This window comes from Acidimicrobiales bacterium (assembly GCA_035533095.1).
Classification (GTDB): Bacteria; Actinomycetota; Acidimicrobiia; order Acidimicrobiales; family Palsa-688; genus DATLUM01.
On record DATLUM010000106.1, the window covers coordinates 1 to 57,671 of the forward strand.

A 57,671-nucleotide genomic window follows, 5' to 3' on the forward strand; every position below is an offset into this window, starting at 1 on the left:
CTTCATCTTGGCCAGCTGTGGGATCGTCGGGACAACACCGTGCCGGTAGGGATGGGCTACGGCCGGAGAGTAAGGGTTGAATGCAGTCGAAGCCGCCCCGGCAGAGGCGGTCTGCACGCCGACCAGGCCGAGGGTAGCTAGGCACCCGCCGGCGACCACCGCCGAGAGCCGCCATCTGGACAGATGCGTGGGAGTCATCGTGTCTCCTTTCCCGCGGCCCGCCGGTGACGGCCCGTCGACAATGTTTCCCAAAGAGTACAAACGTGCAATAAGGGCCGAACCTACGGCAAGTCGTAGGCCTAATTTGCCTAACTAGGCTGTAGACCCTTGAAAGCCGCGCAGCGCTAGAGTCGCCTCCAACCTCGCAAAAGGGCCTGAGCAGCAGGGAGTTGGGGGAGGCAGTATGCGGCTTGATTCACGACCGATCCCGAGGCGTCGTTTCCTGGGCTACCTCATAGCAGCGCCGACCCTGGCGGCCGTCGCTCCCCTCGGCCTCGAGTTCCTGTCCGATCCGGCCGGGGCGGTGATCCCCTCGGCACCCGAACCGTCGGAAGAGTACGACCTCAGCGACCTGCTGAACGACGCCGCCATGCCAACGTCGAATCTCATCGCCGTGGTGGTCAACACCGACGGGACCGTGTCGTTTGCGCTTCCGCGTGCGGAGGTGGGACAGGGCATCACGACCGCGGTGGCGATGACAATCGCAGACGAGATGGACCTCGCCCTGCACAAGGTCTCGATCTCGCTCGCCGATGCGCGACCGGAGCTGGTGTGGAACCAGCTGACCGGCGGGTCGAACAGCATGCACTCGCTGTTCACCCCCGTGCGCATAGCAGCCGCGACCGCGAAGGGAGCACTCCTGGAAGCCGCGGCGTTGCAGCTCGGTGAGGTCGTCGATGCTCTAACCGCGAATGACGGCGTCATCACCGCTCCGGACGGCCGGACCCTCACCTACGGCTCGCTGGCGCAGAGCGCTGCCGTCGAGCAGACGACGGCCATCCCGGTGCAGCTGAAGCCGGCCTCCGATTTCACGGTCGTCGGCACCCCGCAAGGTCGCATCGACGCGCTCGACATCGTCACCGGCCGCAAGCAGTTCGCCATGGACCTCGAGATCCCGGGTGCGTTGCCTACGATGGTCCGCCGGCCCCCGACCATCAACGGCACGGTCGGATCAGTCACGAACGTCGAGGAGGTCAAGGCCACCTACCCCGGGGTGACGGACATCGTCGTCGTCCCGACCGGCGTCGCGGTGCGGGCACAGACATTCGGCGAATGCATCGATGCGGTCGACGCCCTGAACGTCACCTGGGTACCGGCCGCCGCGGCCGGCAAGTCGGACGATTCGGTGCTCGCCGAACTGCGCGCCGCCGAACTTCCCTTCAGCGTTACGAGCCTTCCGCTTCTGACGAAGACCATCGACGAGACGTTCACCTTCTACTTCGTGAGCAACAGTCCGCTGGAAACGAACTGTGCCGTCGCGGATGTGACGTCGAGCAAGGCCGAGATCTGGTCAAGCTTCAAATCCCCGATCGTCGCCCAGCAGATCATCGCCCAAGAGCTAGGCCTGTCCCAGGAAGCCGTCACGTGCCACGTGGTTCAGGGCGGTGGTTCATTCGGCCGGCACCTGTTCTGGGACGCCGGGCTCGAGGCAGCGCTGATCTCCAAGGCCATGGGCAAGCCGGTGAAACTGATGTGGCACCGCGCTGACGACTTCCGCCAAGGGCGGATGCACCCGATGGCCACCTCCCACGTACGCGCGTCGTACCTCGGAGGCGACGTCCTCGCATTCGAGCAGCGGCACACCAGCGTCTCGACCGACTTCTCGCACGGGCTTGGCGAGATCCTCTCCGCCGAGGTCACCAAGATCCCCGAGGGGAATACCCTTGCGTACTCGCAGGGCGTCTTCGAGCTCACCCAGGACGTCCCGTACAACTTCGGTGTGACCAACCAGTTGCTCAACGAGGTCGACATGGCCTTCAACACCGGCAGCTGGCGCAACATCTACAGCCCGGACGTCGCGACGGCCACCGAGCTCGTCGTAGACCGTCTGGCAGCGAGAATGGGGCAGGATCCCTACCAGTTCAGGCGGGCGTTCCTGAAGGACTCGCGCCTACTCGCTGTTCTGGACAAGGTCGCTCAGGCCGGCAGCTGGGGGCGGTCGATGCCGAGCCTCACCGCTCAGGGCCTGGGACTGCACAAGGAGTACAAAGGCGCCGTCGCCGCGCTGGTCGAGATCGACTGCGGACCGGATGCAACCGGCCGCACGATCGTCGACGGGTACGGCGGCCCTCGCGTCACCAAGGTAGTGATAGCGGTCGATGTCGGACTGCCGATCAACCCGCTCGGATTGGAAGCGCAGATGATGGGCGGGGCAATGGACGGAATCGCCAAGGCGCTCACCTTCAGCCTGCACATCCAAAACGGGATCCCCCTGGAGGCGAGCTGGGACAACGCGTACTACACGCGCCAGTGGAACGTCCCGTTCGATCTCGAGGTGATCGTGATGCCTCCGACTACGGGCGTCCCCGGCGGTGCCGGCGAGCTAGCCGTAGCGCCAGTGATGGCGGCCGTGGCCTGCGCTTACGCCAGGGCCACCGGGACGATGCCGACCCGCTTCCCGATCAACCACAACCAGCCGCTCGGCTTCACCCCCTACCCGACCGAACCGTCCGTCCCGGTCGAGCCGACAAACGGTCTGACACAGGAGTTCTGACGACATGTCCGACATCGGTTCATACAGCTTCACGGTCAACGGACAGGACGTGACCGTGCAGTGCCCGGGAAGCCTGCGCGTGCTGTGGGTTCTGCGGGACCTGCTCGGGATTCACGGTCCGAAGTACGGGTGCGGTCTCGATGTCTGCAAGGCCTGTACCTGTCACATCGACGGTGAAGCGTTCAATCCCTGCTCGGTGGAGGTCCAAGACGTCGTCGGGCACGAAATCACGACCATCGAGGGCCTGGCGGCGACGGCAGGTGCCCAGCTTCATCCCATCCAGGAGGCCTGGGTCAAGCACGACGTTGCGCAGTGCGGCTACTGCCAGCCGGGACAGATCATGGCGGCAGTCGCTCTCGTCAACCGCGTTCTGGCCGAGCAAGGAGGAGCCGGCCCGGTGAACCTCACCGACGACGACCTCGACACCCTGCGAAACGTGTGCCGGTGCGGGACGTACTACCGGATCAGGGAAGCCATCCGCGACTACGCCGCAAACCTGTGAATCGCCACGGGGCGAGCCGCTGCATCCATCCCTCGGCTTCATCGACCTCCATCGGGTCGCCGACGGCCCTCATCCCGTGCGCAGCCATCAGCCGAGATAGCTCATCGGGATCGGGTCCTCCCGCGGTTGTTGGCTCGTCGCCGGCCCGGGTGGGGCGTCCGACTGCACGGACGAACTGCATGAAGCTGTCGTCGGCGTGGACCTGCAATGCCCATGCCGGCCCGCGCATCACTCGGAAGGTGTGAGGGACCCCGCTCGGGAACGGCACCCACGTCCCACTGCCGGCGACCGTCACCTCGTCGCCGCACCGGACGACCATCGTCCCCTCCAGCACGTAGAAGCTGTCGTCCAACCCTTCGTGGACGTGCAATGGCGGCGAGGCTCCCTCGGGAAGCCACACCTCTGCGACCACCATTGGTTCCCGCGGCGCGCTCAGCTGCCTTATGCGGACGCCGAGGAACGTCCAGTCATCGACCAACCGCGTGGTCATGCCGAGGTCGGGGCGAAGTCGATGACGACGCAGGGTTCGTCACCCACCACCCAGGCGTCGTGGCCAGGGGCCACGACGTGGGCGTCACCGGGGCCGAAGTCCAGCTCGCGCCCGTCGTCCATGCGGACGTGGAAGTGCCCGGAGAGGATGACGCCGGTGTGGGCCACCTGGCAGGAGCTGGTTCCTACTGCGGGGGCGATGTCCGTGGACCACTTCCACCCCGGCTGGAGCACGCCACGGGCGATCGTCGCTCCAGGCAGGTTGACGACCTCGAGAAAGCCATGGTCCGTGGTCCGTCGTTCGTCCGGCGACTGCAGGTTCTTTGCCTCGAGGGTGGCCTTGGTGTCGGCGCTCATGTTGTGTTCCTCCTTGGGATATCCGATGTGACCAATCCTGCGGACGGCATCCGGCGCCCACATCGGGAGGAACACGTAATCCCGAACGCGACTACGTAGTGTCGAGAGAATGCGTTGAACCCAGCCTTCCAGGGGCCAGACGGGCCGCCAGCTCCGTACGGCTACGGGTGCCCGTCTTGCGGAGGAGAGACTCGACGTGCTTCTCGATCGTCCTTGGTGAGAGGTGGAGTGCCGATGCGATCTCTTTGTTCGCCAGCCCGCTTACAAGGAGCCGCAGGACATCCGCCTCCCGGGTGCTGATGCCGAGATCCCGCCAGGGATTGGGGCTGTTTTGCCTGAGCAGCTCGTGGCATCGTTCGGCGAGAGCAGGCAGACCCCGCAATGCGAAACCGTCGGCCGCATCGGTCAGCCAGCGTTGAGCACCGGCCCACCCGCCCTCGAGTGCCACCGGGGCAGCGAGGAAACGCGCCAGGTCCGCCCATCCGTCGCAGTTGGAAAACTCAGCGGCCGCGGCGGCCACCAGTTCGCGGGCACGATGATGGTCACCCCGGCGACCCGCCAGGACCGCCTCCGCATAGTGGATCATCCCCCGGTTGAGGTCGAAGGCGCCCACACCCAGCCGGCGCGCCTCGTCGATCGCCCGTTGGGCCCGTTCGTCGCCCCGGGACGCGAGCACGAGCGGCCACAGCGCCCGCACTGCCGCCGGCTCCGCGTGAGGGAGCCGTCCCAGGATGGCCATTCCGCGGGCGTACGGCTCGATCGAAGCGTCCTCCTCTCCGGCCAACAGCAGTGACATGCCTCGCATGGCCCACGAGAAGCCTTCCAGCATCTTGTCGCCGGGCGCGGCCGTGACGGCCAATGCCGCATATCGCGCCGCCGCCGCCGGATCGGCACGCATACCGGCGCTGCCGGTCAGGTGAGAGAACGCCTTGGCGCGGACCAAGTCGAGTCGTAGGCGCTCGGCGATTTCGATTGCCGAGTGCGCGTGCATATCGCAGGCATCCAGGTCCCAACGACACGTGAACGCTGCAGCCAGCTGCAGATCGAGAATCGCCGCTGTGCTCACGGCGCCCATCTGCTCTGCCGCCTGTCGGGCTTGCAGCAGACGTTCGACGCCGGCGTGGTTGAACAGGTCGATGGTCCCGAGCTCGTGCAGGGCACGCAACCGCCACAAAGGCAGGTCCGCGGCCTCGGCTGTGATCAGCGCGTCCTCGAATGCGCTTCGTGCAGCGGCCAGGTCCACGGGGCGGCGGCTGCGACCGACGATCTCGAAGGCGTGGCAGCGGATGTCAGGTGTTGCGCCTTCGGTGTGAAGGATGGATTCAGCCAGATCCCTGGCGGTCTCGTGGTCGTCCGACGCCATCAAGACGTCCGCCTCGAGAACCGCCGCGCGCGCGGCCGCTCGGGGCGAAAGATCGCTCCCAGCAAGGGACCGGACCTGTTCGAGGTGATGTCGGGCCATCTGCCACCGTGCCGCTGCGACCGCGGCTTGCGCGAGACGGAGATGAACCTCGACTCGAAGCGCCGCCGTCGACGGGTCTGGACCGAGCCGGATCATGAGGCGTCCGCCGACCGCCGCGGCCTCCTCCGATCGTCCGGCCAAGGCCAGTGCCTCGACGAGTTCCAGTTCCGCGTCAGCCTGCTCCGCGGCTCCCTCGAGCAGCTTTGCTGCCCGCTGCAATGTTTCCGCAGCCGTCGCCAGCGCTCCCCATCGGAGCGACTCGCTGCCGGATTCGTGAAGCAACCCTCCCGCACGGCAGCGGTCTCCGGCCCGCAGAGAGAGGTCGATCACGAGGTCCCGTTGATCTGCGCTCAGCTCTCGGTTCGAAACTGCGGCCAGCGCAGCCTCGGCGAGCTGGCGCTGCCGCGGCGGGATGATGGTTCCGAGCACGGCCTCTCTCGTGAGCGCGTGCCGGAAGCGAAGCGCCGTTCCTTGGCTCGACAGCAGCAGGGCATCAACGCCTGCGACCAGTGCCGTGGACACGACCTCGTCCCTATGGCCGGTTATCGGGGCGAGCAGTTCCCAGTCGAAGTGGCGACCGAGTACAGCAGCCGTCTCTATGACGTAGCGGTGTGAAGTCTCCATTTCGTCGAGGCGTGCCCTAACGGTTGCTGTGAACCCCTCGGGCAGCCCGGGGGAGGCGAGGAGCTCCTCGACCAGTAGCGGGACTCCGTCCGAAGCTTCCTGGACGCGGTCGATCACGTCATCTGGCGCTTGAGGCTCGCAGGCGCGCACCATGGCGGCGAGCTGTTCACCGGTGAGCCGGTCCAGCGTCATGAAGACGGCGCCGGAGCGTCCTCGCTGCCGGCGGGCCATGTCGAGCGCTGCTGACGGCGAGCTGTCCCGCATCGTCATCACCAGAAGGACGCGCGAACCGCGGAGGTTGTCCGCCAGGTATTCGAGCACCGACACCGTGTCCGGGTCGGCCCAGTGCAGGTCCTCCAGCACGAGGACGAGCCCATCGGGAGCGATCCGAAGGAGCAGTTGGAGTACTGCCTCACCCCGAAGGCTTGCCGCCTCGTCGCCGGGAGCGACCCGCCCCCGGACGTGCATGGGGAGCACCGGCTCGAGAAGTGGAATCCACCGGGAGACCGCCGGATCGTCGGGGAGTTGGCCATCGCGCAGGAGTTGCAGCAGCGCTTCTGTGAGTGGCCGGTAGGGGGTGGAGGTGGACGACGGGACAGAGCGTCCCGTCGTCACAGTGGCCCCTCGATCACCTGCCCACTGTGCGACCTCCCGGCCGAGACGGGATTTCCCGATTCCCGGCTCCCCGGCGATCACGACCGATCTGGCGTTGCCTCGCAGCGCTGAGTCCAAGGCGTCGCGAAGCGTCGCCAGCTCTGAGTCGCGCCCGACGATCACCGGGCAGAGCCGCTGCCCCATCTCCCTAGTGTGCCGGACGCCGTTGTCTCTCGCACCACATCGGGTTGTGGGGGACGCGCGCGACCCCGTTCAGCTCGTCTGCTCGGCGCGAGGGTTCAACCGTGGGCGGCTGATCACGAGCGTCAGATATGAGCCGGGTCGGCTCAATGCTCAGCTCGGGCAGGTGATGTTCGGATCCGTCGACAGCGTCTTGACCGAGGTGGCGGTCAGCTGAAGCTGAGTGAGGGCGCATGTCTGGGTCGGGCCGGCGACGAGCAGCGCGTTGGCCGGATTGGTCTCCTCGACGAGGTCGTAGATCCCCGGCGCCACATGGCTGATGTCGATGTACTGGTCCGGGGTATCCCACGTGTAGACGTCACCCCATCCCGGCGATATCCCCTCGACCACGTAGGCGCCGCCCGACCCGCTCGATCCCCCGGTCCCGGCGGGAATACCGATGTCAGAGGGCACGTTACAGCCTGGCTGGCCGACGAACTGCCTCGAGCCGTTCGGTCCGGTGGTCCCATACCCGAAGTAGTCGTCGTCGGAGAGGCAGAAGGACTCCTTCAGCCCCGAGCCCACCGCGGTGCCGACCCCGCCATCGGCCGCGACGTTGTAGAGCGTGAAGGAGATCAGGTTCTTGTAGTGGAAGTGGCCGTGCTCGGGGTGGAACTCGCAGCCGCCGCCAGACCTGGTTACCGGCGCTCCGGAGGTAGTGAAGACGACCTGCTGTGTCTGGCATTCACCGGGCGCGAACCCGCTCTGCGGCACCCCCGACCCGCTCGACGTCAACCAGGGGATCTGGACTTCGAGCGCCCCGGCACCGGTGTTGCGCACGTCGCTGGTGAAGCGCAGGCACCGGGTCGTGGGGTTCTCGACGCCCGATGGGGACGGGTTGTCGAGCCCGAACGTTTCGTCGGCGTAGCACGAGTTGGACGTCGGCGCGTTGACCGGGAACGGGAACCCGAGGGGGGTCGAAGCCACCGGTGGGAGCCCGCTGACAGCCAGGTCGTAGGCCGGCACGGCCTGCAACACCGGAAGCTCGAAACAACCGGTCGTGGAGCCGACCGTGGTGTTGCACGACGGCGCCGGCGGGGCCCAGGTCGATCCCGACTCCAGGCGCACTTCGCCGGTGTACGCGGCGTCGGTGTCCTCGGCATAGGTGACGGTGACGACGATCGTGTACGTGCCCGGCACCGGCGAGCTCACTTCGACCGACTGGCCGTTGGCACCGATGCCGTTGCCGGCTGCTACCAGGGAACCACTCGGGTCGTAGACGTAGAGGTCGAACCCGTCGTCGGCATTGAACGTTCCGCCCGGCCCGGTGACGGTGTTCTGCAGCGCCACGAGAAACGTCCCAGAGCTCGCGTTGACGAAGGTGAATTCCTTGCACGGAGCGACGCAGACGGGAGGCACTGGGCTGTCGACCAGAGGCAGCGGGGTGGGGTTGCCCACCGCCCCGGAGAAGTGGAGCGGTGGGTTGGAGCCGCTGAGCGTGCCGATCGCGGCTGCCGGAGTTGGGCTGGGGGGCACGGTCGGGGGACCGACGGGCGGACTCTGAGCTCCAGCCGGCCAGGCGAACAAAGCCACCAGCGCCGCGGCTCCTGCAACGACGATTCCCCCAGCCCTGCGACGCATGAAAGCTTCTCCCTCAGCCGAGTAGCGCCCGAAAGGCGCATTTCCGCCACCAGCGTACCTAGCTGGAAGAGACACGCCCTCTAGGGCTCGGTGCGCATTGAACGGAGCGTCTCGACGGCGGACGGGGAAGTGAGGTCGACGACCGTCCGGATCGGCTTGCAGTCGCCGGTGACCGCGGCAAGCGGCTCGATTCCGGATGCGTCGCCGGCGGTGAGCAGCACGAACCGGGATGCGCCTGCGGATTGCAGCACCGCGGCCTTGGCTATCACCCTCCACAGGTGCTCGGATCGTTTCACTCCCGGCCGGTGGGTGGTGAACCCGCCGGCGACCTCGAACTGCCATGTCCGGCGACGCCCGTCGAGCGCAGTGAACGTGACTTTCACACCGCCGGGTTGCCGCTGGTTCTCACGGACGTCAGCGAAACCCGCCGTCACCAGCAGGTCTCGGGCCAGCTCCTTGGCCGCATATCCCGCAGCCACCGGGTCGCCGGGGGCGTCGGAAGATTCGGCCGGAACCTTTACCTCGATCCTGGTCTCCGCGTCCAGGTGTCGGCGGGCCTCGTCCACCCTGGCTTCGGCGAGCCGCACGTAGGACTCGTCCAGGTCGTAGCCGGCGTAGTGCCTTCCCGTCGTGACCGCCGCGACTGCGGTCGTGCCGGAACCCGCGAACGGGTCGAGCACAAGGTCGCCGCGGTAGGTGTACAGCTGGATAAGCCGCGACGGGAGCTCCACCGGGAAGGGCGCAGGGTGCTTCACCCTTCTCGCGCTTTCCGCTGGTAACTCCCACACGTCGAGCGTGTACTCCATGAAGTCGTCGCGCGTCATGGACCCCTCGGATGGCAGGCCGTGGCGCGCACGGGCCTTTGCCGGCACCGCCCTGTCGAACCGGCCCTTGCTCGCGACGACAACTCGCTCGGTGAGATCACGGAGCACCGGGTTCGCCGGCCGCTGGAAACTCCCCCAGGCGCACGAGCCCGACGAGCCGCGCTGCTTGACCCACACGATCTCGCCGCGAAGAAGCAGCCGCAGGTCGTCCTGCAAGATGGCGATGACGTCGGCCGATAGCGATCGGTAAGGCCGCCTACCGAGATTTGCGACGTTCACCGCGATCCGTCCGCCCGGCTCCAGCTTCCGCGCGCACTCGGCGAACACATCCCGCAACATCTGCAGGTACTCGAGGTAGGTCGCCGGGATCCCGCCCTCCCCCAGACCTTGCTCGTACTCCTTGCCCGCGAAGTAGGGCGGTGACGTCACGACCAGCGCCACCGAGCATTCCGGCACTTCGTCCATGCGGCGGGCGTCGCCGACTATCAGCTTGTCAACCGCCCGGTTGGCCGCGACCTCGGCTTCGGCCGAGACAACAGGTGGCGTGAAACGCCCGTAAAACCCGCTGGCGTCGTGGCCCTCACGCTTCGACACCCCGAACGCCGAGGTGGAGGTCGACCGCCTTGCCATCGAGTTGCTGATCCTAGGTGCCACGCCGACGGCTCTCCCTAAATCGCTGGCGCAGCCGCCGCGGTCCCGGTAGACCGTCAATGCGCGTAAGCGGCCTCTTCGGTACGCACGTCGTCGACCAGATTCCCGAGAGTCAGCTGGATGTCGTCGACGTGATAGCCCCACAGCGGCCCGAGCGACTCCGTGACGACCGGGCGCGTGTCGCCGGCGGTCGCGACGTGGTTCACCTGCAGCCAGGTCGCGCCGGCGGCGCTCTCGCACGACGCGCTGTACAGCCCCGGATAGGTGACCCACGGGGTTCCGACCTTCGGCACGGGCGGCGACGGGTAGTAGGGGTCCAGGGTGCCGGTCCCACCCGCCAGAGCTGCGGGGTCGACGCAAGCAACCTGCTGGCCCGACCGCGCTGTCTGCAGCGACATCAAGCTGACACCTTGTCCTGGGCGCCCGAAGAACGAACCCGCCGGCGGCTCGGACGGGAAGGTGGAGTAGGCGATGACGCAACCGGTTGAAGACTCCGACGTGCACAGAGGCAGGTGCTGAAACGACCCTCCCTCCTGCTTCCCCGCCGCCACCTGCACATTGCCGCCGACGATGATCGCCACGACTGTCCTCGCTCGGAGCGTTGGACTGGGGTCGACCTCGTTGGCCAGAAGGCGGATGAGCATCGCGGCGCCCTGCGAGTGGCCGACGAAGATGATGGGGCGGCCGTCGTTGTAGTTGTGGAGGTAGTCGTTCCAGGTGCCAAGGAGACTCTGGTAGGCGGTGTTCAACGCCGGTAACCCACCCGCGAACAGAGCCGAGAGGGTCACCTGTCGGTACATCGGGGCCCACACGTCGCAGACCTGCGAGAAGCGTTCGGCTTGTATCTTGGCCACCCCCGTCTCGGAGTCCTGGATCGTCAGGTCGGCGTTGGGCCCCTTCTCCGGGCTGACGGTCGGGTAGACGTAGAAGCAGTCGAAACCCGGCCGGACGGCTGGGCTGGCGGGGACCGCTGCACGGGTCCCGCCGGCCGACACCGCTGTCGCGGACAGGTTGCCGGTGCAGGGGTCCGGAGCGACCCCCGGACGGCACAGCCACACCGTGCCCGCGGCGTCGGTCCGTTCCGCGGCGCCGGAGGCAGCCCGCGTCGTGCCGGTAGCAGCGGGGCGGTGCACCGGGGACGAGCAAGCGGCCACGGCAACGATCACGGCCACCAGAGCGAGGCCGGATCGGCAAGGCCGCTTGGGGCGTCGCATCAACGGCGAGTCTGCCACCGCCCCGACGCTGCGAGGCGAGGTTTGGTCTTCCCCACCTAACATCGGCTTCCCACAAGAGAGTTGGTGCTTCACGCGCCCCGGAGGTACTCCTGAAATGGCATCGTCGGGCGGATGGTTCGAGTCGGTCGCTGAAGCGCAGCGGCGCGCCAAGAAGCGCTTGCCGAAGTCTGTCTACGGCGCGCTGATCGCCGGGTCGGAGAAGGGGCTCACCGTCGAGGACAACATTTCCGCCTTCGCGGAGCTGGGTTTCGCGCCGCACGTCGCGGGGTTCTCGGAGAAGCGCGACCTGTCGACCACGGTGATGGGTCAGCCGATCTCCATGCCGGTGCTCATCTCCCCGACCGGGGTCCAGGCCGTCCACCCCGACGGTGAGGTCGCCGTCGCCCGCGCGGCAGCCGCGCGCGGTACGGCGATGGGGCTCAGCTCGTTTGCGAGCAAGCCCGTCGAGGAAGTGATATCCGCCAACCCTCAGACGTTCTTCCAGGTGTACTGGGTGGGCAGCCGCGACGACGTGGCCCGCCGGCTCGAGCGCGCCAAGGCCGCAGGGGCGGTGGGGCTCATCGCCACCCTCGACTGGTCTTTTTCCCACAGCAGGGACTGGGGGAGCCCGCACATCCCCGAGCGCATGACGTTGAAGGAGATGGTGCGCCTCGCGCCCGAGGGGATCGTCCGGCCCAGGTGGCTCGTGTCCTACCTTCGCAGCGGGCGCCTGCCGGACCTCACGGTCCCGAACATGACGTCGCCGGGGGAGAAGCCGCCCACCTTCTTTGGCGCGTACGGGCAGTGGATGCAGACTCCACCGCCGTCGTGGGACGACGTTCGATGGCTGCGCGAAAAGTGGGGCGGCCCGTTCATGTTGAAGGGGATCGTCAGGGTCGACGACGCGAGACGAGCCGCCGACGCCGGCGTGACCGCTATCTCGGTCTCCAACCACGGCGGCAACAACCTCGACGGGACTCCCGCGACGATCCGCACGCTCCCTGCCGTGGCGCAAGCGGTGGGGAACCGGGTCGAGGTGCTCCTCGACGGCGGGATACGGCGCGGCAGCGACGTGGTGAAAGCGGTCGCGCTCGGCGCCAAGGCGGTGATGATCGGCCGGGCCTACCTGTGGGGGCTTGCAGCCAACGGTCAGGCGGGAGTCGAGAACGTGCTCGACGTGCTCAGGAACGGGATCGACTCGGCGCTGCTCGGTCTCGGCAAGAGCTCGATCGGCGAGCTCGGCCCCGGCGACGTGATCGTCCCACCGGGTTTCGAGCGCCGCCTCGGGGACTAGCGAATAAGACAAATCCGGTCATTTACGCCTAACCTTCCCGGCTAGCCGACGGCTGGCCCCGCGGCCGAGACTGGGGAGACCGGACATTGCGTTCACTAGCGAGGAAAAAGAGCGGGCCCCTCCGCCGGGCCGCCTTCTGGGCGGCAATCGGGGGGCTGCTGTCGACGACACTGGCGTTCGCCGCGGTCGCCACCAGCAGCGGTCCCAACGTGCTGCTGGTCGGGTCCTATCAAGGCAGCACCGGCGAGTTCGCCACCATCCAGGAAGCGCTCGCCGTGGCACAGCCCGGCGACTGGATCCTGGTCGGGCCCGGTGACTACAAGACGACTTCGAGCAGCACACCCGCAGGGGATCCGGGCGAGCCATCCGGGGTCCTGATCACCACACCGGACATCCACGTCAGGGGGATGGACCGCAACACCGTTGTCATCGACGGGACCAAGTCGGGACCCCAGTGCAGCAACGCCGCGGGTGACCAGAACGGTCCCCTCAACGGGATCATGGACTACAAGGCAGACAACTCGTGGATCGAGAACCTCACGGTCTGCAACTTCCTCGCCGGCGCCGGCACGACCGGCAACGAGATCTGGTGGAACGGCGGCGACGGAAGCGCACAGGTCGGCGGTTGGGGCTACTGGGGCAATTACCTGAACGCGACGAGCACCTTCTACGACCCCAAGAATCCTGCGACCGCGGCGCAGTACGGGATCTTCTCCAGCAACTGGAATGGCGGCGCGTGGGACCACACCTACGCCAGCAACTTCAACGATTCCGGCTACTACATCGGCGCCTGCCAGAACCAGTGCAACCAGACCGTCGACGACGCCTGGGCGGAGTTCAACGCGCTCGGCTACTCCGGCTCCAACTCCGGGGGAAACCTCGTCGTAGAGAACTCGCAGTTCGATCACAACGAGGACGGCTTCGACACCAACAGCCAAAACGGCGACAACCCTCCCCCGCAGGACGGCGCCTGCCCCAACGGGGGGATAAGCAAGATCACGGGAACCCATTCCTGCTGGGTGTTCATGCACAACTACGTGCACGACAACAACAACCCCAACGTCCCGTCGGCAGGCCTCGCGGCCGCCGGCCCGGTCGGGACGGGGATGTCGTTGTCAGGAGCGCGTGACGACACGATCATGGACAACCTCTTCGTCAACAACGGAGCGTGGGGGACGATCCTCGTCCCCTTCCCCGACAGTGGGCCTCCCTGCAGCGGTGGCACCGACACGCCGGCCGCCTGCATCTTCGACGAGTGGGGCGACGCGGTCATCGGCAACACCTACGAGCACAACGGCTTCTTCGGGAACCCGACCAACGGTGACATCGGCGCCGGCAACCTCGAGCCCGGCCCGACGGACTGCTTCGGGGGCAACGTCGAAGTCGGCGGCGCCGCGGTGACCACCAGCCCGCCGTTGGCGCAGAGCCTGTACCCGTCCTGCACCGGCGCGACCGTCCCACCAGATCTCAACGCACCCTTCCTGCAGCAGGCGGCTTGCGACTCGGAGGCGATCAATATCGGGCCCGTGACCGGCGGCCAGGCGTGCCTGCCGACCGACAACTACCCGCGGCGGACCGAGGTGGAAATGCCCCCGCTGCCCGACGCGTCGTTGTTGCCGAGCATGCCCGATCCGTGCGAGGGCGTGCCGGCGAACGCCTGGTGCCCCGCGACCTGATCGGGCTTGGCTAGACCACTAGCTGGTCCACTGACGCGATCACCTCGAAGCCGTCGCGGACACGGAGCCAGTCGCGGTTGGCGCGATGGAGGCCGTCCGAGCCGTCGTAGCGGTTGAGGAACACGGTCACGGGAATCGGCGCGAGCGCCCAGACGGACAGGCGCACCGCGTTGATGGTGCCGAGACCTGCATCGGCGACGAGCAGCACACGGTCGGCCTTCAACGCTCGGGCGAGGTCAGTGGCGTCGCCGTCGGCCGCCTGCGGTGAAGCCACGCCGCCGGCGGCCTCGACTATTCCGAGGTCGACGTCGCTCGCCGGCCAACTCCTGTCCACCTCCGCTATGAGGTCCTCGAGCGACGGCGGTTCCAGACCCAGCTCGGCCGCGGCCATCGGCGGCGCCATCGGCACGGGGTACCAGCGGTGCGGCGGGCAGACCAGCTCGGGGGCCTCGCTGCTGGCGGCGCCAAGCACGTGGGCATCGGTCATGTCGTCGCCGGCGGCGAAGGACTGCGCCGGCTTGCGCACCGCCACCGTGAGACGTTGTGCTCTGATCGCGCTTGCGAGGCGTGCTGCCACCCAGGTCTTGCCCACCTCGGTGCCGGTTCCGGTGACGACGACGATCCGTCTGGGCCTCATGTCAGGGAGGTCGCGAGGTTGTCGAGCGCAGCACCCAGTCTCCGCACGTCCGACATGGCGTGTGCCGCGGACAGGGCGACCCGTAGGCGGCTGGTCCCGGGCGGGACCGTGGGTGGCCTTATCGCTGGGACGAGGAGGCCCTCTTCCAGCAGCCGGTTCGATGCACCGACCGCTGCTTCCTCCGACCCGAGGACTACAGCGATGATCGGCGAGGCATGGCCGGACCGGACCGCGTCGACGTTGCGGCGCAAGGCGGCGCGCAGATCGCGTCCTTCTCCCGATTGGCACACCGACACGGCGGCCAGGGCCGCCGCCGCGCTTGCGGGAGCGAGGGCCGTCGTGAAGATGAACGGCCGCGCGCGATTGACCAGAAGATGCACCCAGCGACGCGTCCCGACGACGTAGCCGCCCTGGGATCCGAGCGCTTTGGACAGGGTTCCGACCCGCAGGCAGTCGGCGTCGGGATGGACGGGTTCTGCTTCGAAGACAGCGTGTGCGTCGTCAAGCACGAGAAGTGCTCCGTGGCGGGCGCACATCTCTGAGAGACCTTGAACCGGGGCGAGATCACCGTCCATCGAGAACACCGTGTCGGAGACCACGAGCACTCTCCCGCCGGCGCTCCTGACGAGCTCGGCGGCGTGATCGACGTCGCGGTGGCGGTACACGGTCACCTCGGCGCGCGACAGGCGCGCACCGTCGATGATCGACGCGTGGTTCAGCTCGTCGGACACGATCCGGGTGCCACCGCCGAGCGCCGCGAGCACGGCGATGTTCGCTTGGTAGCCCGTCGGGAAGACCAAGGCCGCCTCGGCGGCGCGCCATGAGGCGAGAGCCTCCTCCAACTCCTCGTGAACGGGCCGGCTGCCCACGACGAGCCTGGACGCGCCGGCGCCGGCGCCCCACCGTGCGACGGCGTGCTGCGCCGCGGAGATCACGGCTGGGTGGAGCGAGAGACCGAGGTAGTCGTTGGATGCGAAGGACACGGCGTGCGAGCCGTCCGGAAGCTTGAAGTTCGGGCTGCCGCCGTCGAGAGTCCGCAGCTCGCGCCACCGCCCCGCGCGACGGATGGACGAAGTTTCGGCGTCGAGCCAGCGCGCCCACTCGCCGCCGGGGTTCAGGATCTGCATACGGTCTCGATCGCGGACTCGACAACATCCGCGATCCGATCGATCTCGTCGGCGGTCGAGGTGAGTATCGGCATCACCACCACGACGTCGCCGAGCGGCCGGAGGAGAACACCGGCGTCGACCGCCGCCGCACATACCCGCCTCCCCCACCGCAGGCCGGGTTTCGGCGGCGCCAGCTCGACGCCGGCCATGAGCCCGCACGTCCTCACGTCCGCGACACCAGGGTGACCGCTCAGTGTTCGGAGCCGCTTCGCCAGTTGGGCTCCGCGCTGCTCGACGTTGTCGAGGACGTGCCATTCACTCAAGAGCCCGAGATGGCGCAAGCCGACGGCCGCGGCGAGCGCGTTGCCTCCGAAACTGTGCCCGTGATAGAGCGCCTCGGGACCGAGGTCCTCGCCCAGGAAGGCGTCGGCGACTCGCCCCGACGCAACTGTCGCGCTCATCGGCAGGTAACCGCCGGTGAGCCCCTTGCCCATGCACAGGATGTCCGGCCGGACGCCGCACGCATCCGACGCGAACAACGAGCCTGTGCGGCCGAAGCCGGTGGCCACCTCGTCGCATACAAGGAGTACGCCGGCTTCCCTGCAGGCACCGGCCAGGCGGCGCACGTCGCCCGGTTCGGCGACATGCATACCGGCGGCACCCTGAACGAGCGGCTCGACGACCAAGGCAGCGAGCGAGCCCGCGTGCTCCTCCAGGGCGGCGAGCGACTGATCGAGCCACTCGTCGCACCTGTAACCGGGTGTTCGCACGACACCGGGAAAACGAAGCGGGTCGAACAGGTCGGTGCCGAATCCTCCGTCCCCGAGCGAGAGCGAGCCGACGGTGTCGCCGTGGTACGCGTCCCCCAGGACGAGATACCGGGTCCTCGTGGTAACGCCCTGGTTCCACCAGAACTGGAAGGCGATCTTCAGGGCCTGCTCGACGGCGGCGGCCCCGTCCGACGCGAAGAGGAACCGGGGATCGTCCACGGGTACCACGCCGGCAAGCGCTTCCGCGAGTTCCACGACGACTGTGTTGCCGTTGCCCAACAGGGTCGAGTGGGCGACCTTGCCCGCCTGCATCGTGAGAGCGGCGTCGAGTTCGGGCACCCGGTGCCCCAGCGTGGTGACCCACAGGCTGGAGATGGCGTCGAGGTAACGCCGCCCGGCGACGTCGATCAGCTCGCGGCCTTCTGCTCGCTCGACGATGACAGGGCGGTTGCCGGCGTACGCGGCCATCTGCGTGAAGCCGTGCCACACCCTGGCCTGGTCGCGCCGGATCCAATCCGCCGCGGGGTCCGTCTGCACCGCGTCACGGTAGCCCGGGTGCGCAGAGGCGGCCCAACGCTGGGGGCAGCGCCTCCCTCAGGCTCGTATCCCTGCGTTACCCGCTGCCGCGAGGTTCAACCAAGCGAGCCCGTCAGCGCGAGGGGTTGGCTCCATACCACGCGTACGTGCTGCCGATGTGTGCCGAGGGCGGCCCGAGAAGCCATGTGAGGAAGGACAACACCTGCGCGGGGTACGCGCAGGCTCCCGGTACGGCCAAGACGGATCGGACGTGCCAGGCTCGCCATTCCGTCGCAATCGTCGCCCGTGTGGTGGGGGATTCGTCGGGAGCGCTTCCCGAGGCCAGGTAGGTGAAGACCTCCGCTGTGGTGCTGTCGTAGGTGTAGCCGAGCAGCGTGCTGTAAGCCACTCGTCGCCCTCGGCCCTGCGGCACGAAGAAGGAACCGCCCGGCATCTTGAACCGGATATCCGAATCCGCCTGCCAGAGGATGGGGTCCGGGTAGGTGCCCGAGGGGAACGGGAACACGACCGCCACGCTGCCCTCCGGCACAGGTTGGGAGGCAGCACTGAAACCCGCCGGCGTGGCGTCAGGGCCGACGCCTGAGACCAGCCCTGCAGGGAGGAGCGGCAAGAGAGCGACCAACGCCATCGCGCAGACTCCGGCCGTCGACTTGGCGGAACCGACCCCGCGTTCGACCCAACGCCGGTGGATTCCGTCCATCAGCAGCGCGCCCACGATTGCAGCAAACAAGGTGACCTGCAGCGCGAAACGCGCGGGGATCAGGTTCTCGAGCAGCGGGAGTTTGCTCAGAAGGGCCTCCGGGAGCGGGATCCTGCCAACCGCTCCGCCCGCCCCGTTGAAGGCGGGAGACGATCGAATGGCCAGAGCGCCGCCCAACGAGAGGATGAAGGCGACCACTCCCGCCAGCCCCGCGACCAGCACCGCCTTGTCCCGCCTTCGCCAGAAGATGCCTGCCAGGAGCATGACGATGAGGGGCAGGCCGAGATAGCTGCCGTTCTCCACGGGGCTGCTCGCGAAACGGTCCGCCGTCGCTCGCCACGACGGGACGGACAAGAGCTGCAGGCTGTCCGGCACGAACGGCGCCAGCAGGTTCGACCTGTAGGTCTGAGCCACCAGTTGCACGGGGCCGGCGACATGGGCTGGCCCTCTGGCCATGAAGAGAACCGGCCACACGAGCAGAACAGCTGCCGTGACCGTCCCCACGCCTATGCCCCTGACGACGTGAGCAAGCCGCGGGTGTACCTCCGCGGGTGACACGAGCGCGGCAATGATGATTGCAGCCGCGGACATCAGCACCGTTTCGAGAAGGACCTCGCTGGACACGAAGAACTGCGCGACCACGAGCAGCCCTAACCCCAATCCCCATCGCCAGGCGCGACCCTGCTGGCGGATGGTCAGCTCATAGACGCAGAGCACTATGAGCGGCACCAGTGCAGCGAAGGACAGGTTCACGTGGCCGAACCCGTGCGCGATCTCCTCGGGACCGAAGCCGTAGAGGAGGCCGCCTGCGAACGCCGCGGGACGCCAGCCGACCACGCGCCGGATGAGCAGGTAAGCGGTGGCGGCGGACAACGGCAGGGCGAGCGTGAGGCTCAGGTTGAAAGCTGCGATCGGTCCGAACAGCACTGTGATCGGGCTGAACACGAGACTGAGAAGGGGCGCCCCGGCGTTGAGCAGGACGTTGACTCCCCCCGGATAGTTGGCGTAATCGGAGTACAGGAGGTTGTGCCCGCCGGACACGGCCCGGACTGTCCACTGGTCGAACCACACGTTGCGCCACTGGTCCCCTCCCACCGGCATGTGGGTCGCGCCGCCGGCGGTCCAGATCGGCGCGAAGACGATGAACCCGAGCACGAGGTACACGGCGACGGCCGCAAGGTCGCCGGTCCAGGCCCGACGTGTGGCCGCCGGGTCGAGTGTGTCTGCCGGTCCTGTGGGTTCGCGCCGCCCCTCCGCGACTGCCGAACCCACCCCTCAGGTCCTGTAGGTCCGCGGGGCGCGATACGAAGCGCCGACGACGGGCCTACCGGTCCTTGACGTCCACCGCCACTGCACTGAGATCCGCCCCGGCACGCCGAGCTTGTATTGCTTCGGAACCGAATGCTGCCAGTCCGCTTGGCATCGACCACCCATCACCAACAGGTCCCCGGGGCCGGGTTCCACGACGTGACCCTCCGATTCCCCGCCGGCGAAGCCGTCGCGGAACGGGCGCAGAGCGAACGGCCTCGGGCCGCCCAGGGTGAGAATGGCGACGATGGTGTCATCGAGGTACCTCAGGTCGCGATCGCGGTGGAATGCCATCCCGTCGCGACCGTCGCGGTAGTAGGCCATCCCCCCGCCGCTCAACGTCACACCGTAGTGACGCATGAGTCGGCGCCGCGCTTCAGCCAGGGCCTCCCCCGCAGGTCCCGGAATGTCGCGCGCCCCCGCCCCCAGCCGCGGCTCGTCGACCCACTTCTCGTACCGGAAGACCCTTCCCATCCGCCACGGCGCATTCGCGACCACCTGTTCGAAGAGGCGATCGCCGTCCGGCAGCCACCCTTTGCCCAGGTCGACCCACGATCCACCACCGAGATCTACCCGCTTCACCGTTTGGGTGAACACCGTCATCGGCGTCGAGGCTAGAGCATCGCCGTTCTGGCGGCACCGCTAAGGCAGGCTGGAAGCGATGCCTGCCACGGATGAGCGAATCCCGCCATTGCCGGGACCGCTGCTGCGCGTCGCGGCGGACTACGCCTGGCGGCTGGTAGTCGTCGGGTTCGTCTTCTACTACGGGGTGGGGCTCCTGGGCCGCCTGGCGCTGATCGCGATCCCGTTCCTCGTCTCGCTTCTGGTGACAGCGCTGCTCAGGCCGGTTTTCAACTTCTTCGTCCGCCATGGAGCGGGGCGGGGTACGGGGACGCTCGCGACGGTCGCCGGGTCGTTCATCCTGCTGGGGGGTCTCATGACGCTCGTCGTGATCCGTGCCGCCGAGCAGGCCCCCCAGCTCGGCAACGAGATCAACTCGCTGATCCCTCACGTCAAGCACTGGCTCATCCACGGGCCGTTGCACCTGAACCCGAAGTCGGTCAACAACCTGTCGACGACGATCACCCAGGACATCACCAAGAATTCCTCTGCTATCGCGTCCACCGCGCTGTCGACGACGAAGTCGGTCCTCGACGTCGCAGGGGGCTTCCTGCTGGTGGTGTTCTCGACCATCTTCCTGCTCTACGACGGCGAGCGGGTTTGGAGGTTCAGCCTCCTCGCCGTTCCTTCCGCTTTCCGTGACCGGATGGACGCGGGCGGCAGGGCTGCCTGGGTCACGCTGAGCCACTACGTCAGAGGCACGCTGGTCGTAGCGGCATTCCATGGCACCGTGATGGCGATAGCGCTGACGTTGCTCGGAGTCCCCCTTGCCTTCCCGCTCGCGGTCGTGATCGGCCTCGGGAGCTTCGTGCCCCTCGTGGGAGCGATCCTGACGGGCATTCTCGCCGTCGGCGTAGCCGGCCTGAGCAGAGGCTTGGTGGCGGCGATCATCGTCGTGGCGGTGCTTCTCATCGACGGCCAGATCGAGGGGCACCTGCTGCAGCCGTTCGTGGTCGGTCGTTACGTACGGGTACACCCGCTGGCCGTGGTGCTGGCGCTGGGTGCCGGCGGCCTCCTCTTCGGGATCTTCGGTGCCATCGTGGCGGTCCCGATCGTCGCCTGCCTCAACAGCGGCATCAAGGCCGCCAGAAGTGCGCCGCCGGAGCCTTCAGTACCGGAGGAGACCACCCCGGCGGCCGGCGACGGCCGCGATCAGCCCGAGGGACGAGGCGGGATTCCACCCGGGGGTGGATGACTCCGGGCGGTCACGCCCGTAGCCTCGAAGTGTGGCGAGCGACGACGAGTTCCGCAGGGTCGCCGAGGAGATCAGGGCCCTGGCCAGGTCCCTCGCGCGCGACTTCAGGGACGCCGTCGACCAGTCGCGGGCCGGAGGCAGCCGGGCGGGCGAGGCGGTCCGCCACGGCCTGAAGGATGTGGCGGACGAGGCGCGCCGCGGTGTGCACGGCACGATCGCCGGCTTCCAGCCGCGCCCGCGGTCGCACAGGTCCCGCCATCGCGGGTGGTACCCGCCGGCCCCCCCGGGCGGTGATGCCCGGTACGGCGGGCCGCCGCACCGGCCCCGACAGCGCAGCCGCCACCGATCGAGCGGCCGGAGACGGCGCGGCCTCCCGCCGGTCCGCCACCGCTGGGATGCCACGACCGTCATCGGAACGCTGGCGGTCGTCTTCGGAGTCGCATGGCTGCTCGACGCGGTCCACGCCGCCCACATCTCTGCGGAAGGAGCCGTCGCCGCCGGGCTGATGGTTCTCGGCGCGGCGATGATCGTCACCGGCAGGACCGACTGGAGCCTGAGCCGGCGCTCGTGGCCCGTCTTCGCCGGGGCGGCCCTGATACTCGTGCTCGTAGCCACATCGAACACGTTCGGTGTGGGGTCGGGCACGAGCGGGCTGTCGTTTGGCAACAAGGTGGTCCCGGTCTTCCAGTCGGGGCAGACGGTGCAGAACGGCTTCGGCAACCTCACGGTCGACGCATCGAGACTCACCGCCGGGCAGAAGGTCACCGTGGAGAACATCGTCGGCAACATCCACGTGACCCTCCCCCATGGCCTTCCCGCCCGCATCGACGCCAGGATCCTCGCCGGCGTGATCTGCATCGACGGGCGCGATGTCGGCAACGGCGCGGGCGCGTCAGCCCACGAGGTCCTTCCTGGAGCGCCCGGCGTCGCTCCGGTGATCGTCGACGTGCACGAAGCGTCCGGCCGGATACTCGTCGGTCCGGGGGGGTGCAGCAAGTGAGCACCGCCACGGTGCAGCCCGCCCCCCAGCCTGCTGCCTCTCCAGCCCTCCCGGACCCTGGCGTCGCTACCTACCAGTACAGGACGTCACGCGTGGCGGTCGGAATGTTCTTCCTGCTGCTCGGCGCTGCGTTCCTGCTCGACAGCGCCGGCGTCTTCCGTGTGACGGCGGCTCTTTTCTGGCCGTTGTTCGTCATATCGGTCGGCGCCGGCCTGCTGATCCACAGGGCGCGGCGGCTGCAGGTCGAGGAGGACCGCAGCGCCCAGCTCGCCGTCGCCGAAGAGCGCGTGCGGATCGCCCGCGAGCTCCACGACATCGTCGCCCACGGCGTCTCCTTGATGACCATCCAGATCGCAGCTGCCCGCAGGGTTGCCGCGACCAAGCCCGAAACGGCAACGGAGTCCCTGGAAGCCGCGGAGCAGACCGGCAGGCAGACCCTCACGGAGCTGGAGGGGATGCTCGCGGTCCTCCGCGGCGCCGACGCGTCGATAGGCGCGGCAGCGGCTGGAAGCGGCCAGGCGGCGGCCGGACCCGATTATTCGCGGACGCCGCTTCCGCGCATCGCCGACATCCAGTCCCTCGTCGACTCGGTCCGTCAGGCAGGGCGCGAGATCCGGTTCCAGACGCTCGGCGAACCTCACCAACTCGCGGCGAGCGTCGACATGATCGTCTACCGGGTCCTGCAGGAGGCGCTCACCAACGCGGTCCGCTACGCCGGCGATGCGCCGATCGACGTACAGCTCATTTTCGCACCCACCGCGGTCACGGTCTTCGTCGACGACGAGGGCCCCGGAGCCGGAGCCGTGTCCCGCCACGCCGGCGGCCCCGCCGCCGGGCACGGGCTCGCCGGCATGCAGGAGCGTCTCACCGCAGTGGGGGGCATCCTGGAAGCCGGTCCTCGCAAGCCGGGTCCCGGCTGGCGCGTGTACGCCACCATCCCCGCCATCCCCGTCAGCTAGCCCCAGACGACGGCTCCTGCCGAGCGCCGGGATCGAACGTCGAGGGCAGGGCATGGCCTCGCCCTGTACGCCCATCACGGCAGCGGTTGGCGGCTTGGGCGAGACTGGGGGCGTGATCCGGCTCCTCCTGGCTGACGACGAGGCGATGGTGCGCAAGGGCCTGCGGCTCGTGCTCGAGACCGAGGACGACCTGCAGGTCGTCGGCGAGGCCTCGGACGGCTACGAGGCGATCGAAGAGGCGAGGCGGCTTCGCCCCGACGTGGTCCTGATGGACGTCCGCATGCCGCGCATGGATGGCGTCGAAGCGTGCCGGCGCCTGGTCGAGGACAGCGGCACCAAGGTGGTCGTGCTGACCACATTCGACCTCGACGAGCACCTTTTCGCGGCTGTACGCGCCGGCGCCAGCGGCTTCCTGCTGAAAGCGTCGCCACCTGAGGAGTTGGTCAACGCCATCCGGGCGGCCCACGCCGGAAACGCCCTCGTGGAGCCGAAGATGACCAAGCGGCTCCTGGAGGAGTTCGCGCGCAGGCCGGACTCCGTCCCACCCGGACGGATCCCCGACCGCTTCGCCGAGCTGACCGAGCGGGAGGTCGACGTGCTTCGCGAGGTGGTGAGCGGCGCCAGCAACGCGGAGATCGCCGAGCGGCTCTACATCAGCGAGACCACGGTGAAGACACACGTGAACCACATCCTGAGCAAGTTGGGGGTGCGCGACCGGATACAGGCGGTGGTCCTCGCGTACGACCATGGTCTCGTTGAACCTGGCGCCGGCCGCTAGACCGAATCCCCCGACAGATGGAGGCCGGAATCGCTCTCAGGGACGATGACCTCGACGGGGACGGTCTTTATCCTTGGTTGCACAAGGAGGACAGAGATGCACAGCTTCGACAGCGGCCCCCTGGGTGCGCAGTTCCACGAGGTGACCGGAGGTGGGGACGACCCTGAGCGCCACAGCGCCTTCAGCCTGATCGCGCTGATCGCAGTGGTGGCCGTACTGGCCGTTATGGCGCTCGGTCTCGTCTTCTTGGTTCTCGGTTTCGTGGCGAGCATCGCCGGGGCCATCCTCAAGATCGTGATCCTGGCTGCGGTGGCAGCGTTCATCTGGAAGCGGGTCATGCGCCGTTGTCACTGAGTGCACCGCTGGTACCGGAATTCCCTTGTGAAATAAGGGCGGGCAGGCCTTGACACGCCCCCGCCCGGGTCGTTGAATGGGGTGAACGCACAACGGGAAGCTGGCCGCTGGACGGACCCCGCCAGGGGCCGGCGGACAAGAGGGAAAGGAGGGCTCGTGGGAACATGGAGCTCGTCCGAGGAGGACGGTCCGCCCCGTTAGATCGGGGCTCGGAGCCTTCGAGCCCGAGCCCGTAAAGGAGCCGTCGCGATTTGCGGCCCCTCGACTTGGCCGGCCCTATGGCCGGGTGTCGTTTTGGCGTCACCCGGGACGAGGCGGTCCCACAACGGAGAGCGGTGCCGCAGGCCGTCGATGGATGAAGGCGGCGCAGGGAACACCCACAGGGGGTGTGCCTGCGCCGCTTTCGCGCGTGCGACGATGGTCCGGTGACAGACCGGCTGCCCGAGCCTCGCTTGCCCGGGAACGCCGTGGAACGCCGCCGGGGGGTGGAGCTGACGCCGGCAGAGCGCCAGGTGCGCCGGCGTAACCGGAAGCTGATGGCATGGGTGGCCGTGCCGGGCGTGCTGCTCGGGGTCGCCGCTCTCGCGGCGTCGCTCCTCGTCAGCGGCGGCGCGCCCGCGCCGAGCCCGCTGAGCGTGCCCGCCGGCTACCAGGCGGTCAACGACGGGGTCTTCGCCTACTCGGTCCCTCGCGCCTGGTCCAAGAACCTCGCCTACTCGGACGACACCGGAGACCTCGACTACTCGGGCAGCGACGGCTGGGCCGGCGAGTATCTCGGCGCCCGCAGCTCGGCACCTGGCGAGGGTGAGAGACCACCGGCGTCGTTTGCCGATTTCGGGGAGACCCGCCCGACCGCCTACACGATCGGCCCAGCGCAGAAGATCAACGTCGCGGGTGCCACCGTCGCATACCGCTACGAGATCACGCGGCCCGGCGGTTTCACCGCGGTGGCCATAAATGCCTGGCAGTCGTCGTCCGGAGCCGAGATCTGGCTCCTCGTTCACGCACCGGAGGCGGTGACCACCACGATCGTCTCGACCCTCAGGGCGGGCTAGGGAACCGCGTAGGCGAAGATCGGCATCCCGTTGTACTCCATCGAGTGGTCCGGCCGGAACGGGCCGTTGATTATGACGTTGAAGTAGCCCGTCGGGGCCGGCCCCGCGTCGCCTTCGATGGTGTCGATCGAACCGTCCGGCCACACCTGCGCGACCACCCCGACGTGCTCGGCGGTGTCAACGTTCCACGGGCCGGTTCCGTACAGGACCAGATCTCCCGGGCTCGGCCGTGCGGACGGCGCCAGGACCGCCGTGTGGCTGGCAGCCCAGGTGTAGATGTCCCCGACGAAGGCATAGGTCGGGACGGCCACGCCGGCGCGCTGCCACACCCAGGTGGCGAATAGCGCGCACCAGGCCTCGCACGGCCCGTAGGGGTTGCAGAAGTAGCCGCTCACCGGATCGCCCTGGATCTGGCTCGTCGCGACCGAGACGATCGCTCCACCGCCACCAGGGTGCGCGAAGTCCGTCGGGAAGGCATCGGGCTCGAGCAGCCAGTAGCCCTTGCCGCTGGGTGTCGCTGCGATGGCCGAGATCGGCTCCACACGGGGCGTCCCGAGGTTGTTGCCGTAGAAGACGGCGTCGCCCTCGGTGTAAATGGCGCCGTTGGCGTTGGCGATCCAGTACCCCTTGCCGTCGCTGGTGGCGGCCATGCCGGTCGCCCACCCAGAGATGCCCTTGGCAGCGGGGGTCCCCTCGAACGGCGCGTCACCGAAGTTGAAGATGCCGCCGTCGCCGCCGACCATCCAGTAGCCGTCGCCGTCGGCCGTGGCAGCCATTCCCACGATCGGCGAGTTGAGTTTGACGGCGCCTTCGGACCCGAAGAACCTGGCGTCCCCGAAGTTGAAGATGCCACCGTCTGCGGCCACCAACCAGTACCCGTTGCCGGTCGGCGTGGAGGCGATTCCGACGATCGGCGAGTTGAGGTGCTGCCCGCCCATCGAGCCGAAGTACTTGGCGTCTCCGTAGTTGAAGACACCCCCGTCGGTGGCAACCAGCCAGTAGCCGCCGCCGTCGGGAGTCCCGACCATTCCGATCATCGGCGCGTAAAGGTCGACTGAACCAGCGGACCCGTAGAAACCGGCTCCTCCATAGTTGAATACACCGCCGTCCGCCGCGACGAGCCAGTACCCCGATCCTCCGCGGTTCGCTGCCATGCCGACTACGGGGGCCGATAGGTGCGTGTTCGTCGGTGAACCGGCGAACACGGCGTCGCCGTAGTTGAGCACGCCGGCGTCCGCGTACGCCGCCCGCTCGACACCGCCGAGGTGCGCCGCCGGTTGGCTCGGGGAAAGACCCCAGGCCGCGAACCCCGCTGCCGCGGCCAGGCCGGCCGCTCTGCGACATACACGTCCAACAAGACCTTTCATTACGCCCCTCCTGGGCGAGTGGCGCCCACGAGCACCTCGCCACCCCACCTGCTGCCTGGAATGATAGGGAACCGATCCAGCCGGACCAAGGCACCCGTGTGAGGCGCGTCGACCATCTCCCCCGCGGGGTTGACGACGATGCCCACGTGCGTCACATCAGACGTGCTGGCACCGAAGAAAACGAGGTCGCCCGGCTCGAGCGCGTCACCGGGGAGCAGTTGCGGCCCGGCGTCGTACTGATCCTGCGCGACGCGGGGGATGGTCACGCCCGCGGCGCTCCACGCCGCTTGCGCGAGACCCGAGCAGTCGAAGCCCACCCCGGCCCGCTCCCCGCCCCACTGGTAGGGGGTTCCGATCTGGGCGTCCGCGTACGCGACGGCCGCCAGACCTTCGAGCGAGCCCGACCCACGGGGCCCTTCGGCCGCAGAAACCTCCGCGCATCGCGCCGCGTCCGCCGTGTCCTGCTGCACCCGCACTGATGACGTATCGGCAGTGGGCGCAGGAACCTCAAGTGGTGCCGTCTCACAACCGGCCTGGCTTGCCCGGTCCCCGAGCCCGAGGAGCGAAGCGCCCGCCGTGCCGGCGATCAGCACGGGGAGCATGATGGGCATGGCAACAGCGACAGCACAGGTCATTAGGATTGCTTTCATAGTATTTCGTGTTATAGCAGCTGGGCGGCGTCGCCCGCTCGCCCCGGTACGCTCGCGGGTCTCGAACCGACAGATGGAGGTCACTTGAGGTCAGCGGTTGCGGACTACGAGGTGGTGGAGGACCTCGGCCGCGGGAGGTACGCCGCCCGGGCTCCGGCGCGGCTCCGTGGCGCCGGTGGTGGCGCAGCGCCGTCGCGGGTGACCGTCATGGAGCTGTCCGTCGGTTCGGACCAGTGGGCGGAGCTGACCTCCGCTCTGAGCCGGTTCGCCGTGGTCGACTCACCGCAGCTTCTCCGGCTCTACGAGGTCGGGCCCGACATGGACGGCGCCGGCGCCGGCGTGTACCTGGTCACGGAGGAGATCACGGGCGGAACCCTCGCCCATGCCGCCCGCGCGATGGGCCTGAGGGAGAAGATCCGGGCCGTCGCGGACGCCGCGCGCGGAGCCCACGCTCTGCACGAATCCGGGACAGCGCACGGAGCGATCGACCCCTCGGTGATCTACATGGTCGGGCGAGGACCCGTCCTCGGGCCGGGGACGGGCAGGCACGGGGGCAGGGTCGTCGTGATGCGCGATTGGCGGGACCTGTCGCTTCTCGACCCGGACCTTCTGCGAGGTCAGGCGCCGTCCCGATCAAGCGATATCTGGGCTCTCGCCGCCTCCCTCTACGCGCTCGTGGGGCCCGCCCCGCTGTATCCGGCGATGGTCGACGACCAGCCGGTGACAGCGGTGCAGCGGGTGATGTTCAGTCACCCCGAGGTGAGCCCCTCGACGCCGGGCGGCCTCGCGGACGTGCTCGGCCGGTGCTTCGACGCAGACCCTGCGCTTCGTCCCCAAACAGCCGCCGAGCTGGCCGAGGAACTTCTCGCGTGCGAGGGGGCCCGATGATCGAGCGGGTGGAGGTACTCCCCGGCGAGGGGACCGTGATCCGTTACGGGGAGGTCGTCGCATGGGCGGCCCCGTCGGCATCGCCCGCCCTGATCAGCTTTCTCGCCCAGTCGGCCCGGAACCTCGCGGCCTCGGCGCGAGGCGGCCGCCAGATCGCCGATCACATCGCGGGTGTGCTGGGCGAGCGCGACCCCGAACCGCGGGTCGCGTTCGCGGTGGTGGGACCGGATGGCGGAGGGTGGGCGTCGTTGATGCACGGGCCGGTACAGGCCTGGGACGGCAACCGCTGGTTGGCTCCCACTCCGGTACCAGGCTGGTTGCGCGAAAGCCTCGACCCGCACCCGGCGGTGACGGTCAGTTACGCGGGCAGCCACGTTCCGGCGCTCGACCCCGACGGCATGTGGGATTTCGAGGGGGGCGTCGTGCGAGGGGGAGGTTTCGTCCTCGTGCCTGGCAGCCGCGGTCACCGGGGCGGGCCGGCCGAGCCCGGCCAGGTGGAGTCCGGCCAGGTTGAGCCCGGCCTTTTGGAGCCGTTCCCTGGTGGGCACGGTCAGAGCGCCGGCGCGACGGTCGACCCCGAGGCGACAGGCATCCTGGAAGTTCCCGATCCGACCTCGGTGCTGCCGGCGTCCCCGCCGACGTCGATGCTCGAAGCGGTGGGCAGCGGGCCGCAACCGGTGTCCCCGGATCCTGCGGCGACTGCAGGGGAGGCGTTGCACGAACCCTCCGGGGCGCCCGGACAGCCGGCCAGGCCACCCGGGTCCATCGACCTGGCACGCTCCGCGGAGGCGCTCGGCGCGTCCAGCGAGCCGTTGCCCGTGGGCGTCGGGCCTGACCGGCCAGTCGCCGGCGCTGCCGTGGTCGCCGGTGCCCTCTGCGAGAGAGGCCACCTGAACCGCCCGGGGATGCCAGCCTGCGTCCGTTGCGGTTCGTCGTTGCCGCAGGACGTCCCCTACACCGTGACCGGGACCAGGCCCGGGCTCGGCTGCCTGGTCGTCGACGACGGGAGCGTTTGGCGCCTCGACTGCCCTTACCTGGTTGGCTCCGAGCCTTCGGGCGACCCGACGGTGAGCGGGGGGATGGCGAGGCCGCTGCCGCTCACAGGTGACGGTGTCGCACCGAGCCACGCCGACATCACGCTCAAGGACTGGGACGTCCAGGTAATAGACCGCTCCTCAGCGAACGGCACCTGGGTACACGAGCCGGGGGCGGCCGCATGGAGCCGCCTGGCACCCTACGAGGCGCGCACGTTGCGACCCGGTACGCACATCGCCTTCGGGCAGCGGGTCGTCACGTTCGTCACTCCGTGGGTGCCGGGAGACGGCCGGGCGCACTGAGCCGCGTTCTTCTGCTCAGGGAATTCTGCCAACGTCTTCAGGACGCTCGGGACCTGTACTGAGGGCAGTAGTTGTCGGCAGCAGACGAGATGACAGCACCTAGATCCTGCGAGGGAAGAGGGTGGCTCCCCTCGAGCAGCACCATCCTGTCCGCCAGTTCCTGGTAGGACGCGCCGCTCCTGAACGCGTCACACGCCGCATGCCCGAGGCGCACGAGCGCTACGTCGCTGCGGTAGCTGCCGATGTCCGGTGCCTGCACGTGCACCGCCCCCAGAAACGCCTGGTCCGCCGCGCTGTCGGGGACCCCACTCGCACAGCCCGCTCCCGCGACCGCCCCCAAGGCGACAAGCGCTGCCGCGAGCCTCCGCCTGTGCCTGAGTGATGCGGCGCGCACGTGCACGAGTGTAGGAACGACACCAGCGTCTACCGCGGCACACGCATCATCGACCAAGCTGGCTGGGTGGCTGCAGCACCGACGATGTACGACCGGGTGGGAGGACACGAGTTCTTCGACGACTTGACGAGGCGGTTCTACGACTCCGTCGCTTCCGACCAGGTGCTGCGACCCTTGTACCCGGACGACGCCGAGGGTCTCGAACGTGCACGTGTGCATTTACGGGACTTCCTCGTCCAGTACTGGGGCGGGCCCGAGACCTACAACGAGACGCGCGGCGCGCCCAGGTTGAGGCAGCGCCACGTCCCGTTCGCGATCGGACCTGCAGAGCGCGACGCCTGGCTGACGCACATGACCGAGGCGGTACGCGCCGCCGGGATGCGCCCGCTCGACGAAGCCCAGATGATCGGGTACTTCAACTCGGCCGCAGCCGCCCTGACCAACAGACCGTCACCGTGAGCGCGCCCTAGTGGAGTCGCGCCTCGCAACCGACCGCTACGGCGACGGTCCCGCTGTCGTCCTGCTCCACGGGCAGCCGGGTTCGAGAGCCGACTGGAGGCGGGTGGTACCGCTCCTGGAGCCGGACCACACCGTGCTGGTGCCGGACCGACCTGGCTACGGGACGACGGGCGGCCGGGCACTCGGGTTCCGGTCGAACGCTTCCGCTGTGGTTGACCTGCTCGACACCCAGGGAGTCGAATCGGCCGTGATCGTCGGTTACAGCTGGTCCGGCGGCGTAGCGCTGTCGGCCGCGATCTCGTATCCCGAGCGGGTCAGCGGCTTGGTCCTGGTGGCGTCGGTCCGACCCGGTGAGGCGGTGGGCTGGGCAGACAGGGTGATGGCGGTGCCTTTTGTAGGCGAGGTGCTGGGCTCATTGACGCTGGGCACGACGAGCAGGGTGCTCCGGATGAGACGGGTACAGGACCTGGCCGAGCGCCGGCTCCCGCGTTCGGCCCGGGACACGGTGCGGGCGCTGGCGGGCGCGACGGGCGCTCTGAACGGCGCGCTGGTCTGGCGGTCCTTTGCCTCAGAGCAGCGGTATCTGCTGGAAGAGTTGGGAACGCTGGCAGGCGACGTCGCGAAGATCAATGCTCCCACGGTGGTGTTGTCGGGTGGAGCGGACCACGTCGTCCCGGCGTCGGTGGGCGCTCGGCTCGCTGCTTCCATTCCGGGGGCGGACTTCAGGCTGGTCCGGGGGGCCCATCACCTGCTTCCGTTCGACCACCCCGAGGAGATCGCCTCTGCGGTGCGCGCGATAGGCGCCCGTTAGACAGCGAGGAAGCGCCGAATAGCGAAGGCGGAGCCGAACACGCCGACGGCCGCCCCCACCACCAGCAGAAGCACGCCCGTGAAGATCGCCTCGTGGGGCGTGACGTAAAGGGTGCGGGTCCCGAGGACCGTCTCGTTGCCGACAAAGGACGCGATGGTGTTGCGGACCGCGTAGGTCACCGCGAACGCCATGATGCCGCCGGCGATGCCGTGAATGAGGCCCTCGAGCATGAACGGCACCCGGATGAACCAGTTAGTCGCGCCGACCAGCTTCATCACCGCTACTTCACGCCGGCGGGCGAAGATCGCCAGTTGGATCGTGTTCACGATCAGGGCGACAGCGCCGATCATGACTCCGATCGCGAGGAACAGACCGAGCGCGCGCAGCTGGCGAAACTGCTTCAACAACTGGTCGATCTCCTGCTTCGCGTAGGAGATCTGGAGCACGCCCGGTTGGCCCTGGAACTGCTTGCCCAACTCGGCGATGTTCTGAGCCTTGGTGGGAACGACGCGGTAGGAGGGCGGCATGTCGTTGACACCGAGCACACTGACGATGTCGTTGTTGTTGCCGAAGATCTGCTTGAACTCCTGGTAGGCCTGAGCCTTGTCGACGAGGTGGTACTTCTTGACGCCAGGCGTCGTAGAGAGCTCTCGCGCGATGGCTTGGGTCTCGTTCGTGGACACGGATGGCTGCAGGAAGATCGCCATTTCGACGCCGCCGCGCCATTGGATCGACGCCTTGTTGATCGCCTGGCGCATGATCAACACGCCTCCGAGTGCCGACAGCGAAACCGCCATCGTCAAGATCGCCGACATCGTCATGACCAGGTTGCGGCGAAGGTTGCCCGCGGTTTCGCGCGCGACATAACCCGAGGACATCGCCATGGGGGTGCTAGGCCCCCATCCCGTAGACACCGCGGGCCTGGTCCCGGATGACCGTGCCGCGGTCGAGCTCGATGACCCGCCGGCGCATCGAGTCGACGATCCCGTTGTCGTGAGTCGCCATCAATACAGTTGTGCCGGTCCGGTTGATCCGGTCGAGGAGTCGCATGATGCCGGCTGTGGTGGAGGGGTCGAGGTTCCCGGTGGGCTCGTCGGCGAGAAGGATCAGCGGGCGGTTGACGAACGCCCGGGCGATCGCGACACGCTGCTGCTCACCGCCGGACAACTCGTGCGGGAGATTCGAGAGCTTCTTGCCGAGACCGACCAGGTCGAGGATCTGGGGGACCTGCGAGCGGACCACTGCCCGGGGCCGGCCGATCACTTCGAGAGCGAAGGCGACGTTCTCGTACACGTTCTTGGTCGGCAGTAGGCGGAAGTCCTGGAAGACGCAGCCGATGTTGCGCCGAAGGTAGGGGACCTTCCAGGAGGAGAGAGCACCGACCTCCTTGCCGGCGACCCATACGCGGCCCTGCTCGGCCTGCTCCTCCTTGGTGACGAGGCGCAGAAAGGTCGACTTGCCCGAACCGGAAGGGCCGACCAGGAAGACGAACTCGCCTTTCTGGATGTCGACGCTGACGTCTCTCAACGCAACAGTTGTGCCCTTGTAGGCCTTCGTGACGTTCTCGAACTTGATCATGAGGGGGAAAAGACGTGGGGCAGCGCCTTGGAGCACTCCCTGTCGGAGTCCGGCGTGTGATTGTAGTGGGCCGGGCGAATCAACTGTCTTCAGCCGGGTCCAGGACCCGCCCGCGCCTCCAGCGCAGGAAGGCCTCCATGAACTGGTCCAGGTCCCCCTCGAGGACCGCTTGGACGTTGCCGGTCTCATATTCGGTCCGGGTGTCCTTGACCAACTGGAACGGCGCGAGCACGTAGTTGCGTACCTGGGAACCCCAACCGACGAGGGGCTTCTTGCCCGCTAGGGCATCGAGGTCGGCCTGGCGCGCTTCGCGCTGCTGCTCGGCGAGCTTCGACGCGAGGATCTGCATGGCCTTCGCCTTGTTCTGATGCTGTGAGCGCTCGTTCTGCACCGCCACGACAGTTCCTGTTGGAAGATGCGTGATCCGAACGGCGGAGTCGGTGACGTTCACATGCTGGCCGCCTGCACCAGAAGAGCGGTAGGTATCGATGCGGAGGTCTTTGTCGTCGATCTCGACTTCGCCGGACACGTCCTCGAAGAACGGCACCACGCTCACCAAAGCGAAGCTCGTCTGCCTACGGGCCTGCGCGTCGAACGGTGAGATGCGAACGAGGCGGTGGACCCCGCGCTCCGAAGCGAGAAGGCCGTTCGCGTAGCGACCTCTGATGATGAAACTCGCGGACAGGATCCCGGCTTCCTGGCCCGGGCTCACCTCTTCTATCTCGAACTCGAAGCCGCGCCGGTCCGCCCAACGCTCGTACATCCGTACGAGCATTTCCGCCCAGTCCTGCGCGTCTGTGCCGCCGTCCTTGGCGTGGACCTCGCAAACGGCGTCGTACTCGTCGTGCTCGCCGGCGAACAGCGAGCGCAGCTCCAGTCTGTCGAGCTCCCTGCTCACCCCGGAGATCAGCTGGGAGAGCTCCCCTTCCACCGAATCGTCGTCCTCCTCGACGCCGAGCTGGTAGAGGGTCTCCGCGTCGGACAGCTTCCTGCCGAGGCCGTCGAGGATTTCTACATCTCCCTTCACCTGTCCGTATTCACGCGTGACGCGTTGCCCCACCTCGGTGTCGTCCCAGAGGTCAGGGCGGCCGAGCTCGGCTTCGAGCTGGGCCAAACGCGTCCTCAGGTCGTCGAGGTGCAGGTAGGTTGCCGCTTCGTCGAGCCGGCGGCGTTGCGCGGCAAGATCATCCTTGAAGTCATGCATTCCGGTAGCGAGCCTTCAGCGCCCGTGGCAGAACTTGAACTTCTTGCCGCTGCCACACGGGCACGGGTCGTTGCGCCCCGCCCGCTCGAAGGCCGAGTCCTTGACAACAGGTTTCTCGATCTCAGGAGACGGCCCGGGAGCGGTGGTTTGCATCGCGGCGCCGGCGGCTGGGTTGTGGCTGGTCGCCTGCGGATCGGGGGCGAACACCACTTCCTCCCCGGGGGCCGGCCCGCTCCTCGCCGCCTGGTACATGGCGCTGGTTCCCTGCACGGGGTCGTCCGCCGCCTCGTACTGCGCGCCCGCCAGAGCCGCTTGCTCGTCGGGCGGTGCCTGCTCGAGTACCTGGACCTGAGCATGCATGACGATCTTGACGTAGTCGTCGTCGATACTGGCCATCAGCTGGCCGAACATCTCGTAGCCGTCCTTCTGCCAGGCGACCAGCGGGTCCTGCTGACCCATCGCACGAAGCCCGATGCCCTCGCGCAGGTAATCCATCTCCGATAGGTGCTCCCGCCACTTCTGGTCGATCAGCTGGAGCATGACCTCGCGCTCCAGAGCACGCATCGTGTCCGCCCCACCGGGCATCGTCTCTTCGCGCACCTCGTAGTAGCGGATCGCCTCGCCCGCCAGGACTTCGTAGACGTCGTTGGCGCTCGGAAGGGTTTCGAGCTGCTCCTTCGTCGCCGTGGTCGGGAAGTACAGCCGCGCCTCGGTGATGAGACCGTCGAGGTTCCAGTCTTCGTGGTAGTCGGAGTTCCCGCAGTTCGCGGTGACGATGCTGTCGATCGCCGAAGAGAGCACGTCTATCGTCCGGGCCCTCAGGTCCTCCCCCTCGAGGATCTGGGCGCGCCGGGCGTAGATCACCTTGCGCTGCTCGTTCATCACCTCGTCGTACTTGAGAACGTCCTTGCGGATCTCGGCGTTGCGCGCCTCGACGGTGTTCTGCGCACGCTCGATCGCGCGCGACACCATCTTCGACTCGATGGGTACGTCCTCCGGTAGGGCCTGCCCCATCACCCAGTTCATCGCTCCGGTCGCGAACAAGCGCATCAGCTCGTCCTCGAGAGAGAGGAAGAACCTGCTTTCGCCGGGGTCGCCCTGGCGGCCGGAGCGGCCGCGCAGCTGGTTGTCGATCCGGCGCGACTCGTGCCGCTCGGACCCGAGGACGTAGAGCCCGCCGAGCTCACGGATCTTGTCGCCTTCGGTGACGCATTCTTCCTCGTACTTCGTGAGGAGCTCGCGGTACCGGGGCTGGCCCTCCTCGGATTCGGGGTCCAGCCCGCTCGCGTGCACTTCCTGCGCCGCCAGCAACTCGGGGTTCCCCCCGAGGAGGATGTCGACGCCGCGGCCCGCCATGTTCGTGGCCACTGTCACCGCGTGCAGCCGCCCTGCCTGGGCGACGACCTGAGCCTCACGCGCATGCTGCTTGGCGTTGAGGACGTGGTGCGGGATCCCCCGCCTGGTCAGCATGTCGGAGAGGACCTCGGACTTCTCCACCGACGCCGTGCCGACGAGCACCGGTTGACCCTCGTCGTAGCGTTCGATGATGTCCTCGACCACCGCGTTGAACTTGGCCTGCTCGGTCTTGTAGATGAGGTCCTGCTGATCCGCGCGGACCATCGGCATGTTCGTCGGGATCGGCACGACCGGCAGGTTGTACGTGCTGGCGAACTCCGACGCCTCGGTCTCGGCTGTGCCAGTCATGCCGGCGAGCTTCTCGTAGAGGCGGAAATAGTTCTGGAGGGTGACCGTCGCCCAGGTGTGGTTCTCCTCTTTGATCTGCACCCGCTCCTTGGCCTCGACGGCCTGGTGAAGCCCGTCGGACCAGCGCCGGCCTTCGAGGACGCGGCCGGTGAACTCGTCGACGATCTTCACCTCGCCATCAGCGACGATGTAGTCCTTGTCGCGCTTGTAGAGCTCTTTCGCCTTGAGCGCCTGCGTCAACTGGTGGACGTAGTTGGATGAGACGAGGTCGTAGAGGTTGTCGATGCCGAGGGCCTTCTCGACCTTCTCGATGCCTTCCTCGGTCGGCGCCACCGTGCGCTTCTCCTCGTCGACCTCGTAGTCGACTCCCGCGTTGAGGGAGCGTGCGACGCCGGCGAACTGGTAGTACAGCCGGGCTGATTCGGACGAGGGCCCGGAGATGATCAGCGGGGTACGGGCCTCGTCGATGAGGATCGAGTCCACCTCGTCGACGATGGCGTAGTGGTGGCCCCTCTGCACCATGTGCTCGAGGGCGCGAGCCATGTTGTCGCGCAGGTAGTCGAACCCGAACTCGGTATTGGTCCCGTAGGTGACGTCCGAGCTGTAGGCGTCCTTCTTCGCCTGCCAGTCGTCGATATCCGGGGACACCCGCCCCACGTTGAGACCCATGAACCGGTGGATCTGGCCCATCCACTCGGCGTCCCGTCGGGCGAGGTAGTCGTTGACGGTGACGACATGCACGCCTTCGCCTGCCAGCGCGTTGAGGTAGACGGGCAGGGTGGATACCAGCGTCTTGCCTTCACCGGTCTTCATCTCGGCGATCCAGCCGAAGTGCAGCGCGGCGCCACCCATGAGCTGCACGTCGAAGTGCCGCTGGCCGATCGTGCGCCGGGCCGCCTCCCTGACCGCGGCGAAGGCTTCTATGAGAAGGTCGTTGAGATCCTCGCCGTTGGCCAGCCGTTCCTTGAACACGACGGTCTTGTGAGCCAACTGCTCGTCGGACAGGGCCTTGATCCCGCCCTCTAGCGCGTTGATGTCGGGAACCAGGGACTGCAGCGCCCGGACCTTCTTGCCCTCGCCGGCGCGCAGGATCTTCGAGAACACGCTCATGGGCCATCCATGCTACCGGCGCCCCCTAGGGCCCGGGGCCCGTGCCGGGCTTCGGGCGGGTGCGACCGCTAGCCTCCGGTCGTGGAGGCAGTAGCCGCAGCTCCGGTGGCCACGCTGCAGTGGAGGCGGGTACTCCCCCACCTCCCGTTGGCGGTCCTGGTCGCTGCCTACGCGATCCGTTTCTCGCTCCTGTCCGTGGCGGTCCACGACGGCTTCGGCACGCCGCCATTCGACATGGCGATACCCGACCAGGGGATCTGGCTCCTCAGCCGCTTCCACGCGCCCTTCGTGACCGTCATGGGACGCAACCTCTTCGCCGACCACAACTCGTGGATCCTCGCGCTCGTCGTCCCGCTGTACTGGGTCTACCCCCACACCCAGGCCCTGCTGGTGTTGCAGTCGTGCCTGCTGGCCGCTGGGGCCGTGCCGATCTACCTGCTCGCCCGCCGCCGTCTTGACAACACCTGGATGGCGACGGCGCTGGCAGCCGCCTACCTGCTGAACCCGGCGCTGCAGAACGGAAACCTGGAGCAGTTCCACGTAGAGGCGTTCACCGTCCTGTTCCTCTCAATGGGCATCTACGCGGCAGTCGAGTGGAAGCCGGTGCTGCTCGCCGTCTCGGTTGTCGGGTGCGTGCTCTGCAAGGAGGACACCGCCGTGCTCATGGTTCCGCTGGGCATCTGGGTGTTCCTTCGTCGCGACCGACGCTGGGGGTCGGCGATCGCGGTGGGGTCAGCCGTGTGGACGGCGCTCTCGTTCGAGGTGTTCACACGTGCATTGCTCGGAGCCGGTTCGATTCACACCGACCGGGTGCCCTTCGGCGGGGTCGGGGGCTTTCTCTCCGCAATCTTCACCAAACCCAGGCAGGTCTTCGACTACCTGACCAGCCAGGGCCGGCTCTTCTATTTCTGGCAGATGGGGGTGTCGGTCGGATGGGCGTTCCTGTTGGGCCCGTCCGTGGCCGCTATCGGCTTCTTGACCTTCGTCGAGAACGAACTGGCCGACTTCGGCTACATGCACCAGATCCAATACCACTACTCGATGCCGCTCGTGCCGATCCTCGTCGCCGGCACGGTGTACGCGATCAGCCGGCTCGGACCCGTCTCTCTTCGTGTAGCAGCCACCGGTTTCGTCACCGCGTGCGCCTTGATCGCTTGCGTGTTCTGGGGCCTGGCGCCGTTCTCCCTCAACACGTATCCGCACATGAGCACCTCGTCGCCTGCGGTACGCGACGCCAACGCGGTGATAGCGCACCTACCGCCCGACGCGGTGGTATCGGCCTGGTACCCCTACGTCGCCCACATCGACCACCGCACCCGGATCTACATGTGGCCGACACCGTTCTCGGCGAAGTACTGGGGTCTTTACCACCAGGAGGGACAGCGGCTGTCCTTCGCCGGCCAGATCCAGTACGTGCTACTGCCGACGGACCCCGCGGAACTGACTCCCGATGACACGCGCGTGCTGGCCGGGATCGCTTCGCAGTACCGGATCGTCTATCAGGTCGGCTCGGTCGCTCTGTACGAGCGTCTGCCCGGGCTCACTCCTCAGTGTGGGGGTCGAGAAGCCTCTTGCGCACGGCGTACATGACCGCCTCCATGCGCGAGTGCAGGTGCAGCTTCTCGAGGATGTTCCGCACGTGGTTCTTCACCGTGTTCTCGGAGATGTAGAGCTCGTCGGCCACGTCGCGGTTGCTCATGCCGCGGGCGACCAGCTTGAGCACCTCGAGCTCGCGGGCGGTCAGCACCGGCGCCGGCAGCTGCTCCTTCTTCTCGGCGGCCTGCCGGGCGAGGGAGTTGAACTCGTTGAGCAACTTTGACGCCATCGACGGCGAGATGAGGCTCTGGCCCTGCACGACGGACCGTATCGCCGTCGCCACCTCCTCCACCGAGATCTCCTTCAGCAGGTAGCCGTTCGCCCCGGCCTTGATCGCCTCGTAGAGGTCGTCCTCCTCGTCCGACACGGTGAGCATGAGGATCTTCGTCGACGGAAGCAGCTCTCGGATTCGCCGCGCGGCCTCGATCCCGTTGACACGGGGCATCCGCACGTCCATCAGCACGACGTCCGGGGCCATCTCCTCCGCCTTGGCGATGGCCTGCTCGCCGTCCTCGGCCTCGGCGACGACCTCGATGTTCTCCTCGGTACCGAGGACCACGTACAGCCCGCGACGGAACAGAGCCTGGTCGTCGGCTATGAGAACCCTGATGACGTCGTCGTCTGACGGCTCGCTCACTGACCATGACGGTAGTAGACCAGAGCGACTAGTAAGGGGTTGACCTCAGCGGCTGACCTGGTCTTTGACCCCACACTCGCCCGGACACCCCGGGGCCCCTGCGGCCCCGCCGGCGGCCGGGACTTACTCCTAAGCCGCACCATGATCAGCAGCGGTCAGCTGCCTTACGTGGGTCGTTTCGCCTGCGACTGGCATCGACTTTCAACCACAGACCCGCTGAGGTCCGCATTCAAATTACCCGGCCGGGCACCCCGCACGGCCCCGCAGGCCTACGCGCCCAGGTGCTCCTTCAGTTCCACCAGGGTCGGAACCGGGCCGGGGTCGATCCCGGCGAAGGCGGCCATCCACAGGGACACGAAGTCCCCGACGAGTATCAGGTCGAGCAGCTGGGCCAGGTCGCTGTCGCCTTGCGCTCGCACCTCGATGATGTCCGCGACGACCTCTCGCATGATGTCGCCAACCAATTCGAAACGACGCCCGATCTGGGGATGCTCCACCTCGTGCCTCAAGAACACGCCGGTGATCGTCTGGCGGGTGACGTCGCCGTGCTGGCCCCAACCGCAGATCTCGTTGTGGCACAGCTCCGACTGGACGGCCCACCACGCGGGGGCCTTGGCATTCTCGTTGATCTGGGTCTTCCACCGCTGGGCTGCCACGGCGCCCAGGGCTCCCCCTCCGTGGACGAGCGCCATGGTCCGCCCGATGCGCCGGGCCACTTCGGCCGCCTCGCTGGACTCCCCCCCGGCGACGAGAGCGTCCCTGCGCCGGGACAGCTGGTCGACCGCGTCCCCGATCCACTGGTGCGCACCCCGATAGAGGCCGATCTCCTCGAGGACGACGAGCGGCGGGATGGCCATCGCCCCGAGGGCAGCCCGCGGCTGGGGGATGCTGGCCGGGACCTCGATGACCGGGACGTCCCACCCGTGTGCCAGCTCGGCCAGTTGACCGCCGCCGGTCACGACCACCATCCGCGCGCCGGCTACGGCCGCGTCGGTGGCTGCTTGGACGGTCTCCTCCGTGTCGCCCGAGGCTGAGATCGCGAAGACGAGGGTCCCGCTGTCGACGTAGGCAGGGCATTCGTAGGACTTGCTGACTATCACGGGCACCGGGAGCATCGACGCCGTGACGGCGGCGACGACCTCTCCCGCCATGCCGCTGCCCCCCATCCCCATGATGACCACCTTCTCGACCATCTCCGCCGACGGGAGACGGTCGAGGCCCTGCCCCCTCGCGGCGGCGTCGCGAACCTGCTCGGGCATACCGGCGGCGAGATCGAACATCCCGAGGGAGTCGACGATCACGAGCCACCCTCATGGGAGGCCGGGGCGGCGTCGAAGGTGGGCTTGATCCCCTCGGCGGCGGCCTTCGCCGTGAGACGCTCGTCCTCGGCTTCGTCGACGGTCTCCGCCTCGTCGATGAGCATCACGGGGATGCCCTCGGTGATGCGGTAGCGCAGGCGGAGCCGGGGGTTGTACAGGGAGTCCTCGCTCTCGAAGTACAGCAGGGGGCCCTTGTCCTTGGGGCAGGCGAGGATTTCGAGCAGCCGGGGGTCGAGGGCCAACGGGGCTCTCCTTGTCGAAGTTTTCGGGCGGTTCGGTGTAACGGTCTAGCCGGTTCAGTGGGTTGGCCGCTGCCCGCCGATCAACCCGAGCACTTCCTCGGTGCGCGCCCGGCACGTCGCCGTGTCGGCGGCTTCGAGATTCAGGCGTAGGAGCGGCTCGGTGTTCGACGGGCGGAGGTTGAACCACCAGTCGCCGAGGTCGACCGTCAGCCCGTCGAGGCGGTCCTGGCGGGCGCCTGAGAAGTGTTCGGCGACGGACTCAATGACACCGGCCGGGTCGTCGACCTCGGTGTTGATCTCGCCGGAGGCGGCGTAGCGCTCGAAATCGCGGCGCAACTCGGATAGGGGTCTGCCGGTCTTGCTGAGCACCTCGAGTACCACCAGAGCGGCGATGGTGCCGGAGTCGGCCCGGTAGTTGTCGCGGAAGTAGTAATGGCCCGAGTGCTCGCCGCCGAAGAGGGCGTCGGTGTCGGCCATGACCGCCTTGATGTACGAGTGTCCCACCCGGGTGCGCACCGGGACGCCGCCCCGCTCGCGGATGATCTCGGCCACCGCCTTTGAGCAGATGAGGTTGTGGAGGATCGTGGCTCCGGGGCTCTTCTCCAGCATCGCGGCCGCGACCAGCGCCGTCGTGGTGGAGCCGGAGACCGGCTGGCCCTTGTCGTCGACGAGGAAGCAGCGGTCGGCGTCGCCGTCGAAGGCGAGGCCGACGTCGGCCTGCGTCTCGAGGATGCGCCGCTGGAGTGCCACCAGGTTCTCGGGCTGGATCGGATCGGCCGGGTGGTTCGGGAAGGTCCCGTCGAGCTCGCCGAACAGGACCTCCAGGGAAAAAGGCAGGCCGTCGAAGACCGCCGGTACGACGAGGCCACCCATGCCGTTCGCGGTGTCCGCCACGACGCGCAGCGGTCTCAAGGCGGTGACATCGACGAATGAACGGACCTTCGACACGTAATCCGTTAGGACGTCACGCGTCGTGACGGCACCCGGGTCGGGCACCGGCTCGTCGGCGGCGATGCCGTTGACGATGTAGTTCTTGATCTCTCGGAGCCCGGTGTCCACTCCGACCGGGCGGGCGCCGGCGAGGCAGAGCTTGATCCCGTTGTAGTGGGCCGGATTGTGTGACGCTGTGAACATGGCTCCCGGGGCTTCGAGTCGGCCCGAGGCGAAGTACATCTCGTCGGTGGAAGTGAGCCCCAGGTCGACGACGTCCGTGCCGGCGGACGTCGCCCCGTCGGCGAACGCCCTTACGAGTTCCACGCCTGACGGTCGCATGTCACGCGCCACCAGGATCCGCGAGGTACCGGCGAATCTGGCGAAGGCGGCCCCGACCGCTCGGGCGAGGTCGGGGCTCATCTGATCGGGGACTGTGCCGCGGATGTCGTAGGCCTTGAAGACCGTGTCGAGGATCGCCTGGTCGCTCGCTGCCATGCGGCCCCGCACCTTAGCCTTGGTGCCCAGGGCGCCCAGGGTGGACGCCATCCCCCTCCCGAGGAAGTGCCTGGGCACGGGGTAGACCACCGGGCGCAGTCGCCACAGGACGACGATGCCGGCGAGACCGAGGATGGATATCGCGAGGCTCAACCAGTCCAGGCTCGTGTACCCGTAGTTGAGCGTCACGCGGTTGGCGGTCGGTATGACGACCATGAGGTTGGGAGTGACCCGGTACGGTCCCCGACCGCCCGACACCCGCCAGTTGGGAAAATAGCTGGTCTTGACCAGGACCGGGACACCGGTCTGGTCGACGTCAAACGAGATGGACTCGTTCGTGTGACGGATATGGGATACCTGCACGTTGGGGAGCGGCGTGATCGGAGGGGAGGTGTCCTGCGGGGATACACGCGCCCAGTTCTTTGGCCCGGACGCTGCTTCGAGCACGTCCCAACGGTTCGGATCGAGGTACCAGCTTTCCGACGCCTTCAGCCAGGTCTTGCCTCCCCCGGACACCCCGGTCATGACGACCGGTTGGTCGAGCAGCGGCGCCACCTCGTCGGAGTTGGCGACCTCGTAGATCTTCCAGGTGCGCATCTCGGTGTTGGTCTGGTTGCCGGTCGTGTAGGAGACGGGAAACGGGCCGACGCTCGCAACGAGCTGGAGATCGCTGTCCTGATCCGCTTGGGTCTGCACCTCGGGCGTGAGGGCCATGAAGTACTTGACGCCGAGCATCTGGAGATGCTGGACGCCCTCTGCGACATCGGGCGCGGCGGGGTAGTCCAGGCCGCGTACCGGGTTCGACGGGTGAGCCGAGAGTTCCGCCGCGTTGAGGAAGTGATAGGGCGTCGTAGCGGACGACTCGTAGTACAGACCCTCCTGGGACCCGATGCACCCCTGGGTCCAGTACGGGAGCAGCATCAGCGCGTCGGGCGTGCCCATCTGGTCGAGCTCGGGCTCGTACTCCCACATGGCGCGCCCGCATCCGTAAGCGGGGTCTTTTCCCAGCTTCTTCATCTCGTCGACCAGAGCGAAGTACTCCTTCTCCCTCGCCTTCGTCGGCGACTGGTAGCCGGAGTAGTTCCAGTACACCCATGACGGGTCGAAGGACGCGTCGGAGCTCTGGATTCCTAGCCAGTCGTACTTGCCCGAACTGGTCATGTGGCCGAACGGCATCTGGTGCAGCGGGTAGTTGACCCACCCCATTGCGAGGACGAGGGTGACCATGCCGAGCGGGATCGTCGCGTTGGGCCGCGCCCGAGGTTCCTGGGTGATTCCTTCGGCGAGGATCAGGCCAACCTCGAGGAAGGCGACACCTGCGAGCAGGTACAGGCTGACGTACCAGAACGGCAGGACGCGCGCGTTCCACAGGCGGTACTGAGGGGCGACGCGGAAGATCACCGCCGATAGGACGGCCATGATCGTCAGGAAGGTGCCCACCCGGTTGCGTCTGAGCAGGGACAGCAACGCGCCGACGCCGGCGAGCGCGAACAGCCAGAAGTCCTTGGCCGGGAACAAGGTCGCCATGTAGGTGGTGACCTTCTCGTAGCCCATGTCGGTGGCGTACGGCAGCCGCAGCTCGAACGGCAGCGCCCAGACGGCGATGAGCGCCCCGCCCGAGACCAGCACCGGAAGGATCCACTTGAGCCGGTGCCGGTCGAAGCGCATGAGCGTCAGGACGATCGCGCCGAGCACCGCGAACAGCAGGGGGAGAATGTGGCATACCCCGACGCCGGCGAGAACCACTGCTGCGAGCGCGCGGTGCCGTCCGGTCTCCAGCCCCCTGATCACGAGGCCAAGGAAGAGCAGCGCCAGGGAGAGCGAGATCGAGAAGCAGAACTCCCCGGCCATGGTCGAGGCGATGTTGCCCCCGTAGATGGTGAACTCCCGGCCGAACATGAACGGAACAGTGGCGACGGCCAGGATCACCGCGCCGGGGTAGCGCATGCGCGCCAGCCGACCGAACGCCCACGCCGCTATGGGCAGGGTGAGCAAGCCGACCACGGTGACGAGCTTGAAGGCGATGTTGTAGGGGATGACGTACGACAGCACCGCGATGGCGACTATCGGACCCGGGAAGTAGAAGGTCAGCGCCGGGAAACCGTCGTACCAGTCCGGCGCCCATCCGGTCAGGCGCAGGTGCGGCAGGAGCGCGCGCTTGACGAAATCCGGTAGCCAGACGTGCGCCCCCATGTCGCCGCCTGCGGGTGTCGTGTTGCGAAGCAGTTGCGACGGCTGCAGCTCCTTGCAGACGAACACGACGCACGCCGCCACGATGAGGAAGCCGACGATCGCCTCGGGCTTGCGGACCCTTTCCCATACCCGCCGCCAGCGTGGGTCAGGCGGGATGACCTCGGGATAGTCCTCGCCGGCGTGCTCGATCGCCGTTGTGGTACCGGTCGCCGTCATCCCGCACCAATGTTGCCCGCGCGTGCGGCGCGGCTGGGGTCAGCCGGCAGGACCGGCGACCGCGCCGACAGGACGCGCGTGTTAGGGAAGGTCGCTAGCTGGCGGCGGCGAGGTCCAGAACGCTGGACAGCGAGAGGGCGCCGTCGATGCCCTGCCACCACCGCTGGTCGCAGTGTGAGCAGCTGTGCATCCGGATCGGCTCCCCGCTCACCGTGATCTCGATCACGACAAGTTCGCGCGAGCGGCAGGTGGGACATTTCATCCCTCGGGGTATCGACCGGCGTCACGCTGCCCTTGAGTCCCGGCACATCAACTGTCCATCAACGCAGCGAGACCACGCTCAGCACGGCGGCGGCGTTGAACGCCATGTGTGCCCCGATCGACAGGCCGAGCCTCCCCGATCTCCAGGCCATGTAGGCGAGAACGACCCCGAAGGCGGCCAGGCCGGCCAGCTGGACCGCTTCGAAGTGCGCCAGAGCGAAGAGCACCGAGCTCACGATGATGGCGAAAGGGACCGGCATGCGGCCGAGAAGTGCCCGCAGAAGCAGGCCGCGGAAGAAGAGCTCCTCGATTAGGGGCGCTCCAATCGCAAGGAAGACCAGGAGCACGGCTACAGCCGGGACGGTGTGAGCCGCTCCGGTGTCGCGGTTCACCGGCTCGCTGAGCTGGTGGCTGAGGGAGTGATCGAACGACTCGAACGGCAGGTAGAGGAGCGGTATCAGCCCGTACTGGCAGGCCAGACCCACCGCTGCGCCGGCGGGCAGCTCCCACCAGGTCCCGACCCGCCAGCCGAAGTCCCTCGACAGGCTTGCGGTCCCATGCCGCCGGCTGGCGTAGACGGCTGCCGCCGCTAGCCCGACCCACAGTCCGGCGACGTTCGCGACGATGACCGCCACGGGCAGCGCAGCCGAACTGTCCGGGTGGTATCCCGTTGCGGATTCGGCGATGCCGGCCGTGACGAGGGAAATGAGCAACCCGAGGCCGAATCCGATCAAGGCTTCGGGCAGGCCCCATCCGTGGCCCAACCCGGGCCGGTTCAGGTGCTTCAGGACACCAGCGAGGTGGGGGGTTCGTACCGAGACGGCCGCGTCACCCTTCGGTCCACCTGCGTCCAGCCCTGGGGGGCACGCAGCCTTCCCGCGTGGCCGGCACAGAGCGCCCACTGGTCGCCGCCATCCTCCACGGGTACGTCGTCGAGCCACACGCGCTGCGCGGAGTAGTCGTAGGTGAGCCACGCTGCCGTGGTTCCCTGGCAGCCGGGCCGGGCGCACAGGGGGCGGCGGTCCATGGGTGCCAGACTAACCCGGTGGGGACAACGCAACCGTGATAGCCCCGCCTAGCATGGACCCATGAGCAGGCAACCTGGGGACATGAGGCCGGGGGGTGGACCCGGCCTGCCCGGAGGGAACACGCCTAACGGTAACTGGCGCTGGGTAGCGGTGGTCCTGGTGACCATCGTCATCCTCGCTGTCGTCCTGTCGTCCATGCGGACCAACACCAGCTCCACGTCGCAGAACTACAGCGCCTTCTACGCGGCGATGAAGGCCGGGCAAGTGACCCAAGCGACGGTCAACAAGGACACCGGCAAGATCACCTACACCAACAAGTCCGGGAAGCAGTTCTCGGTCCAAGGCCCCGACCTCAACCAGAACGGCCAGGCGCTCGAGACCTACACCCAGAACATCAAGAACCTGAAGCTGGTCAACAACACGACGAGCTCCTGGGCCGCGATCCTCCCCTACCTCATATACGGGGCGATCATCATCCTCATCTTCGTCTGGTTGTCACGGCGCGCCCAGGGTCAGATGAGCGGGATCATGTCGATCGGGCGTTCCAAAGCGAAGGTGTACACGACGGAGCGACCGCGCACGACCTTCGCCGACGTAGCCGGATACGAGGGCGTGAAACTGGAGATCCGCGAGGTCGTCGACTTCCTGCGCTCTGCCAACCGGTTCAAGGAGATCGGGGCGAAGGTCCCCAAGGGCGTCCTTCTCGTCGGCCCTCCGGGGACCGGCAAGACGCTTCTCGCCCGTGCGGTCGCTGGTGAGGCGGGTGTGCCGTTCCTGTCCGTGACCGGCTCCGACTTCATGGAGATGTTCGTCGGGGTGGGCGCATCGCGGGTGCGTGACCTGTTCCAGACCGCTCGCAAGCAGGCCCCGGCGATCATCTTCATCGACGAGATCGACTCCATCGGACGAAAGAGGGGCGCCGGCCTCGGTGGCGGCCACGACGAGCGAGAGCAGACCCTCAACCAGATGCTCGCGGAGATGGACGGCTTCGAGGCGACGGAGGGCGTGGTGATGATGGCCGCGACCAACCGGCCGGACATCCTGGACCCCGCGCTGTTGCGGCCGGGTCGTTTCGACCGCCAGATCGTCGTGCCGCTCCCCGACCTCGAGGAGCGCATCCCGATCCTGCAGGTGCACTGCAAGGACAAGCGGATCGCCCCCGACGTCAACCTGAACGTGGTGGCACGGGGTACGCCCGGTATGAGCGGCGCCGACCTGGCGAACCTCGTCAACGAGGCGGCCCTCCACGCGGTGCGCCGGGGCGCGTCGTCGATCGCTATGCAGGACTTCGAGGCGGCGCGCGACCGCGTGCTCATGGGCCAGCGGCGGGAGTCGACGGTCCTTTCGGACAAGGAAAAGGAAGCGACCGCCTACCACGAGGGCGGCCACGCGGTGCTCGCGTACGTGCTTCCCGACGCCGACCCGGTGCACAAGGTCACGATCCTCCCGACTGGCATGGCGCTCGGGGTAACCCAGCAGCTGCCCATAGAGGAGCGCCACACCTACTGGCGGGAGTACATCGAGGACGCGATGTGCGTGATGATGGGTGGTCGTTGTGCCGAGCAGCTGGTGCTCGGCAGCCTCTCGACGGGGGCGTCCAACGACCTGCAGCGCGCGACCGAGATGGCCCGCAAGATGGTCCGCGAGTTCGGCATGAGCGAGCGGATCGGCCCGATGGCTTGGGGACAGGAAGGCCAGGTCTTCCTCGGCGAGGACCTCATGCACGCGGCCCGCGACTACAGCGACGTCACGTCCAGGGTCATCGACGAGGAAGTGGAACGCATTCTCCGTGAGCAGGAGTCGCGTGCGACTCGCCTCCTGCAGGAGCACCGGCACGGCTTGGCCGCGGTCGCCGCTGCGCTGCTGGAGAAGGAGACCATCGACGGCTCCGAGGTCGGGCGGCTCGTCGACGACGCGTTCGGGCGCCCCGTGCACGACATCAGCGCTCCGGTGGTCCCGCGCTTCTCCGACGTCGGCGCGCCAGAGAGCGAATCCGCCTAAAGAGGTTCGCCCCGGCCAGTGTCACGGCCGGGCGTGGGGCAGGGGCCCCACCCGGGCGAATTTTACGGCGTCAGGGGAACCCCCGGCGCCAGGCTGATGCCCGGCGACCCGCCGGCGCCGTAGATGTTCGACTCGGCGTAGAACGGCCCGTCCGCGCTGACGATCAGCGGTTCGTCGAGTGTGGGCCGCCCCTGGTTCAGGTGGATCGCCACCCTTCGGCCGGGGAAGACGGTGACCGGGCTCAGACCTGCCAGCGGAACCTGGGCGCCGGCGCTCAACCCGTCGATCACCACTCGCAGCGCCTCATTGCCGGGGTTGTACAGGACCACCCAACCGTCGTGCGACGAGTCCGCCAGCGCTCCGGCGACGAGCCACCGGTCGGCCGGGACCCGCTGCCCCAGCATCTGACCCAGGCCGCTCCAGGGGCTCGGGGTGCCCGCGGCGATCACCCTTTCCGCCACGACCGGCACCCCGTTGACGCTCTGGATAACCGCCGAGTGGGCCACGCCGGCGGGGATGCGCGCCTGTTGGTCGGAGGCCACCGGTATGACCTGGCCGGGTGGTACCGACAGCTCGAACGGCTCCGCCACCCCCTGGTCCAGCCCGATCGACAGGCGGACGTCTGCTGTCTGTGTCCCCGGGTTGTAGACGACGTACTGCTCCGACACGCCGTTGCCCGCGTTGCCGTCCGGCCAGACCCATTGGGTACCGGCGGAAGGAGCGCCGAGCAGGACGGTCACCCCGGCGATACCGGCCGCCGGGTCCGCGAGGGGGCTCTGGGCGGCGGGCGTGCCCAGGATCGCCGCGCCCGCGGCCGGCGGGTCAACCCATTGCGTCTCCCAGGCGACCACCCTTCCCGTGCGCGCCGTGACCGTGGTCGCTATCTGCTGGCGGCGGCGTAGGTGGTCGCCGAGGTTCACCGACACCAGGCCTCCGGGCGGGACCACGATCGCTTGGAAACCGACCGGCGATTCCACGCCCTGGTCGGTGGTGAACGACAGGTCGACGACGCTGTCAGTCGGGTAAGGGTTCAGCAGCGTTATCTCCACGCCCGCGTTGACGAGCGTCTGCCCCTGGGTGAAGTACCAGTGCGACGAGCCGGATGTCGCGCATGGCGTCGTCACGAGACCGCCGGGACCGTTGATCTCCTGGTCCACCGCGACGGCGCCGGCGTCGATGTCGACGATCGCTCCGATCCAGTCGGAGCCGCCGGGAACGTCCTCGCTGACGGATTGCCGGGAATCACCGCCGACCGAAACGGGGACCTTCACTGACGGCCCGCTGCTCGGCACGAGCGTGACGACACCGGTGGCGCGCCCCAGTCCGCTGTTGGCAATCACGACGGCGCCCGGGGCCCTGCCGCCGGACCTGTCCGTCGCGCCGGCGCAGAACCACGAAGAGGACAGGGCGGCCGCCGGTGCAGCAACCGGGATCTGGCCCGACGCGGCGGCAGCCGCTGTGCCCGCCTGTGACGGTGACGCATGACTGGACCCGGCCCGGTCGGCCAGGCCGCCGGCGACCAGCAGGGCCACCAGAACGACGACGATCGGGATGCGCGCCACCCCGCCGGCGGCTCGATGGCGGTGCTCCGGGAGCATTCCAACCGGCGAGCCGCCCTGCACCGGTGCGCCCTGAACCGGTGACTCAGACATCGATCCACACCTCGTCACCCTTCATGTCGTCCGCGCCGAGTGACTGAGACGACGGACGCCAGTTCCTTCTGTCCACCGCAGGGCTCACCGGGGTGAACCACTCCGGCCGCACTACCTCTGGATCGGGGTCCTGCCGGCGCCGCCGGCGGGCGTCGAGGATCACGAAGCCGACGACGGCGACCCAGGCGGCGATCTCCACGGCCTGCGCGGAGAGCAGCCCGGAGGAGACGGGAGGGCTGAGGGTCGCCTTCTCCCCGACTGCGACACCGGCCAGGTTCGACCGCACGCCCGGAACCTCGAAGCGCATTGCCCACCCGAACGCGGGCTTGGGGGAGAGATCGGTCGAGCCCGCGTGGAGGCTCCATCCGGCGTCGCGCGTGCTGCCGACGTAGACAGTCGAGCCCGCCGGCACCACCCCGCTCCCCGGGCCGCTGACCCCTCCCGACGTTCCGGAGGTGAGCGCGGGCTTGGCGGATGCCAGGTCCAGCTGTTGTATCTGCTTTCGGACGGCCTGCTCACCGGAGCCGGTCGCCGCTCCGCCGGCCACCCCCGACTGGGTCGCGGCCGCGGCGGCGGCAACCGCCGGGGTCAGCACGGCCCTGACCGGCTGCCATGCTGAGTTGAGGTAAACCGAATAGGCGGGGTCGACGTTGTCCGTCTGGAGGTCCGTCTGCAGCTTGAGGCCCTGCAGGAGAGCTGCCGGCACCGGCACGGCCGATCCCCCGGACCCGGCGGGCGAGGTGCGATTCGGGATGACCAGGTAGCGCACTCCGGCCAGGGCCAGGAGATGGCCGGCTTTGGTGGTCGAGCGATCCTCCACCAGCTGCAGGATCGATGCGAGCGCTGGCACGGCCCCGCGCCGTCCGCTCACCCAGAGGTCCGGGACGCCCGGCAGGCCGTCGAAGGACGTGGCGAACGCGATGCCGGGGTGCAGCTGGTAGCCGGCGATCGGTAGCGCGTCGGGAGCGCCGACCCACAGGACCCGGTAGTCGCCTTGGTGCGGGTCGGCGAGAAAGCCCAGCAACGACCCCGCGTCCGCGGAAGGCACCTTCCACCTTCCGCTACCGGCGGCGCCGAGTAGCGGGATGGCCGCCGCCACCATGGCGGCGGCGGCGACCGCCGCAGCCAGCTGGCGCCATCCGAAACGGTACCCGGGCAGATCGAGCTCGAACGCCACTGCACCTAGCGCGGCCGCGAGAGCGAGCGACGCCGCGGCCATCGTGAGAACCACGTCGGGCGGCAGCGCAGGGACCCATCCCCGGCTCGACATCCACGCAGCGGCGAAGCAGACGAAGGCGACCGACCACAGTCGAGCCGCCCAGACCAGCCGCCAACCTCTCCCGATGAACAGCGGAAGGGCGGCCACGACGAGTAGCGCCCAGCCCAGCACGCTGCCCCCGAAGGGCCCCGTCTGGAACCGCATCACCGCGCCCAGGCCGAGCTTGCCGGCCGGGCCCGGGTCGGGTCCGAGCAGCGCCACGCCGTTCCCGAGCACGGTGCCCGACCACGGAAGGAGCAGGAGCACCGCGACGAACGTCGCCGCGAAAGACAAGCCGACGATGCGCAGCCCCGACGACGACCGGCCCGCCAGCGCTGAGCCACCCAGCAGCCCGAGCGCGACCAGTGGCACCACGAACAAGAACGACGGCGCCACCGATCCCACGATGCCGATCAGGACGGCTATGCCCGCCACGCGGCCTTTGATCCGCGAAGGGTCGGTAATGGGGAACGGGGCCTGCCCGGATAACCGGCCGATCATGCCGAGTATCCACGGGGCGGCGGCATAGGCCACCAGCGCTCCCCAGTGGCCCCGAGCCAGCGAGTTGTAGGCGATGGGGCAGACGGCGTAGATCAGGGTCGCGGCCAACCGGCCGCGGCGCGAACCCCACCAGCGAGCCGCCCTGTAGGCGCCGAGGGGGCCGAGCACGAGGGGTGCCAGCACCACGACGTGCTGGAGGGTCCCGACCGCACCTCCGAGGGCAGTCCCGAGCAGCGCGAGCAGGCCTACCACCGGCGCAGCGGGGGCCGTAACCCCGACGCCTGTCTCGTGCCAGGTGGCCCACCATGCCCGCCAGAGGGTGCCTATCCCGGACGAGGTATTGGGCAGGCGCCCGATGGAGGGAATCTCGTGCCCGAAGAGTGACCGGGTGCCGATCAACAAAACGATGGCGAGCCCGAGAAGCACGAGCGTCGCGAGGCGGCGGTCGGTGGCAACCGGGGCTGGTCCCCTCTCCTCGTCGACGGCTGCCCCGGGGACGACGGGGAGGTTCTCCTCGTCCGGATCCCCGTACGCGATCGGCACGACCCGCCGGGCGGTCGGCGCAGGGGGCATCCCCTCGCGCACGTCATCGATTCGGGTGCGCACGAACGCGCGGAAGCGGGCGTTGCCCCGGCTCTGCAGCCTCCGGATCGACTTGTCGCCGGTTCGGCGGTGGCGCTGCAGGGACCGGCGGGCGCGCAGAACGTCCTTCAGGTTTGCGAACCCACGGAAGTAACAGACCAGAGCCCACCACGCGGCGCCTGGGCGGCCCTGCATCAGGCGGGTGGCGGACTCCCCGAGGATCCACAACAGCGCGAGCGGCAGGACCCAGACGAGGTCGTACCAGCGGTAACAGGTGAGGAGGGTCCTGATCCGATGGGCTTCCCGGAGGTACGCTCCGTCAGCCCGAGCGGAGGCGGTACCGCTGCCCGGGCGCAGCCCCTGCCGGGACGCCTGGAGATGCATGACCCTGGCGGCTGGAACCACGGTCACCCGCGCCCCGGCCACCCGGGCCCTCCACGACAAGTCCAGGTCTTCGCCGAAGCTGTCGATGCCCTTGTCGAAGCCCCCGAGCGCTTCGAAGAGGTCGGCCCGCACGAGGGTGACCCCGGAGGGTGCGACCAGGATCTCGCGGACGGCATCGTGCTGCTCCTGGTCCAGTTCGCCGGGGTCGATGAGGTCGTGCATCACCCCGACCCGGTCGGTGGTGGCCCCGACGGCGAGGAGACGCTCGGGGGCGTCCCACTGCACGAACTTGGGGGACGTGATCCCCGAGTTGGTCCTGTAGGCCTCCTCGACGAGCAACCGCATGGCGTCGGGAGCCAGCACGACGTCGTCATGACAGAGCAGGTAATGCGAGGCGCCGGCGACCAGGCGGCGCACCTCGTTGGCGGCCGTCCCGAAACCGACCCGGTCGGAGAGGCGATGAACGAAGGCTCCCGGGAGCACGGCGTTCACCGCGGGCGTCGGGTCGGTGGTGCTCGCGGCGTCGACCACGAGGACCGACATGTTGGGGTAGTCCTGCGCAGCGAACGACGACAGCACCTGCTCGAACCACGGGCCGGGGTTGCAGGTGACTACGACCGCCACGACCGCTGGGGCAGGCGCTTGAGATTCGGGGTCCATCCGGGCGGGCGAGCCTAGTGCCCGCGTTTTGCCGGGGCCGGTCGGGGAAAAGACCTAGAGGTCGCGGCTGTGACCGATGCCACGGTCAGGATCGGGTCGAAGTGCTTGCAGAGTGCTTGCAACTGTTATACAATATGGGTATCCCAGCAAGCGCCCCTGGTGGGTCGCCGAGGGATCGGATCGCAAGCAAGGAGAGAGAAGTGCCGGAGATTCCCTTCCCCCAGATCGACGTGAACAAGGCCGCCGCCGAATTCAACCAGGCGGTCAAGGACGGCGCCTACGTGGCCGTCGGCCTCGGAGTTCTCGGCTTCCAGCGGGCCCAGGTCCGCCGCGTCGAGCTGACCAAGCAGTTCACCGAGCTGGCCAAGGCCGTCGAGGCGCAGATCGGCGGGGTCGGCGAACTGGGCTCCCAGGTCGAGGCCTACGCCAAGCTCGCCCGCTCGCAGGCCGAGACCGCCCGCGAGGAGCTGACCCAGCAAGTCGGAGAGCAGCTGTCGGCCGCCACGAAGATGGTCGGTGTCCAGCTGGCGACGGCCCGCGAGCAGTTCGGCGATCTCACCAAGACCCTCCGGAGCTACGCCGGCATCAACTGAGCCGTCCGGCTGCCACCGGTCCGCCGGCGGTTCACATCCCCTTGGGTCAGCGCCCGGCCGCCTCTGCGGCCGGGCGCTTCCAGTAGGCGAGCACGTCGGCCAGCGTCTCGTCGAGGTCCACCTCGGGCGACCAACCCGTCGCCGAGCGGAGCTTGGAAGGATCTCCCCGCAGCTCCGGGAGGTCGACCGGCCGGACCCTCTCGGGGTCAACGACGATCGGGATGTCGACGCCCGCGATCCTCAGGAGCCGCTCTGCCACATCTCTGATGCTGACCGCGACTCCTGAGCAGACGTTGTACGCATCACCCGCCTCGCCCGACAAGGCCAGCGCCCTGTAGGCACGCACCACGTCGCGCACGTCGCTGATGTCCCGGCGCGCCTCGAGATTGCCCGTGTAGAGAGCAGGAGCCCCCGCGCGGGCGGCTTCGGCAACTTGCCGGGCAAGCGCGGGGACGACGAACTCCGTGCGCTGCCCCGGCCCGGTGTGGTTGAACGGGCGGGCCCTGACCACTTCGACACCGCGCCCGAGCCACGCCTGCAAAGCGGCGATCTCGGCCGCCGCCTTGCTCGCCGCGTACGGGCTGACCGGCGCAAAGGGCTGGTCCTCCGTGATCGGCAGGTCAGATCCGTCGACCCGCCCGTAGACCTCGGACGAGCTGACGAGCAGGACCCGCGGCGGGTGAGAGCATTGTGCGGCCGCCACCAGGACGTTTACGGCACCGATGGTGTTGACCGTGTACGTGGCGGCCTGGTCTTCCCACGAAGCGCCGACGCTGGCCTGGGCGGCGAGATGGAAGATGACCTCGGGAGCCGCCGCCACCACCGCCGATGCGATCGCCGCCGCGTCGGTGACGTCGACTTCGGCGTCGAGCCCCGTCACCTCGTCGCCCTGCGATTCGAGGTGGGCCACGAGCCATCGGCCCACGAACCCGTTGCTGCCTGTGACGAGCGCCCGCACGGAAGACGACGCTAGCGGCCGGTCAGCTCGCGGTATACGTCCCGGATTCCCGAGATCATCACCTCCACCGAAAGTTGCTCGCTCCTCGCGCGGCCGGCGGATGCGAGCCTGTCCCGCTCCTCAACCGACTCCAGCAAGTCGCCAAGCGCCCTCGCCCACTGCTCGACGGAGCCGGGCGTCACGAGCATGGCAGCGCCGGCCGTCACCTCCCTGAGCGCCGGGATGTCGGACGCCACCACGGGCGCGCCCTGGCTCATCGCCTCCACCACAGGCAGCCCGAACCCTTCGTGGATGCTCGGGAAGGCGAAGACCGCCGCGCCGGCGTAGAGCGCCCACAACTCCTCGTCGTCCACCCGTCCCAGCTGCACGACGTGCTCGGCCGCGAGCTCCGGCTGGAGCCACCCGTCGTAGCCGGCCAGCACCAACTGAAACCGCGGCGCACCGCTCCGCCGCCGCAGCTCGGCGACCGCAGCGACGAGGGTCCCGACCCCTTTTCGGGGCTCGAGGCTTCCGACCCAGAAGATGTAGGTCTCGCCGAGCAGCCCCCGGCCGGCGAGTATCTCGTCGCGCCGCGACGGCTCCACCACGCGTGGTGAGATCCCGTTGTGCACGACACGGATCCGATCGGAGGGTATGTCCGAGTTGTCGGTGATCTCCGACGCGGCCGCGTCGCTGACTGTCAAGACGATGTCCGCCCGGCGAGCCGCCGCCATCATGCCCTTTCGGTGGAACCGGCGGCCCCTCGGAGGGAACGCTTCGGGATACAGGTCCGCCGCAGCATCGTGGACCGTGACGACGAGCGGCACTCCCGATCTGGGCGGCACGGCGAGGGAGGGGGCGTGGACGAGGTCCGCCCTCCAAGCCCGGGGAATGTGCGGGATGCCGAGCGTGTGCCACGCGTCGTAGAGGAGCGGCCTCGGGATCGGCAGCATGCGCGCGTCGCAGTCGACACCGGCCACGTCGAACGCCGCGCGGACGTGCCGCCGTGGATGCAGCGCGGTGAAGGCGATGACCTCGTCGGCGGGAAACATGCGCGGCATTACAGTGAGAAGTTCCGACGTGTACCGGCCGATTCCGCCCGGTGACCGGTACAGGAGTTGCTCCGCATTGACTGCCACTCGCAACAAGCGAATCCTCTCCGTGCAACCTGTGGGCGACGGCGGAGGCTCCGAGCACGCCCTGATCCGCATGTTCCGCCAGTTGACGGAGGACGGTTGGGAGTGCCACGTAGCGGTCCCGGCGCCGGTGCGATTGGCCGAAGAGTATGCCTCCGCCGGTGCGACCTTGCACGTGCTGCCCATGGCCAAGCTCACGACGAGCGGTGGGCCGTGGCGTTGGGTCGCCTTCGCCGCGGCCTGGCCGGTCACAGTCGCGAGGCTCGCACTGCTCGTGCTGCAGACGCGGGCCGGCCTGGTGCACACCAACTCGCTGCATTCCTGGGTTGGCTGGGCAGCCGCCGCCGTGACGCACCGGCCACACGTGTGGCACGCGCGCGAGATCGTGTTCCAGTCAGCCGCCGCTCTGCGCCTGGAGCGCTTCCTCGCTCGCAACTTCGCCGATCTCGTTATCGCCATGTCAGGCGCGATCGCGGATCAGCTGGACCCGGCCAACGTCGTGGTCATCACCGACGAAGCCGACCCGCTCGTGTTTCGGCCGGACCGGGCGGGCACCTTCCGGGCTGCTGTCGGGATCCCCGACGAGCTCGTGCTGGTCGGCTCCGCCGCCCGCCTGGATACCTGGAAAGGATTCGACTCGCTGCTCGAGGCCTTCCCGATCGTGCGCGAGCAGCGACCCGGGGTCGACTTGGTGATCGCCGGAGCACCCGTAGCGGGGAAGGAGGCTTACGCGGCTGCCCTCGAATCGCGTGCCGCCTCGGTCGAGGGCGCCCACTGGCTCGGCCACCGGTCCGACGTGGCGGACCTCATGGCGGACCTCGATGTGTTCGTGGCTGTCTCGACGGAGCCGGAGCCTTTCGGGCTGGTCGTCGTGGAGTCGCTCGCGTCGGGCGTACCCGTGGTCGCCGGCGCCGCTGGGGGACCGCTGGAGATCCTTGGAGCCGAGGCGGTCGAACGGACCACGCCGGCGGGGCGCCTCGTCGAGCCCGGCAACGCGCCGGCGATCGCCGACGCCATCGTGTCGTTGCTGCCCGAGCGCAGCAGCACGCGGGCACGCCGGGAACGGGTGCCGCTGCGCAAGCCCGAGGAGGGACGCTTCGCCGAAGTCTTGGCGGACGTTCTGCGAGCGGGCAGGCTCAGCGCGTGGCGGCGATTTCCAGGTAGGCCCGGTGCAAGGCGGCGGACGACGCTTCCCAGTTGAAGGCCTCGACCCGCCTGTAACCCCTCTCGACCAGGCTCGAGCGGAGAACCTCGTCTCCGAGAACAGTTGAGATCGCTGCAGCAAACGCCCCGGCGTCGCCGGGTGCCACGAGCATCGCAGCGTCACCTGTCACTTCGGGCACCGAGCCCGCGGCGCTCGCCACGACCGGCACCCCAACCGCCATCGCTTCCAGGGGCGGGAATCCGAAACCCTCGTAGAGGGACGGGTAAGCGAGAACGGCCGCACCCCTCAGGACCTCGCCGGGATCGTCGAGCCAGCCCAACCTCTTCACCCGGTCACGGTGGCGCGCGGCGGCCACCGCGGCTGATAGCTGCGACTCGCCCCAGCCTGGCGGCCCCGCGATCCAGAGCTCGAGCTCGGGATGATCGCCAGCGATGTCGTCGAAGGCATGGACCAGCCCCGGGAAGTCCTTGCGCGGCTCCACCGTTCCCAGCGCGAGAACGTATGGCGGCCCACTGCGCCTCGGGTGATCCCGCTTGCCGTCGACTTCGACGCCCGGCGGGACGACGAAGACCCGGTCGGGGTCTACCCCGAAATGGTTGACGATCTCGTCGGCCACGAACCGCGATCCGGTGTGGACCCAGGCTCCGGTGTCGACCGCACGCTGCACGAGGTGCGGGTACCGGCGAGACGTGGCCGTGCACAGCTCTGGAAAGCGCACGGCAGCGAGATCCCACACCGTCACGAGCCGCTCTGCTCGCCGAGCCGGCGGCACGACGAAGTTGGTGCCGTGCACGACGTCCACCGGGCCGGTCCACGACTCGATGACCGGGAATGGCACCCTGCTCCACAGCCGTAGGAACACCCCTGCCGGCATGCGGGCCCGCGCGGGGCGCACACCTGCCGGAAGGTGGGCTCGCACCTTGTGCCATCCGGCTCCCGTGAGCCCGTAGCCGATCAGCGCGAGATCGGATCGCCGGGCGAGACCCTTGACCATCCCGGCAACCGCCACACCGATGCCCGTGCGGTCGCCGACCAGCGGCGTGGCGTCCAAGGCGACGGTGAGCACCGCCAGAACCTATCCGGGGTCGTCGATCCGCCAGGATATGTTGACTCGATGATCGCGGCCCTGGCTGGAG

Annotated in this window: 50 protein-coding genes (1 of these 50 running past the window's edge); 19 read left to right on the plus strand and 31 right to left on the minus strand. The window is 68.3% G+C overall.

Annotated features, from left to right (window positions below):
- The coding region (locus VNF71_13230) for a hypothetical protein (protein ID HVA75514.1) at positions 1-198 on the minus strand (198 nt) is incomplete at its 3' end.
- A gap of 205 nt (positions 199-403) precedes the next feature.
- On the opposite strand from VNF71_13230, the gene VNF71_13235 reads away from it, so the two are divergent.
- Positions 404-2,713 carry a molybdopterin cofactor-binding domain-containing protein gene (locus VNF71_13235; GenBank protein ID HVA75515.1) on the plus strand — a complete coding sequence of 770 codons (2,310 nt, stop codon included), beginning with the start codon at positions 404-406 and terminating at the stop codon, positions 2,711-2,713.
- Positions 2,714-2,717: 4 nt separating this feature from the next.
- Entirely contained in the window at positions 2,718-3,215 is a 498-nt protein-coding gene (locus VNF71_13240) for a (2Fe-2S)-binding protein (GenBank protein ID HVA75516.1), read from the plus strand.
- On the opposite strand, the gene VNF71_13245 is transcribed toward VNF71_13240, so the two are convergent.
- From VNF71_13245 to VNF71_13270, 6 genes are all read right to left on the minus strand, one after another.
- The gene (locus VNF71_13245; protein HVA75517.1) at positions 3,178-3,705 is read right to left on the minus strand and encodes a cupin domain-containing protein; all 528 of its coding nucleotides are present in this window, start codon (positions 3,703-3,705) and stop codon (positions 3,178-3,180) included. The genes VNF71_13240 and VNF71_13245 overlap by 38 nt on opposite strands.
- Complete coding sequence (locus VNF71_13250) at positions 3,702-4,061, minus strand: cupin domain-containing protein (GenBank protein HVA75518.1); 360 nt, start codon at positions 4,059-4,061, stop codon at positions 3,702-3,704. The genes VNF71_13245 and VNF71_13250 overlap by 4 nt, the downstream gene beginning before the upstream one ends.
- Before the next feature lie 91 nt (positions 4,062-4,152).
- Positions 4,153-6,945, minus strand: a complete 2,793-nt coding sequence (locus tag VNF71_13255) for an AAA family ATPase (protein HVA75519.1) — start codon at positions 6,943-6,945, stop codon at positions 4,153-4,155.
- Between the two features lie 150 nt (positions 6,946-7,095).
- Positions 7,096-8,562 (minus strand): hypothetical protein, encoded by a 1,467-nt coding sequence (locus tag VNF71_13260; protein ID HVA75520.1) that lies wholly within the window; start codon positions 8,560-8,562, stop codon positions 7,096-7,098.
- A gap of 80 nt (positions 8,563-8,642) precedes the next feature.
- Positions 8,643-10,016, minus strand: a complete 1,374-nt coding sequence (locus tag VNF71_13265; protein ID HVA75521.1) for a site-specific DNA-methyltransferase — start codon at positions 10,014-10,016, stop codon at positions 8,643-8,645.
- Positions 10,017-10,093: 77 nt separating this feature from the next.
- Positions 10,094-11,251 carry a DUF3089 domain-containing protein gene (locus VNF71_13270; GenBank protein HVA75522.1) on the minus strand — a complete coding sequence of 386 codons (1,158 nt, stop codon included), beginning with the start codon at positions 11,249-11,251 and terminating at the stop codon, positions 10,094-10,096.
- A 115-nt stretch (positions 11,252-11,366) separates the two neighbouring features.
- Between VNF71_13270 and mftD the strand changes: the two genes are divergently transcribed.
- Together mftD and VNF71_13280 are read left to right on the plus strand one after the other, a co-directional pair.
- Positions 11,367-12,545, plus strand: a complete 1,179-nt coding sequence (mftD, locus tag VNF71_13275) for a pre-mycofactocin synthase MftD (GenBank protein ID HVA75523.1) — start codon at positions 11,367-11,369, stop codon at positions 12,543-12,545.
- A gap of 86 nt (positions 12,546-12,631) precedes the next feature.
- Positions 12,632-14,221, plus strand: coding sequence for a hypothetical protein (locus VNF71_13280; protein HVA75524.1), 1,590 nt, complete (start codon positions 12,632-12,634; stop codon positions 14,219-14,221).
- A 10-nt stretch (positions 14,222-14,231) separates the two neighbouring features.
- Here the strand turns inward: VNF71_13280 and VNF71_13285 are convergent, their stop codons facing one another.
- The 5 genes from VNF71_13285 to VNF71_13305 form a co-directional block, all read right to left on the minus strand.
- A complete protein-coding gene (locus tag VNF71_13285; GenBank protein HVA75525.1) occupies positions 14,232-14,858 on the minus strand; it encodes a dethiobiotin synthase in 627 nt (208 codons plus the stop codon).
- Positions 14,855-15,985, minus strand: a complete 1,131-nt coding sequence (locus VNF71_13290) for an 8-amino-7-oxononanoate synthase (protein ID HVA75526.1) — start codon at positions 15,983-15,985, stop codon at positions 14,855-14,857. Before VNF71_13290 ends, VNF71_13285 begins: the two co-directional genes overlap by 4 nt.
- Positions 15,973-17,274 (minus strand): adenosylmethionine--8-amino-7-oxononanoate transaminase, encoded by a 1,302-nt coding sequence (bioA, locus tag VNF71_13295; protein HVA75527.1) that lies wholly within the window; start codon positions 17,272-17,274, stop codon positions 15,973-15,975. The genes VNF71_13290 and bioA overlap by 13 nt, the downstream gene beginning before the upstream one ends.
- Positions 17,275-17,386: 112 nt before the next feature.
- Entirely contained in the window at positions 17,387-19,246 is a 1,860-nt protein-coding gene (locus VNF71_13300) for a hypothetical protein (GenBank protein ID HVA75528.1), read from the minus strand.
- A 3-nt stretch (positions 19,247-19,249) separates the two neighbouring features.
- Positions 19,250-19,885, minus strand: a complete 636-nt coding sequence (locus VNF71_13305; GenBank protein HVA75529.1) for an alpha-ketoglutarate-dependent dioxygenase AlkB — start codon at positions 19,883-19,885, stop codon at positions 19,250-19,252.
- Positions 19,886-19,943: 58 nt separating this feature from the next.
- Here VNF71_13305 and VNF71_13310 point away from each other — a divergent pair, with 58 nt between their 5' ends.
- From VNF71_13310 to VNF71_13335, 6 genes are all read left to right on the plus strand, one after another.
- The gene (locus tag VNF71_13310; protein HVA75530.1) at positions 19,944-21,098 is read left to right on the plus strand and encodes an AI-2E family transporter; all 1,155 of its coding nucleotides are present in this window, start codon (positions 19,944-19,946) and stop codon (positions 21,096-21,098) included.
- A 31-nt stretch (positions 21,099-21,129) separates the two neighbouring features.
- Complete coding sequence (locus tag VNF71_13315; protein HVA75531.1) at positions 21,130-22,098, plus strand: hypothetical protein; 969 nt, start codon at positions 21,130-21,132, stop codon at positions 22,096-22,098.
- Positions 22,095-23,057 carry a histidine kinase gene (locus VNF71_13320; protein ID HVA75532.1) on the plus strand — a complete coding sequence of 321 codons (963 nt, stop codon included), beginning with the start codon at positions 22,095-22,097 and terminating at the stop codon, positions 23,055-23,057. Before VNF71_13315 ends, VNF71_13320 begins: the two co-directional genes overlap by 4 nt.
- A gap of 112 nt (positions 23,058-23,169) precedes the next feature.
- Positions 23,170-23,835 carry a response regulator transcription factor gene (locus tag VNF71_13325; protein ID HVA75533.1) on the plus strand — a complete coding sequence of 222 codons (666 nt, stop codon included), beginning with the start codon at positions 23,170-23,172 and terminating at the stop codon, positions 23,833-23,835.
- A 96-nt stretch (positions 23,836-23,931) separates the two neighbouring features.
- Entirely contained in the window at positions 23,932-24,189 is a 258-nt protein-coding gene (locus VNF71_13330) for a hypothetical protein (GenBank protein ID HVA75534.1), read from the plus strand.
- A 425-nt stretch (positions 24,190-24,614) separates the two neighbouring features.
- Positions 24,615-25,244 carry a hypothetical protein gene (locus VNF71_13335; GenBank protein ID HVA75535.1) on the plus strand — a complete coding sequence of 210 codons (630 nt, stop codon included), beginning with the start codon at positions 24,615-24,617 and terminating at the stop codon, positions 25,242-25,244.
- On the opposite strand, the gene VNF71_13340 is transcribed toward VNF71_13335, so the two are convergent.
- Both VNF71_13340 and VNF71_13345 read right to left on the minus strand, forming a co-directional pair.
- On the minus strand, positions 25,241-26,611 hold the full coding sequence (locus VNF71_13340; protein ID HVA75536.1) for a CHAP domain-containing protein: 1,371 nt from the start codon (positions 26,609-26,611) through the stop codon (positions 25,241-25,243). The two genes, VNF71_13335 and VNF71_13340, sit on opposite strands and share 4 nt — an antisense overlap.
- Complete coding sequence (locus tag VNF71_13345) at positions 26,611-27,261, minus strand: C40 family peptidase (protein HVA75537.1); 651 nt, start codon at positions 27,259-27,261, stop codon at positions 26,611-26,613. Before VNF71_13345 ends, VNF71_13340 begins: the two co-directional genes overlap by 1 nt.
- 84 nt (positions 27,262-27,345) lie before the next feature.
- On the opposite strand from VNF71_13345, the gene VNF71_13350 reads away from it, so the two are divergent.
- Positions 27,346-28,149, plus strand: coding sequence for a hypothetical protein (locus tag VNF71_13350; GenBank protein HVA75538.1), 804 nt, complete (start codon positions 27,346-27,348; stop codon positions 28,147-28,149).
- The gene (locus VNF71_13355; GenBank protein HVA75539.1) at positions 28,146-29,486 is read left to right on the plus strand and encodes an FHA domain-containing protein; all 1,341 of its coding nucleotides are present in this window, start codon (positions 28,146-28,148) and stop codon (positions 29,484-29,486) included. Before VNF71_13350 ends, VNF71_13355 begins: the two co-directional genes overlap by 4 nt.
- A 37-nt stretch (positions 29,487-29,523) precedes the next feature.
- Here VNF71_13355 and VNF71_13360 read toward each other — a convergent pair whose 3' ends face one another.
- Complete coding sequence (locus VNF71_13360) at positions 29,524-29,880, minus strand: DUF732 domain-containing protein (GenBank protein HVA75540.1); 357 nt, start codon at positions 29,878-29,880, stop codon at positions 29,524-29,526.
- On the opposite strand from VNF71_13360, the gene VNF71_13365 reads away from it, so the two are divergent.
- The gene (locus VNF71_13365) at positions 29,881-30,339 is read left to right on the plus strand and encodes a globin (GenBank protein HVA75541.1); all 459 of its coding nucleotides are present in this window, start codon (positions 29,881-29,883) and stop codon (positions 30,337-30,339) included. It abuts the gene before it with no gap.
- Positions 30,340-30,349: 10 nt separating this feature from the next.
- The gene (locus VNF71_13370; protein ID HVA75542.1) at positions 30,350-31,150 is read left to right on the plus strand and encodes an alpha/beta hydrolase; all 801 of its coding nucleotides are present in this window, start codon (positions 30,350-30,352) and stop codon (positions 31,148-31,150) included.
- Here VNF71_13370 and VNF71_13375 read toward each other — a convergent pair.
- The 4 genes from VNF71_13375 to secA form a co-directional block, all read right to left on the minus strand.
- Positions 31,147-32,034 carry a permease-like cell division protein FtsX gene (locus VNF71_13375; GenBank protein ID HVA75543.1) on the minus strand — a complete coding sequence of 296 codons (888 nt, stop codon included), beginning with the start codon at positions 32,032-32,034 and terminating at the stop codon, positions 31,147-31,149. The genes VNF71_13370 and VNF71_13375 overlap by 4 nt on opposite strands.
- 7 nt (positions 32,035-32,041) lie before the next feature.
- Positions 32,042-32,728, minus strand: coding sequence for a cell division ATP-binding protein FtsE (gene ftsE, locus VNF71_13380; protein HVA75544.1), 687 nt, complete (start codon positions 32,726-32,728; stop codon positions 32,042-32,044).
- Between the two features lie 79 nt (positions 32,729-32,807).
- Complete coding sequence (prfB, locus tag VNF71_13385; protein HVA75545.1) at positions 32,808-33,932, minus strand: peptide chain release factor 2; 1,125 nt, start codon at positions 33,930-33,932, stop codon at positions 32,808-32,810.
- A 15-nt stretch (positions 33,933-33,947) separates the two neighbouring features.
- The gene (gene secA / locus VNF71_13390) at positions 33,948-36,746 is read right to left on the minus strand and encodes a preprotein translocase subunit SecA (GenBank protein HVA75546.1); all 2,799 of its coding nucleotides are present in this window, start codon (positions 36,744-36,746) and stop codon (positions 33,948-33,950) included.
- Between the two features lie 81 nt (positions 36,747-36,827).
- Between secA and VNF71_13395 the strand changes: the two genes are divergently transcribed.
- Positions 36,828-38,336 (plus strand): DUF2079 domain-containing protein, encoded by a 1,509-nt coding sequence (locus tag VNF71_13395; protein ID HVA75547.1) that lies wholly within the window; start codon positions 36,828-36,830, stop codon positions 38,334-38,336.
- On the opposite strand, the gene VNF71_13400 is transcribed toward VNF71_13395, so the two are convergent.
- The 7 genes from VNF71_13400 to VNF71_13430 form a co-directional block, all read right to left on the minus strand.
- Complete coding sequence (locus VNF71_13400) at positions 38,287-38,979, minus strand: response regulator transcription factor (GenBank protein ID HVA75548.1); 693 nt, start codon at positions 38,977-38,979, stop codon at positions 38,287-38,289. The two genes, VNF71_13395 and VNF71_13400, sit on opposite strands and share 50 nt — an antisense overlap.
- 269 nt (positions 38,980-39,248) lie before the next feature.
- A complete protein-coding gene (locus tag VNF71_13405; GenBank protein HVA75549.1) occupies positions 39,249-40,280 on the minus strand; it encodes an SIS domain-containing protein in 1,032 nt (343 codons plus the stop codon).
- Complete coding sequence (locus VNF71_13410) at positions 40,277-40,540, minus strand: Trm112 family protein (protein HVA75550.1); 264 nt, start codon at positions 40,538-40,540, stop codon at positions 40,277-40,279. The genes VNF71_13405 and VNF71_13410 overlap by 4 nt, the downstream gene beginning before the upstream one ends.
- A gap of 54 nt (positions 40,541-40,594) precedes the next feature.
- Complete coding sequence (locus tag VNF71_13415) at positions 40,595-44,377, minus strand: phosphomannomutase/phosphoglucomutase (protein HVA75551.1); 3,783 nt, start codon at positions 44,375-44,377, stop codon at positions 40,595-40,597.
- A 94-nt stretch (positions 44,378-44,471) separates the two neighbouring features.
- Positions 44,472-44,639, minus strand: a complete 168-nt coding sequence (locus VNF71_13420) for a hypothetical protein (protein HVA75552.1) — start codon at positions 44,637-44,639, stop codon at positions 44,472-44,474.
- Between the two features lie 58 nt (positions 44,640-44,697).
- Complete coding sequence (locus VNF71_13425) at positions 44,698-45,402, minus strand: CPBP family intramembrane glutamic endopeptidase (GenBank protein ID HVA75553.1); 705 nt, start codon at positions 45,400-45,402, stop codon at positions 44,698-44,700.
- 20 nt (positions 45,403-45,422) lie between these two features.
- Positions 45,423-45,665, minus strand: a complete 243-nt coding sequence (locus VNF71_13430) for a DUF3499 family protein (GenBank protein ID HVA75554.1) — start codon at positions 45,663-45,665, stop codon at positions 45,423-45,425.
- A gap of 61 nt (positions 45,666-45,726) precedes the next feature.
- Between VNF71_13430 and ftsH the strand changes: the two genes are divergently transcribed.
- Positions 45,727-47,667 (plus strand): ATP-dependent zinc metalloprotease FtsH, encoded by a 1,941-nt coding sequence (gene ftsH / locus VNF71_13435; GenBank protein ID HVA75555.1) that lies wholly within the window; start codon positions 45,727-45,729, stop codon positions 47,665-47,667.
- Positions 47,668-47,729: 62 nt separating this feature from the next.
- Here the strand turns inward: ftsH and VNF71_13440 are convergent, their stop codons facing one another.
- Together VNF71_13440 and VNF71_13445 are read right to left on the minus strand one after the other, a co-directional pair.
- On the minus strand, positions 47,730-49,319 hold the full coding sequence (locus tag VNF71_13440; protein ID HVA75556.1) for a DUF5719 family protein: 1,590 nt from the start codon (positions 49,317-49,319) through the stop codon (positions 47,730-47,732).
- Positions 49,312-52,704 (minus strand): glycosyltransferase, encoded by a 3,393-nt coding sequence (locus VNF71_13445; protein ID HVA75557.1) that lies wholly within the window; start codon positions 52,702-52,704, stop codon positions 49,312-49,314. The genes VNF71_13440 and VNF71_13445 overlap by 8 nt, the downstream gene beginning before the upstream one ends.
- Positions 52,705-52,904: 200 nt before the next feature.
- Between VNF71_13445 and VNF71_13450 the strand changes: the two genes are divergently transcribed.
- Positions 52,905-53,297, plus strand: coding sequence for a hypothetical protein (locus tag VNF71_13450; GenBank protein ID HVA75558.1), 393 nt, complete (start codon positions 52,905-52,907; stop codon positions 53,295-53,297).
- A 46-nt stretch (positions 53,298-53,343) separates the two neighbouring features.
- Here VNF71_13450 and VNF71_13455 read toward each other — a convergent pair whose 3' ends face one another.
- Together VNF71_13455 and VNF71_13460 are read right to left on the minus strand one after the other, a co-directional pair.
- Entirely contained in the window at positions 53,344-54,255 is a 912-nt protein-coding gene (locus tag VNF71_13455; GenBank protein ID HVA75559.1) for a GDP-mannose 4,6-dehydratase, read from the minus strand.
- A gap of 11 nt (positions 54,256-54,266) precedes the next feature.
- The gene (locus VNF71_13460; protein HVA75560.1) at positions 54,267-55,373 is read right to left on the minus strand and encodes a glycosyltransferase family 1 protein; all 1,107 of its coding nucleotides are present in this window, start codon (positions 55,371-55,373) and stop codon (positions 54,267-54,269) included.
- Between VNF71_13460 and VNF71_13465 the strand changes: the two genes are divergently transcribed.
- Positions 55,363-56,571, plus strand: coding sequence for a glycosyltransferase family 4 protein (locus VNF71_13465; protein HVA75561.1), 1,209 nt, complete (start codon positions 55,363-55,365; stop codon positions 56,569-56,571). The genes VNF71_13460 and VNF71_13465 overlap by 11 nt on opposite strands.
- Here VNF71_13465 and VNF71_13470 read toward each other — a convergent pair.
- Positions 56,507-57,601 carry a glycosyltransferase family 1 protein gene (locus tag VNF71_13470; GenBank protein ID HVA75562.1) on the minus strand — a complete coding sequence of 365 codons (1,095 nt, stop codon included), beginning with the start codon at positions 57,599-57,601 and terminating at the stop codon, positions 56,507-56,509. The genes VNF71_13465 and VNF71_13470 overlap by 65 nt on opposite strands.
- A 48-nt stretch (positions 57,602-57,649) precedes the next feature.
- Between VNF71_13470 and cofD the strand changes: the two genes are divergently transcribed.
- Positions 57,650-57,671, plus strand: partial view of a 2-phospho-L-lactate transferase gene (gene cofD / locus VNF71_13475; GenBank protein ID HVA75563.1) — the 5' end (the start) only. 926 nt of this gene lie beyond the right edge of the window; the window shows 22 of its 948 coding nt (coding positions 1-22); its start codon is at positions 57,650-57,652; its stop codon lies off the right edge, out of view.

Bases quoted from the DNA above. Each gene is read 5' to 3' on its own strand.
- VNF71_13440 (HVA75556.1), bottom strand. From the start codon at position 49,319: ATGTCTGAGTCACCGGTTCAGGGCGCACCGGTGCAGGGCGGCTCGCCG.
- VNF71_13240 (HVA75516.1), top strand. From the start codon at position 2,718: ATGTCCGACATCGGTTCATACAGCTTCACGGTCAACGGACAGGACGTG.
- VNF71_13415 (HVA75551.1), bottom strand. From the start codon at position 44,377: ATGACGGCGACCGGTACCACAACGGCGATCGAGCACGCCGGCGAGGAC.
- VNF71_13245 (HVA75517.1), bottom strand. From the start codon at position 3,705: ATGACCACGCGGTTGGTCGATGACTGGACGTTCCTCGGCGTCCGCATA.
- ftsE (HVA75544.1), bottom strand. From the start codon at position 32,728: ATGATCAAGTTCGAGAACGTCACGAAGGCCTACAAGGGCACAACTGTT.
- VNF71_13420 (HVA75552.1), bottom strand. From the start codon at position 44,639: ATGAAATGTCCCACCTGCCGCTCGCGCGAACTTGTCGTGATCGAGATC.
- VNF71_13340 (HVA75536.1), bottom strand. From the start codon at position 26,611: ATGAAAGGTCTTGTTGGACGTGTATGTCGCAGAGCGGCCGGCCTGGCC.
- VNF71_13260 (HVA75520.1), bottom strand. From the start codon at position 8,562: ATGCGTCGCAGGGCTGGGGGAATCGTCGTTGCAGGAGCCGCGGCGCTG.
- VNF71_13375 (HVA75543.1), bottom strand. From the start codon at position 32,034: ATGGCGATGTCCTCGGGTTATGTCGCGCGCGAAACCGCGGGCAACCTT.
- prfB (HVA75545.1), bottom strand. From the start codon at position 33,932: ATGCATGACTTCAAGGATGATCTTGCCGCGCAACGCCGCCGGCTCGAC.
- VNF71_13235 (HVA75515.1), top strand. From the start codon at position 404: ATGCGGCTTGATTCACGACCGATCCCGAGGCGTCGTTTCCTGGGCTAC.
- mftD (HVA75523.1), top strand. From the start codon at position 11,367: ATGGCATCGTCGGGCGGATGGTTCGAGTCGGTCGCTGAAGCGCAGCGG.
- VNF71_13290 (HVA75526.1), bottom strand. From the start codon at position 15,985: ATGCAGATCCTGAACCCCGGCGGCGAGTGGGCGCGCTGGCTCGACGCC.
- VNF71_13310 (HVA75530.1), top strand. From the start codon at position 19,944: ATGCCTGCCACGGATGAGCGAATCCCGCCATTGCCGGGACCGCTGCTG.
- VNF71_13270 (HVA75522.1), bottom strand. From the start codon at position 11,251: ATGCGACGCCCCAAGCGGCCTTGCCGATCCGGCCTCGCTCTGGTGGCC.
- VNF71_13255 (HVA75519.1), bottom strand. From the start codon at position 6,945: ATGGGGCAGCGGCTCTGCCCGGTGATCGTCGGGCGCGACTCAGAGCTG.
- ftsH (HVA75555.1), top strand. From the start codon at position 45,727: ATGAGCAGGCAACCTGGGGACATGAGGCCGGGGGGTGGACCCGGCCTG.
- VNF71_13345 (HVA75537.1), bottom strand. From the start codon at position 27,261: ATGAAAGCAATCCTAATGACCTGTGCTGTCGCTGTTGCCATGCCCATC.
- VNF71_13355 (HVA75539.1), top strand. From the start codon at position 28,146: ATGATCGAGCGGGTGGAGGTACTCCCCGGCGAGGGGACCGTGATCCGT.
- VNF71_13330 (HVA75534.1), top strand. From the start codon at position 23,932: ATGCACAGCTTCGACAGCGGCCCCCTGGGTGCGCAGTTCCACGAGGTG.
- secA (HVA75546.1), bottom strand. From the start codon at position 36,746: ATGAGCGTGTTCTCGAAGATCCTGCGCGCCGGCGAGGGCAAGAAGGTC.
- VNF71_13305 (HVA75529.1), bottom strand. From the start codon at position 19,885: ATGACGGTGTTCACCCAAACGGTGAAGCGGGTAGATCTCGGTGGTGGA.
- VNF71_13265 (HVA75521.1), bottom strand. From the start codon at position 10,016: ATGGCAAGGCGGTCGACCTCCACCTCGGCGTTCGGGGTGTCGAAGCGT.
- VNF71_13445 (HVA75557.1), bottom strand. From the start codon at position 52,704: ATGGACCCCGAATCTCAAGCGCCTGCCCCAGCGGTCGTGGCGGTCGTA.
- VNF71_13285 (HVA75525.1), bottom strand. From the start codon at position 14,858: ATGAGGCCCAGACGGATCGTCGTCGTCACCGGAACCGGCACCGAGGTG.
- VNF71_13250 (HVA75518.1), bottom strand. From the start codon at position 4,061: ATGAGCGCCGACACCAAGGCCACCCTCGAGGCAAAGAACCTGCAGTCG.
- VNF71_13430 (HVA75554.1), bottom strand. From the start codon at position 45,665: ATGGACCGCCGCCCCCTGTGCGCCCGGCCCGGCTGCCAGGGAACCACG.